The sequence below is a fragment of the Microbacterium sp. Y356 genome, assembly GCF_059445355.1.
In genome coordinates, this window is sequence record NZ_JCAIUE010000004.1 from 1 (window position 1) to 54,098 (window position 54,098).

Below are 54,098 nucleotides of genomic sequence, written 5' to 3' on the forward strand. Positions count from 1 at the left end.
CGGCGACAATGGTCGAACCATCGAGAACACCCCGCAGAACTCAGGGCGTTGCGCTCACCGCTTGAACTCGCCACCCATGGGTTACGCGACAATCAGGTTACGAGATACCGGATCCCACGGGGCACCCGTGTTGCGGGGATCTGGCGCCCCGACGCCTCGGCTCGGTGCAATTCCGCCGTTGCCGTCAGTGATTGGCTGTGAGAGCCAAGCGCCAGCCTTGGCCGGCCGGACTGAGGTGGTGCTGTTCATGCGTGGGGAGCGGCTAGAGCGCCGTGCCCCAATGTGGCTCAGCGTTGGCCTGAATGTACATTGTGAGATTGCGATACTCGCTATCGCTGAGCTTCGGGACGCACTGCTGCAGCGCATGAATCGCATCCTTCAGGTCGAGCTGTAGAGTCTGCGGCCCACGGGACTTGTTGGCAGCGCTCAACGCTTCCAGGAATGACTTCATTGCGTGATGCTCACCCAGCAAGCGAAAAGCGATGGTCACCGAGCGGCCTATGTCGTCGGTCAGCGATGGGGTCTCGCCATCGCTGGTGGCTTCACCAGTAATCCGGCCGCCGTCACGCGCGGACGACTCCACAAGGAAAATGAGCGAGTGTTAATCGAGCGTTGAGATCATGCGGTCGACGATACCTGGAAGGACGGGTAGCTGTCCGTAGCGGGATCGCCTCATGGGCGAGTCGACTGGTCGGCGCAAGGTGGGACTGAACGTTGACGCGTCTCGCCTCTATGAGCGATGATCATGGCTATGTCGCAATCACGTCGCACCGCCCTGGCCGCGCTGCCCGTCGCAGTGGCCCTCGCGCTGAGCGGCTGCGCCAGTGCAGGACAAACGTTCTCCGACCTGCAAGGTGATCGCGGACCTCAGGATGAGCTTCCTCAACTGGCCGACTACGCGTATGAAAAAGTCGATGTCTCGTCGAGTCGATTCGTCGGTGAGCATGATGGGGTGTCGCTCTGGCTCGCTGAGGCGTCTGAGGATTCACTCGTTTGTCTTGTTGTTGTCCCCGAGGGTGATGAGTGGGGCGTCAGTTGCGGCGACGGATCTCTCAGAGTCGGCGGGGTCGCCGGCGCCTTCGGCCTCGTACCTGACGGCCTGGCAGCTCCCGAGGGAACGACTCTGATCTCTGAGAACGTCTACGCAGGATAACTCGATCCGCAGAGGTGTCTCATAACCTCAGTGTCTCGAAACCTTATGGTGCCTACTTCGGGGCGTCCACTGCGGCCTTCGAGGCGGCGACGTTAGCCCTACTTTCACTTGGAAAATCAGGAGCAACAGGTGTCTCATGGCCTGGGCGTCACGAAACTTATCAAATATGAGACATGTGCCGTCAACATCTGACCATCGGCAGTTGGCTGCTTTGCAGTCAGCAAAGGCGCCTAATTCCGAGCGATCGAGCGTTCGAGCCGGAAGAGAGCGTCGAGCGGCATCTTCAGTTCTTCGGCAAGTGTCAACGCGAGCGTGAGCGTGGGCAGGTGGACACCTCGCTCGATCGCGATGATCGTCTGACGGGAAACACCGCACCTGCGGCTCAGTTCCTCCTGCGTGAGGCCGACCGACCGGCGATGCTCACGGAGACTGTTCGCGACGCGCATCGTGACGGTCCATCGCCCTTCGCAGCCAATAAGACACCACAAATCCAATAAGAAGTGCGAGTGGCAGCACCCAGCCCGCGATATGCGGAAAGATGGTGCTCAGCGCGAGCGCAACTGCGGTGAGTACCAGCGCGTCGACAAACGCATCCGCGCGTGCCCGAACGTCGGCCTCGCGTTCGACGCTGCCCGGCTCCATGGAACGCGAGTGACGCTGATTGCGGGTCTTGATGATCATCACCCCCGTACTGGCGAGAACCGGGGTGGCGACCAATGTCGCGATCCGAAGCCACTCGAGATCGAAGCGATCGCCGAGAGATAGTCCGACGATCATCACAGCCAGCAGCGAGATGGCGGCAACGACGTACTTCCACACGGTCATTCGGTCCCTTCAAAATGTAATGCGCACTTGACATCCAAGATCGCGCGCATCCGGCGAGAATGTCAAGCGGACCTGACATTCAGCGGTCGGCATGGTTGTGTATCGAAAGCTCTGTGTGGCTACGACCCTTTGAAGCCGCCAACGGGAAATGCGACATGCAGCTGCATGTCAAACTAGGGCCCATGTCGTATAGACCGTTTCTCGCGGTACCGGCGCTCATCATCGTTGGGGCAGCCGTGGCAGGTTGCGCGCTCATCGACAACCACAGGTTGCTGACGCTCGAGATGGTGGTGGAAGCTGAGTACGAACCGGACGTCAGCACTAATCCTCGAGACGTTACTGCGGAACGATGCGGAACAACATTGGACTGCGTCGAGGCCTATACGACCACCGAAGCGTCCTACTACAGGTTCGGCAGTCGCGAACGCGCCGCTGAGTATGCAGCGACCGTGGACGATGGCTTCGTCGTCCACTACATCGTGATGGATTTTGCGGGCCATGACGTGCCTAAAGAACATCAGCAGTGGGCTATGGAAGCTCTCTCCGGAACGTGGCAGGACTACGAGGGCACCGTCCCCGAGCGGTAATGACTGATGCCGGCGAAGGTGTCTCACACCTCACCGTCTCGATGCCCATGGAAAATGCGACGCACCGGGCGACCGCGTGAGCAGAGGCGCTCTGGATTCGGCGATCGGGCCTCAGTAGTCTTCACCCATGTGCCCATTGCGACATGAGCTTGATCTGCGTCCGGCCGAGACTGTCGCCAAACTGCTCGATGCGACGGGTGACAGAGTGACGTCGGTGGTCCCACCCGGCTACGAATCGTATGTGCGTATCCTCAATCCGATCGAGCTTCGAGACGGCTCCACTGTCTCCTGGACGGATGTCGTGAGCAGGAACGGAATCGAGCCCCAGGCATGGATGCAGTGGCCTGAGTTCGCGTCCGTTGAAGGCGTTGTGCTTCCGGACGGATACTGGAGGGAACCCGATATGGGGAATCCACCCGTCAGCCTCGTAAAGCCACTCATCAAAGCACTCGAACCGGATCAGAGCACCCACTACTTCGCGTCCTGGGACGGGTATGCCATGGAAATACACGGACCGGCGGTGATGTTCTCGCCGTATCAACGCGAGATGGTGCTCTACTCCGGCACTTTGGTCGATGAGTATCGCGCCCTAGTGCTGCCAACTACGGCGACGGGGCGCGTACCGATGTACTGGTGGCCTTCGGATCTCCACTGGTTCGTCGGTCAGGACATCTACGCGCGAAGCCTCCTCGTCGGCTGCACCCGGAGCACAGCGAAACGGATCCTTGAGGATCCCAATCTTGATGCGTACTCCATTAGTGCCACAGATACCGTCCCCGCCGAAGAGTTTTGAGGGCACAGTATCGGTTGGATCGATACGGTCCCGTAACTCACCTGTCGCGGAACCCATGGGATGCGAGACACGGATGCGCGTCTAGTCCTCACGAGAGGGGTTCGGGCGCTCCACCGTTGGCGCATTCTCGTTGCCGTTATACCTGCGCATAAATCGGCGGATTGAAAAAACGACGGCCGCCACGACGATCAGGAGAGCCGCGGTCATGAGGCCGAAATTTAGATTCCAAGCAGTCAACGGGTCCATCGTTAGATCTCCTTCGCATCGTATGGATATCTTAGTTGCCGACTCACGCCGCACAGTGGTTGTGCCGAAGGTCGGTAGGAGCATCCGCAATCGAGAATGTCTCATATCCTCGGTGACTCGAATCCCCATCGATTTCGACTGATATCGCGACCGCGATCTCAGGCTGGCCGGGATCCTCCCTGCTTCCCGGCTCTGATTTGCACCGTACCCTCGAAAGGACACGCGTAGCCTACTGAACGCGCGTTGCGTCCTGCCGTTTCAGCCAGCTCAAGATCGCCTCGCTGAGCTCGGTGGGCTTTTCCTGCTGGATCCAATGCCCGCAGTCCAGATTGACGACCTCTACGTTTCGCACGAAGTCTGCAAGCGTCTCGGACTTCTGGATCATGTCTTTGTCGCCGTAGATCATGAGCGCGGGCTGGTGAATGATCGGGTCCACGTCGGCGAGCAGATGCCAGTTGCGGTCAAGGTTCCTGTACCAATTCACACCGCCCGTGAATCCTGAGATTTCGAAGGCGGTGACGAGAACGGCGAGTTCGTAGTCGCTCATGACGGGCTCGCCGAATGGTGCGTCCGCTCTGGCGAGATCGATGAACGCCATCCCCGGCTGAGGCTGCCTGGGGGGTTCGTTCTTCCGATACAGATTGCGAAGGAACTGGAAGGTGTTCTCGTCGAACACGGCGTCTGCGACGCCGGGCTGTCGATTGAAGTGGACGAAGTAGAAGTCGCCGCCGAGCACGGCTTCCATGAGTTCAATCCACGGAATCTCTCCGCGCTCCTGGTAGGGCAGGCTCATGTTGATCACCTTGTCCACACGGTCCGGGTGCAGCAGTGTCAGCCCCCAGACGACGTTTGCGCCCCAGTCGTGACCGACAAAGGTGGCATTGTCGTACTCGTAGTGATCGAGAAGTGCGACAAGGTCGCCCGACAAGTGTTCGATGTCGTAGGCCGTCACGTCAGTCGGCCGCGAGGAGTTGCCGTAGCCACGCTGGTTCGGGACGATGACGTGGTACCCCGCAACGACGAGGGCAGGCACCTGATGCCGCCAGACGGAGGCGTGCCCGGGCCATCCGTGGCACAGCACGATGGGGTGCCCGGCGTTCTCTCGTCCTGCTTCGAAGACTTCGAGTTCAATGCCGTTGACGGGGACAAGGGTGGGGTTTGGGAAATCGGGCAGGTTCACGGATGCTCCTTCGAGTTCGGCACCGATCGCAGGTCTGGATCGGTGGTTGCTCAGACCGTACGGAGCATTCTGGACACCAGATGTCCTAGATCCTCGGCAAGCTGAACTCATGAGAACCAATTCGACCGGCAGAGCCCTGCAGCTGTTGTCGCTCCTGCAGACCCACCGCTTTTGGCCCTGTGCTGAACTTGCGGCTCGGCTCGGGGTGACCGAGCGAACGGTGCGCCGCGACCTCTACGGCCTACGCGAGCTCGGTTATCCGGTCAATTCCACCTCGGGGAAGTACGGCGGCTACCGGCTCGCGACGGGAACTCACGTGCCACCCCTGATCCTCGACGACGAGGAAGCCGTCGCGGTGGCGATCGGATTGCGATACGCCACTGAAGCCGCCGTCAGCGGGATAGAGGAGACGTCGCTGCGCGCGCTGGCGAAGATCGAAGCGCTCCTGCCCCATCGACTACGCCGACGCGTGTCGGCGCTGCATTCAAGCGTCGCAACACTGCGGCGGGCAGTCGACGACGACGTCATCCATCCAGAGTCGCTGAGTGTGTTCGCAGCGGCATGTCGCGACCATGAGCACGCGCGGTTCGACTACTTACGAAGCGGCGGCGAGAGCAGCAGGCGGCACGTCGAGCCGCACCATCTCGTTACAGCCGGGCGACGGTGGTATCTCGTCGCTTGGGACGGGCAGCGCGGCGATTGGCGGACATTTCGACTGGACCGGATCCGGGAGCCGCGGCCGGTCGGCAGTCAATTCACGCCCCGCACGATTCCGGGCGGAGACGCCGCGGACTTCGTCGCGAGCTCGATCGGCCGCACGGAGCGCCATCACGATGCGACACTCGTCATTCACGCACCCTTCGCGGAAGTCGAGAGCGTCCTCCGATGGGCCGACCACACTCTGAGAGAGGCGCAGGCAGAACACTGTGTCGTCCGGATCCGCAGCGAAGACCTCGGACGGCTCGCGATGACGGTTGCCGAGATAGCGCTCACCGCTCCGGTGACTGTCATTGAGCCAGCCGAGCTATCGGGGGCCATCGAGCGGCTCGCCGATCACCTCACCGACCGGGAGCGCCCCTGTAGCCTCGGAGCACCCTGCCTCTAGTCTCCGTCCCCGCCCGAGGCCCCGTCGTCGGCGATGGGTTCCCCCTGATCCGGGTGGACGACTGAAGCGGTAGAGCCTCCGGCACGCAGGTTCGCCGCATCGAGGGCGCGATCGATCGCGGCCTCTGTCTCGGGATCGACTCTTGGCTCGTTCATGGCCATGTTGACCGCCACCTTTCAGCTGCTCCGGTTGTCCAGAGCGTACTGCTGCACCCAGCCTCGCGCTAGAGAGCCAGAGCCTCAACCTGATGTGGCGCCTTTTTCACGGTTCCTCCGAGTTCAACTGTGCACAGGCTCGCCCGACGCGCATCACTACATCGTCTTCCGGTCAGTGCGGCTGCATGCTGAGCGACCGGCCGAACCGGGGAGCGGCGCATATTCATCAACCGCAGTTACTGGCGTGCGTGCGTGCGCTGTCTAGGGTTGGCAGCCAGAGCAGCAGGTCGGGGAGCGCGGCGTACGCGGCGAGCCCGTGGGTGACGTCCGGGTACCGATGGAAGGCAGCTTCGATGAGTACTCGCATCACTACCCCCTCCTCAGTCGCCGGTGCTCGTTCTCGACGCGGTCGGGATTTCTCCTGCTTCGGTCTCACGTGGCGCGTCTATGCTGAGCCCGCTGGCCGGGCCGCCGAGTGCGCGGAGGGCATACAGAATCGTCGCGAGATCGACGAACTCTTGGATGAGGGCCCCGGCGACTGCCGGGATAAGCCCGGTCATCGCGATGATCATGAGGGCTACGCTCAGCCCGATGCCGATCCAGATCGCGGCGAGGGCCACACGAAGAGTATGTCGCGCGATTGAGACGGCGTCGACGACCCTGGTGAGGGAATCGATGAGGATGACGGCATCGGCGGCGTCCCCGGCGGCGGTCGCCCCCCTCGCGCCCATGGCGATACCGATATCGGCTGCGGCGAGCACGGGTGCGTCGTTGACTCCGTCGCCGACCATCATCATTGGTCGTGGACGGAGTTCGGCTGCGAGACGTACCTTCTCCGGGGGCAGGAGCTCAGCGTGAACGTCATCGACACCCACCTGGTGACCGATCGACTCCGCCGTTGACTGAGCATCACCGGTGAGCATCATGAGACGTTCGACGCCGTTTTCCCGCAACCAAGAGACGACAGCAGATGCTTCAGGTCGGGCAGCATCGGCAAGCACGAGGGCCCCGGCAAACTGGCCGTCAATTGCAACATAGGCCGCGGCTTCTCCGATGCCGAGCGTCGCACGCACCGTATCTGGAGCGAGGGCCGAGATGTATGCAGGTTTGCCGACGACAACGGTGCGGCCCTCGATGATGGCCGTTACACCGTTCGTCGCGACCTCACGCGCTTCGTCTGCAGCATGCAGCGTGAGGCCCCGAGCGGTAGCGGCCGCGCGGATCCCGTCCGCAAAGACGTGCGAAGAGTACTGCTCAGCAGAGGCTGCAAGCATCAGAAGCTCATCAGCGTCGACTCCGGGGGCGGCGCGAACGTCAATGAGGGTCGGCCTGCCCTCGGTGAGTGTGCCGGTCTTGTCGAACGCGGCGGATCGCACTCGCGCCAGGTGCTCGATTACCGCACCGCCCTTCAGGATCACCCCGGCTTTTGCTGCCCGGGAGAGTCCGCCCAGGAATGCAACGGGAGCGGCGATGAGAAGTGGGCACGGGGTCGCCAGAACGAGCACTTCGGCGAATCGAGTCGAATCTCCCGAGATCGTCCAGGCGGTGCCAGCAAGTACGAGAGCGATGGCGGTGAAGGGGATTGCGAATCTATCGGCGAGACGCACCACCGGGGCACGGGAACTCTCAGCAGCGTGGACGAGCGCAACGATTTGTTGGTACTGACTGTCGTCGCTTCGTCGGACTGCTCGAATCCGCACCGCTTGGGACCCATTGATCGCGCCTGAGAGCACCTCACCACCAGCCTCGCGGGTCACTGGCATGCTTTCTCCGGTGAGTGACGACTCATCGAAGGTCCCTGAGTCGTTGAGGAGCATGCCGTCCACCGGCACGATCTCCGCAGGGCGCACGAGTAGGACATCGCCGATCGTGACGGCGTCCACGGGGACATCCTGCACATCACCAGAATCGGGCCCATGCGGATGCTTGACGACGTGCGCAATGCGCGGCGAGCGATCCAGCAGCGCCGACAGGTCGCGCTTCGCGCGGCGGCCCGCGAAATCCTCAAGCGCTTCTCCGCCCGAGAGCATCAGGACGATAATGAGCGCCGCGACATACTCCCCGACTGCAAGCGTCGCGACCATCGCTACCACCGCGAGGATGTCGAGGCCGACGTGCCCGCGGATCACATCCCGCACCATCTTCACTAGCGTCCATACGACGAACGCCCCGACATACGCAGTCGCAGCCCATCTCCCTGCCGTGTCTTCGCTCGTGGCATGGAGAACGGCTACGCCAGCGAAGACAACGACCGTGAGGATGATCGCGGGATACCGCCACAGCACACCGAGGAATTGCATGGGCCTAGCATCCCGCGGAATGGCAGTCTCCGCCAGCACGGCTACTCGAGAGTGCTCGGCCTACTCGTCACTGGCATCACCGTTCCAAGCCGCCAGCAGCCGGAAACGGAGGACACGGCCGGCTGACGACCGTTGTCAGCGTCGCCAGGCAGTCGCTGAGGCACGCGGCTAGACGAGCTCGGGAATCTGAAGAAGCAGCCAGGACACGCCGATCATGGTGATGGTCGCGACAGGGAAGATCAAGACGGCGAACAGGCTTGCCCCGGATCTGGAAGGATTCTCACCCGGGCCGACGATTGGATCTTCCTGTACGCGACCGCCGAGGTACGCGCGCAGTTGCAGGAGGAGACCGGCAGTGATCAGGGCCGCGCCAATGATCAGCGCGGTCCCGACACCGATATCTCCGACCGGGTGACGAAACAGGACGAGTGCCCCGACTATCGCTGCGAGCAGCACCATCCAACCGACCCACCTCCGCACCGAAACGTCAGCGAACACCCGTCGGAGGATCTGCGGCGCGCCGAGGACGAGTGCGACCGACCCCGCAACGATCGCGAGCACGACGACGAGTCCGACAGTCACTTGCAGTGTGAGTTCACCGGAGAAGCTGGCCTGAGCGCTAAAGGTGCTCAGCAGCATGCCTGCCAAGCCGAGAAAGATGCCAAGCCCCCACCCGTGATCAATGCGAACGGAGGGTCGCTCGGCCTGGTCCGGCGCGTCCTCCTTGGCATAAGTCTGGGGGTCACCGAATGCGGCGGCGGCGCTCTCTCCAGACTCGGCCACGTGACTTTCTACGAGGGCCAGTGAGTCACCGATCCGCCTCCCCGAAACGCCGAGGAAGCGCTGCTCGAGGACGAACTTCTCGACCCAGTTCTTCTCGACACTCGGCGTCAATCGCGCGTATGTCGTCGAGTCGAAGCTCCACATGTCGCCCTTGTCCATCGTGGCTCCCTTTCTGCTCATGGCGATGTCATCAGGCGCTCTGCTGGTCGCGTGCCAGCGCGCCGTCGGTGAACTCTCGGGTGGTCTTGGTGAAGGCGGCCCAGTCGTTGGACAGGGACCGCGCGTGTGTGCGCCCCTGCTCAGTCAATGAAAAGTACTTCCGGCCGGGTCCGCCATCTCCCGGGCGCCACTCGACCTCGACGTGTCCGGACTGCTCGAGGCGGCCGAGCAGAGGATAGAGCGTGCCGCCTTTGATGTCCCCCAGGTTGGCTGCGGCCAGGCGCTGGGTGATTGCGTACCCGTAGCTCGGACCGTCGAGCAATGCGCGCAGCACGCAGACTCCGAGCACGCCTCTCAGCCACTCGCTGGGCCACTGTTCTGCGCTCATGGCTAGATCGTATGCCTAACTAGTCTGGCTGGCAACTAGATCGCGACAAAGAAAAGACCCCGCCGGATGGCGAGGTCTCGTCTTTGTGAGCTGAGGGATCAGCGTCCGGCGCCCTCCAGGGATCCGGTGACCTCGAGCTGCGCCTTGCCTGTCTCATCAGCGGGATCCGGTTCGTAGATCACGCACTGCACCAGGCGGTCGTTCGCCTGGGTCCAGGTGTCTTCAGTGGGAGTAAGCCACCAGAAGTCGAGGGCGGATTCGTAGTAGTCGAACCCGACGAAGTCGTTGAATGCCGGGACGCACTGGGCTTCAACCTCGGCGGTGATCTCTTCTTCGCTCGGCAGGTCGCCGTCTGCAAGCTCGAACTCGAAGAACACCTCGTCCGCGTGCGGTTCAGTGCACGGCACGACATCGGCATCGGAGATCTCTCCGTCGGTGTCGCTGGCGGGCATGCAGTCGCCGACCTTCAGCGCGAAGATGTCGATTGTCGACTCCTCGGTGACGTTCCCCTTGTCGTCGCGCTCGGCGTCGCCGCCGCCAAAGATGCCGCTCAGCGCGCTGCATCCGGTCAGTGCGAGGCTTAACGCGACAGCCGTGCCGGCCAAAGCCAGCGCGCTACGTGTGCGCATTCTCATGATTTGTGTCCCCTCCAAGGATCGTCATTCGGTCGCGGATGAAATCCTCGCCACAGGGAACGCTACTTCAGCGCGAATCTATGCCGCAACTTTGAAATTGCAATCGAAAGGCTGTACGCACTTAGCTTTCCAGATCATCGACGCCCGGCATCCAACTCGAACCAGGACGTCCCCATTTTTGCTTGCGTGCGATCTTCTGCACCGTCTTCCAATCGCCGTCGGAAAGTCGGTCCACGTAGAGGATGCCGTCCAGGTGATCGAATTCATGCTGCATGATCCGCGCGCGCCAGCCGTCGACCTCGATGCGCACCGGCGCGCCGTCCAGGTTGAGGCCCGTCACGAGCACGCGCTCGGCGCGGCGCAGCGGGAAGCGCTCACCGGGGAAGGAGAGGCATCCTTCGGATTCTTCGTCGGGATCGGGTTCACCAGGCTCGGGCGGCGACATCCAGAGCACGGGGTTGATCAGCACGCCGCGCCACGGCTGATCTTCCTCATCGGGGTAGGAGTACGTGTAGATGCGCAGCGGCACGCCGACCTGCGGGGCGGCAAGACCCACGCCGGGAGCCGTGTCCATGGTCTCGTACATGTCGGCTACAAGGGTGCGGATCTCATCGTTGATCTCTTCGACGACGGATGCGGGGGAGTGCAGGACAGGATCGCCCATGATGCGAATCGGTAGAACGGCCACGCCACAACCCTACTGTGTTGCCTGTGCCAGGTAATGTTTTCCGTGTGAGTGCGAGCGTGTGGACTACAGCGGCTGATGTCGGCGACCAGCTCGTCGGTGCATTTGCGAACCCGGGGCTGCTCCTTGGCATCCCGCTGGCTCTCGCCGGCGCTGTGTTCATGTCGTTCGGTGCGCAATATCAGCACAGGGGCGTAGAGAAGGTTGAGCGTCTCAGCGGCGCAGCCGGAACCACCGGTCTCAGCCTCGAGCAGCTCAAGCGGTTGCTGACTCGACCCTCTTGGCTTGTCGGCACTCTGATGCTTTTTCTGGCGATCGTCTGCCAGCTCGCTGCACTGTCGTTCGCGCCATTGATCGTCGTGCAACCGCTTGGTGCGATCGCGCTCGTGATCACGACGCTGCTGAACGCGCACATTTCAGGGCACACTCCGACCAAGAAGTCTCTCATTGCTATCGGCGCCTGCGTCGGCGGCATCTTCATCTTCGTCTTCTTCGCGGCGATCTTCGCGACAGAGCAGGAGATCAGCGATCGGCAGCTCTTCACGATCCTCGCGATACTGCTGGTCGTGATCATCGTGCTCGGAGGATGCTGGCTGATCCTTCGCCACCGCATGCGCGCGCTCTTCTATGTTGTCGGCGCTGGCATTCTCTACGGATTCGTAGCGACCCTGGCTAAGGCTGTCATCGAGAGAGTGAAGGCGGAGGAATTCGAATGGGTGACGCTGGTCTGCGTGATCGCACTCGTCGCCGCATCAGCAGTGGGCGCCTACTTCGTGCAGACCGCGTACAGTTCCGGACCGCCGGATCTCGTCATCGCAGGGCTCACCGTCGTTGATCCGATGGTGGCGGTCCTGATTGGGATGCTCGTACTCGGCGAAGCCTCTGCGGCGCCGGGCTGGGTACTGATCTGCTTCGGAGTAGCCGGGGCGATCGCCGTCTGGGGTGTCATCTGGTTGGCTCGCTACCACCCCCAGGTGCTGAGCGAGAGCCAGGATCTCGGAATCAGCCGGGGGAGCAATGACTCTGCGGGGACGCCTTCGACAGACTCGGGCGCTGAGTTCGACTCAGGGGCCGAGAACCGCCCAGGAAACGGACCGGAACACGGCTACGGCCCTGGCGTCGAGCGCAGCGATCAGTAGCCCTGGTCGATGAGGTCTTCGGAAACCTCAGCGGCGGCAGCCTGATCGACGAAGAAGATCGTGCGCTTGCGCCCCTTGGCGCCCGCGGCAGGCACGCTGGTGTAGCTCGCACCGGCAAGAGCAAGACCCAGCGCTGAAGCCTTGTCCGCGCCGGTGAGCACCAGCCAGACCCGCTTAGACGAGTTGATCACCGGGCGGGTGAGTGTCACTCGCTCCGGCGGCGGCTTGGGGGAGTCCCGCACAGGCAGTGCCGCAGCATCCGTCTCGGTGACTTCCGAACGATCAGGGAACAGCGAGGCGATGTGACCGTCAGGTCCGACGCCGAGGAAACACACTGCGAACGACGGCCACGGGTGCTCATCCGTGCCGTACTTCGCCAACTCGGCGACGTACGCGTCGGCAGCCTCGTCAAGCGTCAGTCCGCTGTCTGCAGCTGCAACCTCGTGCACGTTCTCGGCCGGAAGGTCGATGTGATCCAGCAGCGCCGCACGCGACTGCAGCGCGTTGCGATCCGCGTCGTCAGCGGCGACGAAGCGCTCGTCGCCCCACCAGAAATGTACCAGCGACCAGTCGATCTTGCTCGTCTTCGGGTGCACAGCGACCGCGCGGAGAACCGCGCCGCCCATCGAGCCGCCGGTGAGGGCGATGTGCGCGATTCGACCGTTCTTCGTGCGCGCTTTGACGCGCGTGAGGAATCGGTCTGCGACCCGTGCCGCGAGGGCGGCGGGGGTTCGCTCGACGACGACCAGTTTCTCCGCGGATGATGGCTGCATGCCGTTCACTCTCCAGTCTCGGGCGGACCCAGCTTCTCCCAGCCCTCAGTGATCACTCGACCGTACAGGACGTCGGGGTCGAGGCGCCGGAGCTCCTCGGCCAGGCACTCGCGCAGGGTGCGACGAGGAAGGTGCAGCTCATGATCAGGCTGGCCCGGCTGTGTGAGCACCGCCACGCTGGATTCCGGTCGCTCGAGCAGAATATCGCCGCTCGCGCGGGTCAGCCGCACCGACTTGATGCCAGCATCCCAGTGCGATGGATCCTCGTACTGCCAGCGCACCGGCACATCCAACGACAACCGCAACCATGCAGCGAGCAACGCGGTGGATGGGGATGCCGCAGCGCCCAGAACCTCTGCGGCCGTGATCGTCTCGAAGGGAGGCTGGTCAAGCACCGCTGCGAGCTGCTCGCGCCAGTGTGTGAGACGGGTCCATGCCAGATCGGTGTCGCCCGGTGCATGGGTCCTACCGAGCAGTGCGAGTCGATCGCGCACATCTGGAGTGGTTGCGGCATCCGTGATGCGGCGCTGCGCGATGCGGCCCAGCGGCGAATTTGCCGGATCGATCGGTGCGTCCTCCGGCCACCATGCGACAACAGGTGCATCTGGCAACAACAATCCGGTGACGAGGCTTTCCTCGTTACTGGCTGCCGCGCCGTAGGCACGCAGGACGACGACCTCACTCGCGCCAGCATCCCCACCGACACGGATCTGAGCGTCGAGGTGAGAGTCTCCATCGCCAGTGGTCAGCACGATGACACGCATCGGGTGCTCGCGAGAAGCATCGTTGGCTGCATCGATAGCGGCCTCGGCCACACCGTTGCGCGCAGAGATGATGAGCGTAAGCACGCGTCCGAGTGCGACAGCGCCGCCCTCTTCGCGTACCTTGACGAGATGTTTTGCGACCTGGCTGACGGTCGTATCGGGAAGGTCGATGATCACGGTCGTCTCCAGACGCGTCCGTCGCGGGCAAGGAGGGCATCAGCGGATGCCGGTCCCCAGGAACCGGGGGCGTACTGCTCCAGCGGGCCACCGACTGCTGCCCAGTACTTCTCTACCGGGTCGAGGATCTTCCAGCTCAGCTCCACCTCCTCATGACGGGGGAACAGCGGCGGATCGCCCAGCAGCACGTCGAGAATGAGCCGCTCATAGGCTTCGGGACTCGCTTCGGTGAACGCATGGCCGTAACCGAAGTCCATCGTCACATCGCGCACGTTGGTGCCGGCGCCAGGAACCTTCGAACCGAAGCGGATCGTGACGCCCTCATCGGGCTGCACGCGGATCACGAGCGCGTTCTGACCGAGTTCCGCCGCGTTGCTGCGGCCGAACAGATGCTCAGGTGCGCGGTTGAAGACCACGGCGATCTCGGTCACTCGGCGCCCAAGACGCTTGCCGCTGCGCAGGTAGAAGGGCACGCCCGCCCACCGACGGTTCGCGATCTCCAACTTGATCGCTGCGTACGTCTCGGTGACAGACTCAGGGTTCATGCCGTCTTCGCCGAGGAAGCTATCGACCTCTTGACCGCCCTGCCAGCCACCTGCATACTGCCCGCGGGCAGTGGCCAGAGACAGGTCCTCAGGCAGCTTCACCGCAGCGAGCACCTTCTCCTTTTCGGCGCGCAGGTGCTCTGCGGAAAGGCTGATGGGCTCTTCCATCGCGGTGAGCGCCAGCAGCTGAAGCAGGTGATTCTGGATGACATCACGCGCCGCACCGATGCCGTCGTAGTATCCGGCACGACCGCCAACACCGATGTCCTCGGCCATGGTGATCTGCACGTGGTCGACGTAGTTTCGGTTCCACAGCGGCTCATACAGCTCGTTCGCGAAGCGCAGCGCCAGAATGTTCTGCACTGTCTCCTTGCCGAGGTAGTGGTCAATGCGGAAAATGGAGTCCGCGGGGAACGCCACCTCTAGCGCCTCGTTCAGCGCACGCGCCGAGTCCAAGTCGTGACCGAATGGCTTCTCGATCACCACGCGACGCCACTGATCCTCGCCGCGGTCCTCGCCGACGAGCCCGGAGTCCTTCAGCTGCTTGGCCACGAGCGGGAACGCCTTCGGCGGAATCGACAGATAATAGGCGTGATTGCCCATCGTGCCACGTTCCACATCGAGCTTTTCGACGGTCTCGCGCAGCTTCGCGAACGACTCCGGGTTGTCGAACTCACCCGAGACGAAACGGATACCCTGCAGCAGCTGCTGCCAGGTCTCCTCGCGGAACTCAGTGCGCGCGTGCTCCTTCACCGCTTCGTAGACGACCTGGGCGAAGTCCTGGTCTTTCCAGTCACGGCGGGCGAAGCCGACCAGTGCGAATCCAGGGGGCAGAAGCCCCCGGTTCGCGAGGTCGTATACCGCGGGCATGAGCTTCTTGCGCGACAGGTCACCGGTCACACCGAAGATCACCAGCGCGCTGGGACCTGCGATGCGATTGAGGCGACGGTCGTCGGGGTCGCGCAGCGGGTTGTGGCCGCGTGATACGGGAACGGTCATCGGCGGGGGTTTCTCCTACGGACTACTTCTGGGCGGCTTCGAACAGGGCGAGCACATCGGCCGAGTCATCCGTGATCGTGAGAGACACGACAGGACGACCATGCTCGGCGAGCACACCGGCATCGCCGGCGGCCTGTGCCTGGATGAGCTGACCGAAGGTGAACGGGCGCTCCGGGATCTCGAGATCCACGTCGGTGCGCTCGAGGATCTGCAGGAACACACCCTGCTCGGGTCCGCCCTTGTGATACTGACCGGTCGAGTGCAGGAAGCGCGGGCCCCAGCCGAACGTGGTCGGTCGACCGGAGTCGGCCGCGACCAGCTCGCGCAGGCCCTGTAGCTGCGGCAACTCAAGGCGATTCACGTATGCCTGGATCGAGACGTAGCCGTCCTCGGGCAGCTGTGCCCACAGGGCATCCATCACTGCCTCGATGTTGCCAGATGCGGCCAGAGCCGGGTCGGAGACCCGAACTTCGATGCCGTTCTCGACGAATGCCGGTGCGGTCGGTTCCGGACGAGCATCCAGCAGACCGCGAGTAGCGATCTTGGCTGATTCGACGTCTGGCTGATCGAAGGGATTGATCCCGAGCAGATAGCCGGCGATCACCGTAGCATACTCCCAGACCAGCAAGCTCGCGCCGAGCGAGCCACTGACGAGGATCTCGCCCTGGTGACGTTCGCGCAGGTGGAACTCGTTCGCGTCGTCGACCAAGCGCACGATCTGAAGATCGGCAGGGACGTTCTCGATCTCAGGGGAGACCGGAAGCAGAACGACCGGAAGGATGCCGGTGCCCTCCTTGCCGGTGGATTCTGCGATGAGCTGTTCGATCCAGTCCGGGAGGCCCTTGATGTGCGTGCCGTCTGTGACCAGGCCGAGCTTGTCACGGCGCGGGTTGGTGGCAGCGATCGCAGCGCCGAGACGCAGCGCAGGGTTGTCTGCCCGATCAACGGCGACCTGCAGCAACGTCGCCTCAGCCTCATTGAGAAGCTCGTCGATGTCGACGCCGGCGAGTCCGGAGGGAACCAGACCGAATGCCGTCAGAGCGGAATAGCGTCCCCCGACATTCGGGTCGGCGTTGAACACACGGTAACCGTCCGCACGCGCGGCGACATCGAGCGGTGAGCCGGGATCGGTCACCACGACGATGCGCTCAGTCGGGTCGATGCCGAGGTCGCGGAAAGCCGCCTCGAACGTACGCTTTGCCGAGTCGGTCTCGACCGTGGAGCCCGACTTGGATGACACGACGAGAACGGTCGCTGCAAGGCCTTCATCGAGCGCCGAGAGCACCTGTCCAGGGGCAGTTGAGTCGAGGATCGTGAGCGCGACACCAGCTGTCTGGGAGATGACCTCCGGAGCGAGTGATGATCCGCCCATGCCGGCGAGGACCACACGATTCACGCCCTTGGCGTGGAGTTCGTCTCGCAGCGCGTTGATCTCGGCGACCAGCGGGCGGGAGACCGAGACGGCCTCGATCCAGCCGAGACGCTTCGATGCTTCTTCCTCTGCAGCTTCGCCCCAGAGAGTTGCATCGAACCCCGTGATGCGGGAAGCGATGAGGTCGCCGACGAGGCGGGGTACGACCTCATCGATCGCGACCTTGGCCGCGCCAGAGGCGTGGATCGAGAAGGTCATCGCTGTGCCTCGAGCCCCTTGGCGACCTGGGTCAGCAGGTCATGCCAGGAATCGATGAACTTTGCGACTCCCTCATCCTCGAGAACCTGGGTGACATCAGCAAAGTCGATGCCGACTTCGGCGAGCCCGGCGAAGACTGCACGTGCCTCTTCGTAGCCACCCGTGATCGTGTCGCCGGTGATAACACCGTGGTCGAAGGTCGCCTCAAGCGTCTTCTCCGGCATCGTGTTCACGACGCCCTGCGCGACAAGCTCCGTCACGTAGAGGGTGTCGGGCAGTGCCGGGTCCTTGACGCCGGTCGAGGCCCACAGCGGCCGCTGCAGGTTCGCGCCAGCATCCAGAAGCGCCTTGGCGCGGTCACTTGCGAAGGTCTGCTCGAACAGCTCGTAGGCGAGACGCGCGTTGGCGAGTCCTGCCTTGCTCTTGAGCGCGAGGGCGTCGTCGGTGCCGATGGCCTCAAGACGCTTGTCTGTTTCGGAGTCCACACGCGACACGAAGAACGACGCGACCGAGTGGATGCTCGACACGTCGATGCCAGCAGCCTTCGCGGTCTCGAGACCCGTGAGATAAGCCTCGATGACCTCGGCGTAGCGCTCCAGGCTGAAGATCAACGTGACGTTGACGCTGATGCCAGCGCCGATTGCCTGAGCGATCGCGGGGAGGCCAGCCTTGGTGGCGGGGATCTTCACGAGCAGGTTCGGACGGTCGATCTTCGCCCACAGTTCCTTGGCCTGGGCGACGGTGTTGTCCGTGTCATGTGCGAGGTCGGGGGAGACCTCGATCGAGACACGACCGTCGACATGACCGGACGCTTCCCATACCGGGCGGAAGACATCGAGCGCTGCCGCAACGTCCTGAGTCGTCGCAGCGAAGACAGCTTCCTCCGCTGTGGCGCCGGAGGCGGCGAGCTCGGTGACCTGCGCGTCGTATGACGTGTCATCCGGGTTCGTGATCGCGTTCGCGAAGATCGTCGGGTTCGTCGTGACGCCGGTGATGTTGCGGGACTCGATCAGCTCAGCGATGTTGCCAGAGTTGATGCGGGTGCGCGAGAGGTCATCGAGCCAGATGCTGACGCCGGCGTCGTGAAGCTGAGAAGTCGGGGTGCTCATGCGTTCTCCTTGATTGTCTCGCGTGCCGCCTCGACGACGGCCTCGGCGGTGATGCCAAACTGCTGGAAAAGGGTTTTGTAATCTGCTGATGCGCCGAAGTGGTCGATCGCGACGGAACGGCCATTGGTGCCGACGATGCCGTGCCAGGTCAAGGATGACCCTGCCTCGACCGAAACGCGAGCGGTGACGGACTTCGGAAGCACCGACTCGCGGTACGCGGCATCCTGCTCGTCGAACCACTCCAGTGACGGAGCAGAGACGACGCGGGCGTTGATGCCCTCGCTCGCGAGTGTCGTGCGTGCGGCGACAGCAAGCTGCACCTCAGAGCCCGTCGCGATCAGAATGACGTCAGGCGTGCCGTTCGGGGCCTCCGCGAGCACGTAGGCGCCCTTGGAAGTGTTGGCGGCAGAAGCGAAGACTTCACCGGATGCTACGTCATCGCCACGCTCGAACACCGGAATGTTCTGACGGGTCAGGGCGATACCTGCGGGGCCGCCATTGCGGCGCAGCAGCTCGAGCCATGCAGCCGAGGTCTCGTTCGCGTCGGCCGGGCGCACCACCGTGAAGTTCGGGATCGCACGCAGTGTTGCGAGCTGTTCGATCGGCTGGTGTGTGGGGCCGTCTTCGCCGAGTGCGACGGAGTCGTGCGTCCAGACGTAGATGCTCGGGATGTTCATCAGGGCTGCGAGGCGCACTGCGGGGCGCATGTAGTCGCTGAAGATCAGGAACGTTCCGCCGAAGGCGCGGGTCGGGCCATGCAGCACGATGCCGTTGATGATCGCGCCCATGGCGTGCTCGCGGATGCCGAAGTGCAGCACCCGTCCGTACGGGTTGCCAGACCACTCGTGCGTGGACCACTGAGTCGGGATAAACGACGGCGCATTCTTGATCGTCGTGAGGTTCGACTCTGCGAGATCGGCAGAACCGCCCCACAGCTCGGGCAATTCTGCGGCAAGGGCGTTGATGACCTGACCCGATGCTGCGCGGGTGGAGACCTCCTTGCCGGCCTCGAACACAGGCAGTGCGGCGTCGATGTCGGAGGGCAGTTCATGTGCCTCAAGCCGGTCGAGCAGTGCCTTGCGCTCCGGATTCGCAGCGGCCCAGGCATCGAACGACTTCTGCCAGGCTGCACGCTCTTCTGCCGAGCGAGCCGCGAGGGCGCGGGTGTGCTCGATCACGTCGTCGGCGACAGCGAAGTTCTGCTCAGGGTCGAAGCCGAGCACCTTCTTCGTGGCGGCGAGTTCGTCAGCACCGAGAGCGGAGCCGTGGATCTTGCCCGAGTTCTGCTTGCCGGGCGACGGCCAGCCGATGATGGTCTTGAGGACGATCAGCGACGGCTTCGAGGTCTCGCCCTTGGCGGCCTCGATCGCGGCGTGCAGTTCGGCGACGTCTTCGACGTACTCGCCAGTCTTCTTCCAGTCGACCGTGATGACCTGCCAGCCGTAGGACTCGTAGCGAGCTGCGACATCTTCGGTGAAGGCGACGTTCGTGTCATCTTCGATCGAGATCTGGTTCGAGTCGTAGATCGCGATCAGGTTGCCCAGTTCCTGGTGCCCGGCGAGCGAAGAGGCTTCGCTGGTCACGCCTTCCTGCAGGTCGCCATCGCCGGCGATCACGTACACGAAGTGGTCGAACGGGCTGGAGCCAGCCGCGGTCTCGGGGTCGAACAGGCCGCGCTCGTAGCGGGCAGCGTATGCGAAGCCGACGGCGGAGGCGAGCCCCTGCCCAAGCGGACCGGTGGTGATCTCCACACCCTTGGTGTGGCCGTACTCGGGGTGTCCTGGGGTCAGCGAGCCCCAGGTGCGCAGCGCCTTGAGGTCCTCGAGCTCGAGGCCGAAACCGCCCAAGTAGAGCTGCACATACTGCGTCAGAGACGAGTGGCCGACCGAGAGGATGAAGCGGTCGCGGCCCAGCCAATCAGTGTCAGTCGGGTCATGGCGCAGCACCTGCTGGTAAAGCAGATAGGCGACCGGGGCGAGGCTCATCGCCGTGCCTGGGTGGCCGTTGCCGACCTTCTCCACGGCATCCGCCGCAAGAAGTCGGGCGGTGTCCACCGCACGTCGATCGATTTCAGCCCACTGGAGTTCCGTCACGGTCATGCCCTTTCCAACAACTACGAGGGCGCCCGAATTCCCCTGGCGCCTCCGCATCGTCACGGACAGGTGCACAGCGCCGGGCGCGCGAGTGATTTTCAGCATAGCGGGGTGAGAGCAACCAACAAATGCGTCTTACGTTGTGAGTCGTCCGGTTTGCTTGTCGTAGACTGAAAGGGTTGTCGTTGGTGTGTGCTGAGGAGGCGATTGTTATCTCGACCATGTCGCAGACGACGGCGGTGAAACGTCCGATTGCTAAGACGATCAAGGCGTACGTGTCGCTGACCAAGCCCCGCGTGCTCGAGTTGCTTCTCGTTTCCACCGTGCCGGTCATGTTTCTCGCCGAAGGCGGGATGCCAAATCTCTGGCTCGTGCTCGCCACTGTCATCGGCGGTTCGCTGAGTGCCGGCTCTGCCGCGTCTTTCAATATGTACCTCGACCGGGACATGGACGCGCACATGCACCGCACTGAGAACCGACCGCTCGTGACCGGCGAGATCTCGCCGCGCGCGGCGCTGATCTTCTCCTGGGTTCTCGCCGTGGCATCCACGGTTTGGCTATTCGCAACCACCAACTGGCTGACAACGACACTGTCCGTCGCGGCGATCTTCTTCTACGTCGTCATCTACACGATGATCCTCAAGCGCCGCACCGAGCAGAACATCATCTGGGGGGGCATCGCTGGATGCTTCCCGGTCGTGATCGGCTGGTCTGCAGTCACCGGAGATATCGCGTGGCCGGCAATCGTGTTGTTCGCGCTTATCTTCCTGTGGACGCCTGCGCACTACTGGCCACTGTCGATGAAGTACCGCGACGACTACGAGGGCGCGGATGTTCCGATGCTCGGCGTCACGCGCAACGCTTCTCAGGTCGGCCTTCAGGTGATTCTGTACGCCTGGGCCACGCTGGCCTGCTCGCTGCTGCTGATCCCGATTGCCGGCATGGGCCTGGTCTACACGGTTTCTGCTGTCGTCTTCGGCGGATGGTTCATCTATGAGTCACACCGCCTGTACAACGAGGCGGTGCGTGGAACACAGCCGCGTCCGATGCGGGTGTTCCACGCCTCCATAACCTACTTGACGCTGATCTTCGTTGCCGTGGCGGTCGACCCACTGCTTCCGTTCTGATCCTCGGCGTCGTTCTCAACGTCCACTGAATCCGCAGCGGCGACATCTTCGGCGTCGATCGCTGAGTCGGTCGGAGCGTCATCAGCAGATGAATCCGCCGTCCAGTCGATCGGCTCCACGACTACAGGCGTCGGGGCAGGCAGCAACGCCTTCACAGCGCTCAGTGCGAGTGTGAGCAGGATGCCGATGATGCCAGCGCCGAGAAGTGCGGCACCGACGACGATGAGCGGCTGCCCGACATAGACCTCGACGCCGGTGGCTGTTCCGTCCAGCAAGGCGGAGGTCATCGCCGTGCTCTGGCTGTTGATGATCCAGCCGCCGAGACCGGCGGACGCGAGGGACAGAACGAGAAGCAGCCAGTACGAAATGTTACGGGTGAGAGATTTCATGTCTGTGAGTCTCACCCTGGACCCAATGCGAACGCCCTGCGCCCGCTATGCGCGACCTGTGCGAGTGGGTAATTGTGGCTCGAAATTCGCGCAAATCCGAGCCACACGCGCCCACTCGATCAGGGGGTCAGCGCTTTAGGTGCAGAACCATCGCCGTGTATGCAGCGGCCGACAGCGCCGCCAACACCATGTGGATGCCGACCAGGATCTCTGGCAGTCCATCACGTGCCTGCCAGATGCCGACGCCGATCTGCACCAGGATCGCGAGGACAAGCACCAACAGCCAGCGTCGGGGCTCCAGCCGCAGAACCCACGCTGCGATGGTCAGCACTGCGACGAGGACAGCGAGGATGTAGCCCGGCCAGGAGTGCACGTGCGCGAGGACCGTGGCGTCGAAACCGTCGCGGATCACGTTCGCGTCACCCGAGTGCGGTCCCGAGCCGGTGGTGAGGACCCCGAAGAAGATGGTCGCGGCGAGAGCCAGGCCGGTCACATGAGAGAGCACGGCGAACCACACCGGTACGGCGCGCTTGCGAGGGGCGTCAGACTGGCGCATCCGAACCAGGAACGCTGCGGTGACGCACACCAGAAGCAGCGAAGACACGTAGTGGAAGCCGACGATCAAGGGGTTCAGATCGCTCACCACGGCCAGGCCGCCGACGACGGCCTGAGCCATCACCCCGGCGAGCACGATCCAGGCGAGCATGGATAGATCGCGTCGTCGCGCGTTCTCACGCAGCGAGTGGATCGCGGCCAGGATGACGGCGAGCAGTAGCACTCCGGAGGCGATACCGAACGCCGGCAGATCGAACGGCGCCGTGACGAAGTACGCGAGAACCGCTGCGACGACGCCCGCCCCAGCGAACCACAGCGCGACGACGACGGGCTTGCGACCGCCGATCGCGTGCAGCGTAAGCAACAGCACTGCGAGGGCGAGGAGCCCCACCAGGCCAGTCATCGTGCGATTGCCGAACTCGATGATGCCGTGGATGCCCTGCACTTCATAGATCGGCACCAGAGATTCTGGCGTGCACAGTGGCCATTCGGAGCATCCGAGGCCCGATCCCGTCAGCCGCACTGCGCCGCCGGTGCCGATGATGATGACCTCGGCCAGGAACGAGAGCCACGCCAACACGCGCAACGGTCGACCGATAGTGATGGACGCCCGGACCTGTGTGGGGGAGTCGGTCGTGGCAGTGGTGTCGGGCATGTGTCCTCCGGTCCACTCTCGGGCAGACGGGCACGGCCCGTTTGCCAGGGGGAACCTGTAGAATCGGATTGTTGTGATGCACGCGCTCAGCGCGAGATGCATCATCAATAGTTTAGGCGCGAAGAATGCGTCCGTGATGAGGCCCACCAGCGGCACCCACCTCGCGTACTCGACGAGGCCAAGGTGTCGGGGCGGATGACACCGTTGAGGCCCAACAAGGAGAGTGTGATGTCGGATGTGCTGATCGACCGCCCAGAACTCGATGGTCTGGGGGTGTATGAATTCGGCTGGCACGATGAAGATGCCGCTGGTGCCATTGCGAAGCGCGGAATCTCCGAGGACGTCGTACGCGGCATTTCGGGGTTGAAGAACGAACCGGAGTGGATGCTGAAGAACCGGCTCAAGGGATATCAGCTCTTCGGACGCAAACCCATGCCTACCTGGGGTGCAGACCTCAGTGCGATCGACTTCGACAACATCAAGTACTTCGTACGCTCCACCGAGAAGCAGGCGCAGTCGTGGGAGGACCTCCCCGCTGAGATCCGTGAGACCTATGAGCGTCTCGGCATCCCAGAGGCCGAGCGTCAGCGCCTCGTCGCTGGTGTCGCAGCCCAGTACGAGTCCGAGGTCGTCTACCACCAGATTCGTGAGGATCTGGAGCAGCAGGGCGTCATCTTCATGGACACCGACACTGCCCTGCGCGAGCACCCCGAGATCTTCGAGGAGTACTTCGGCACCGTCATCCCGGCTGGCGACAATAAGTTCGCCGCCCTCAACACCGCGGTGTGGTCCGGAGGTTCCTTCGTCTACGTTCCCAAGGGCGTTCACGTCGAGATCCCGCTCCAGGCGTACTTCCGCATCAACACCGAGAACATGGGTCAGTTCGAGCGCACGCTGATCATCGCGGACGAGGACAGCTACATCCACTACATCGAGGGCTGCACCGCCCCGATCTACAAGTCGGACTCACTGCACTCGGCAGTCGTCGAAATCATCGTGAAGAAGAACGCGCGCGTTCGCTACACGACGATCCAGAACTGGTCGAACAACGTCTACAACCTGGTCACCAAGCGTGCGGTTGCGCACGAGGGGGCGACCATGGAGTGGGTCGACGGCAACATCGGCTCCAAGGTGACGATGAAGTACCCGTCGATCTATCTGATGGGCGAGCACGCCAAGGGCGAGACACTGTCGGTCGCCTTCGCAGGCCCCGGCCAGCACCAGGATGCCGGCGCCAAAATGGTGCACATGGCTCCGTACACGCAGTCATCCATCGTCTCGAAGTCGATCGCGCGAGGAGGTGGACGTACGGCTTACCGTGGCGAGGTGCGGGTCGATCCCGCCGCTCATCACTCCGCGAACTCGGTTGTCTGCGACGCTCTGCTGATCGATACGCAGTCGCGCTCAGATACGTATCCGTCCATCGATATTCGCGTTGACGATGTGCAGCTCGGCCACGAAGCCACGGTTTCCAAGGTCAGCGAAGAGCAGCTCTTCTACTTGCAGTCGCGCGGCATGGCCGAGACCGAAGCCATGGCAATGATCGTGCGTGGTTTCATCGAGCCGATCGCTCGCGAGCTGCCGATGGAATACGCGATGGAATTGAATAAGCTCATTGAAATGGGCATGGAAGGATCGGTCGGCTAAATGGCGGCCCCTACGACAGCGCCCAGCGAGGCGCAGCAGACGAACGCGCACATCGACCCCGCCGCCAAGGTGGCAGAGGCCGGATTCGTTCCCGTGCAGACCCGCTCAGAGCGCCCGCGCTCCTTCGAGCCTGCAGACTTCGGCACGCCGACCGGCCGCGAGGTCAATTGGAAGCACACGCCAGTCGCGAAGCTCACCGGCCTGTTCGCGCCGGCTGAGCACAACGACGGCGTCACCTACGAGATCACGACCGGTGAGCAGTACATCGCCGAGTCGCTGACTGCCGGCACCGCACCGCGCGGCGAGTTCTTCGTTCCCGAAGACATCGTTGCGGCTGTGGCATGGCAGGGCACCGCCGACGGCATGCACGTGCGCATCCCGCGTGATGAAGAGGTCGCAGAGCCGATCCTCATCACGATCACCGGACAGGGCGCTGACAAGCGTGCTGACGCGCACATCGTGATCGAGGCTCTCGAGCACAGCTCCGCGACGGTTGTTCTGCGCCACCGCGGTTCTGCCCAGTACGCGCAGAACGTCGAGATCATTGCTCGTGCTGGTTCCCGGCTGACGGTCGTGACCGTACAGCGTTGGGAAGATGACGCCGTGCACGCGGCATCGCACCAGGCGCGCGTTGACAACGACGCCACGCTTAAGCACTTCGTCATCAGCTTCGGCGGTGGCCTCGTGCGCGTGAATCCGAACCTTGAGCTCGCAGGCACCGGATCCGAAGGAAAGATGTACGGTCTGACCTACGCGGACGCTGGCCAGCACCTCGAAAGTCAGGTGTATCTGCATCACAAGGGCGCGCACACCACCGGTGACGTGCTCTACAAGGGTGCGCTGCAGGGCAAGGGCGCGCACAGTGTCTGGATCGGCGATGTCTTGATCGGACCGGATGCCTCTGGCACCGATTCTTATGAGGCGAACCGCAACCTGGTGCTCACTGAGGGCGCGCGCGCAGACTCGATCCCGAACCTCGAGATCGAGACCGGAGACATCCGCGGTGCAGGCCATGCCAGTGCCACCGGACGCTTCGATGATGAGCAGCTGTTCTACCTGCAGTCGCGCGGTATCTCTGAAGAAGAGGCCCGTCGACTGGTGGTACTCGGCTTCCTCGTTGATATCGTGTTGCGCCTCGGCCTCCCAACGATTGAAAGCGAACTGCTCGCTGCGATCGATGCCGAACTTGCAGAGGTCAACGTATGAGCGCGCAGCGCGCATGTGGAGTCAGCGAGCTTGAGCAGGACGCTCCGCTGCGCGTAGAACTCGACGGCGTGCCCATGGCTATCGTTCTCGATTCCGCCGGTGAGATCCACGCCATCGGTGACGTCTGCACGCACGGCGAGATCTCTCTCGCCGAGGGATTCGTCGAGGGCGACACATTGGAATGCTGGGCCCACGGCTCTGCATTCTCACTGCGCACCGGCATCCCCCAGAATCTCCCCGCTTATGAGCCCGTTCCGGTTTACGTCGTCCAGATCGACGGCGACGACGTGCTCATTGATCCCACTGTGACGAAGGAAATCTGAATGTCTGTTCTTGAGATCCGCGACCTGTTTGTGACGGTCGACACCGAGACGGGTACCACCCCGATTCTCAACGGAATCAACCTCACCATGAAGACCGGTGAGACCCACGCGATCATGGGCCCGAACGGCTCAGGCAAGTCGACTCTTGCGTACACGATCGCCGGGCACCCGAAGTACAAGGTCGCCAGCGGCACCATCACCTTCGACGGTGAAGACGTCCTGGCGATGAGCGTCGACGAGCGTGCGCGTGCCGGACTCTTCCTCGCGATGCAGTACCCGGTAGAGATCCCCGGCGTCACGGTCACAAACTTCTTGCGTACCGCGAAGACGGCGCTTGACGGCGAAGCACCCTCGATCCGCACCTGGACCAAGGATGTCAAGGCCGCGATGACGAACCTGCGCATGGACCCCAAGTTCGCGCAGCGCAACGTGAATGAAGGCTTCTCCGGTGGTGAGAAGAAGCGTCACGAGATTCTTCAGCTCGAGGTTCTCAAGCCGAAGTTCGCCGTGTTGGACGAGACGGACTCCGGGCTCGACGTCGATGCGCTGAAGATTGTGTCGGAAGGCGTGAACCGCGCGAAGGAGAACACCGGTCTCGGCGTGCTGCTGATCACGCACTACACGCGCATCCTTCGCTACATCCGCCCCGACTTCGTGCACGTGGTTGTGGCGGGAAAGATCGTGGAAGAGGGCGGACCTGAGCTCGCTGACCGTCTCGAGGAAGAGGGTTACGACCGTTTCCTCGACCCCTCGGCCCCGATCGAAGCGTAGGCTGAGGTCATGACCGCGACGCTTGCACCAGAGAAGTTCGACGAGGTCACCGAAGCGCTCAAGGACGTCATGGATCCTGAGCTCGGGATCAACGTCGTCGACCTGGGGCTCATCTATGACCTCGGGTGGGACGACGAGAATGACGCTCTTGTCATCCACATGACGCTGACCAGCGCCGGGTGCCCGCTCACCGATGTGCTCGAAGAGCAGACGGCGCAGGCACTGGACGCAGTCGTCGATCGGTTCCGCATCAACTGGGTGTGGATGCCGCCGTGGGGACCCGAGCGGATCACCGACGACGGGCGCGACATGATGCGCGCCCTCGGCTTCGCTATTTGACGTGACCGAGCTCTGACGTGACCGAGCCGGTCAGGGCGCTCCCGCTCGAGCAGCTGCGTGAGCGTAGCAGCGCGAAGTGGCGGGAGTACCCCGCCGACGTGTTGCCGCTCTTTGTGGCGGAGACTGACTTCCCGCTCGCGCCCCCGATCGCAGCGGCGCTCGAGCGGGCCGTCGCCAGTGGCGACACCGGCTACACGGCCTCGCGCACCCCGCTCGCTGAGTCCTATGCGGGCTTTGCGCAGCGACGACTCGGCTGGATGGTGGATCCAGCGCGGATCCGTTCGACGGCAGATGTCAGCATGGGCATCGTCGAGATACTGCGCCGCGTGACCGCGCCAGGCGACCGCGTGATCGTCACGACTCCGGTCTACCCGCCGTTCTTCGATGTCGTCGAGGAGGCGGGGGCAGTGGTTGATCGTGTTCCGCTGTACGACACGGGTGCGGCATGGGAACTGGATCTCGACGCCATCCGCACTTCGATGGAGTCCGGCGCGCGCGCCGTTTTGCTGTGCAACCCTCACAATCCAACCGGCACTGCGCACTCGGTAGAGTCTTTAGCGGCTCTCGCCGACCTCGCTGCAGTCCACGGTGTCGCCGTCGTCTCTGATGAGATCCACGCTCCGCTCGCGCAACCGGATGCTGGATTCACACCGTTCCTGAATGTCTCGGACGCCGCGCGTGCGATCGGCTATGCCGTGGTCAGCGCCAGCAAGGCGTTCAATCTCGCCGGCCTCAAGTGCGCCCTAATGGTCACAGCAGCAGACGAGACCACCCGAGTCGTGCGTGGAATGCCGGACGAGGTGTTCTGGCGCACTGGACAGTTCGGTCTGCTCGCTGCCGTGGCGGCTTTTTCTGAGGCGAGCGATACGTGGCTGGACGGGCTTCTGCTCACGCTCGATGAGAACCGCCGGCTGATCGCCGAGCTGCTCGCCGCGCACCTGCCCGCGGCGCGCTATCGGATCCCGGACGCCGGATACCTTGCCTGGATCGACCTCACAGATCTCGGATGGGGCGATAACCCGTCCAAGCGCATCCTGCGCGAAGCGAAGGTGGCACTGCACTACGGCCCTGCGTTCGGCGCCGAGGGCGCAGGCCACGTGCGCCTGAACTTCGGCACCAGCCCCGAGATCATCACCGAGGCCGTCACCCGCATCGCCGCTCTCGGCGACGCATGAGCGCGACACCTCCGGCCTCGATCTGGGACCGGGAACGACTCTGGGTCACAGCGGGTGCCGTCGCGCTGATCTTCCTCGGAGCGATCGAGGCTCTCGCCATGACAACAGTTATGCCCGTTGTCAGCGAAGCGCTGAACGGCGAGGCGCTCTTCGCCGTGGCATTCGCTGGCACGCTCGCCACCAGCGTCATCGGCATGGTCGCCTGCGGTGCGTGGTCTGATGCCCGCGGCCCACGTGGTGCGCTGTACGTGGCGGTGTCTGTGTTCATCATCGGGCTCCTCATCTCCGGTTTCGCATTCACGATGGAGCAGTTCCTCCTCGGTCGACTGGTGCAGGGGCTGGGCGCGGGCGGTCAGACTGTCGCACTCTATGTCGTCGTCGCGAGACTGTACCCACCTCACCTGCATGGACGGGTCTTCGCGGCCTTCGCAGCAGCCTGGGTGGTGCCATCGATGATCGGTCCATTCCTCGCGGGTGCCGTGGCCGAGTTCCTGGACTGGCGCTGGACGTTCCTCGGAGTGGCTGTGCTCACCGCGGGTGCGTTTGTAGTGATCGCGGTGCGGCTGCGCGGGCTCGACCTTGGCGCCGGCGCAGAGAACCGGCTAGGAGGCGTCTGGGTGCGACTGGTGCTTGCCGTCGTGGTCGCGGTCTCTGCAGTGGGCGTCGGGCTTGCGGCCGATGCTCCTCCGTTCATCGGCTGGCCGATCGCCGCTGTCGCCGTTCTTGTTATCGGTATCGCGATTCTTCCGCTGGTGCCGAGAGGAACACTGCGCTCGGCACGCGGATTGCCGAGCGTCGTGCTCGTGCGTGGACTCGTTGCCGGTTCATTCTTCGCGGCCGAAGCATACATCCCGTACCTGCTCATGGCGCAGTTCGATTTCTCACCGACATGGGCAGGCATCGCGCTGATGCTGGCGGCGTTCGCATGGGCAGGGGGATCCGCGTTGCAGGGCCGCTACGGAGAAGCGCTCGGCAACCGGCGTATCGCGGTGACCAGTCTCGCGCTCGTTCTCGCGGCATTGCTTGCGGTGCTGATCACGGCGGTCACCGCGGCGTCGCCGATCATCATCGTGGTGGGCTGGGGGCTCGCAGGGGGTGGCATGGGCCTGTTCTACCCACGCCTCACCGTACTGACTCTGGCGTACTCGGCGCCAGGCAATGAGGGGTTCAACTCTTCTGCGCTCTCGATCTCGGATGCCACCGGCTCCGCTGTCGCGGTCGCACTCGCGGGGCTCGGCGTCGCGACGCTCGGTGGCGGGGTCGACGCGTTCGCCGTCGTGTTCGTGTTCTGCATCGCTCTGGCAACCGTCGCGGCGATTCCGGGGCTCAGGCTCGGGCACGCAGCGGAGTAGTGACGATCGATGCAGTTTGTCGGGGGCAATCCGTACTTCGGAAGCCTGACCGACTGCGGGAAACCACTCTGCTTTGGGAGTCCAGCCGCGCGAGGCGGAGCGCGGCGGCGAGGAGACCGACCGCGATGGCGGTGGTGAGCGGCGTCGCGCCGAACACCAGCAGCTCGACGATGGCGACGAGCCCCATCGTCGTGGCCGCGAACAGACGGCCTGACGAGCGCGTCGATGCGGGGACGCGCCGCGATTCAATCCCGGCGAGAAGATAGGCGACGCCTGCCGTCAGCACAAGAACGACCGCGAGCCACAGCGGCCGGGTCGTCCACCATTCGACGCTGCTCGGCACCGGCAGGGCGACATCCGTCACGATTGCGAAAACCGCGCTCGCGCCCGCCATCACCAGCAGTATGGGCATGTGCCAGAGATAGATCGTCATGGCGCGTGGCGTCACGAAGTTCCGAAACGCGGTGGGGAGTGGGCGCACGCTCCACTGAGCCAAGCGGGAACGCATCAGCGACAGCACCATCGTGTGTGCGACACCGACGAGCAGCAGCGCCGTGGTGGGCGGGTTGATGTTCGCGATGAGGTCGGGGGAGTGCACGCCGAGTGCGAAGCTGAGCAGCAGCGCGGCGACCGCAGCACCGGCGATCAGCATCCGAGTGCGACGTGCGAGCGCATCGATGCGTCCGTCGGCGAAGAAGAAGCCGAGCTGCTGCAGCGCAAGCCAGACGAATGCGAGGTTCACGAAGCCGATGCCGTCGATTCCGGTGGCGAAGCGCACGGCATCCACTCCGACAGCGGCAGCTGCGAGCAGGGCGATTGTCAGCCACGGGGCGCGGCGGTGCGCAGCGGCCAGCGAGGGAACCAGCGCCTGACAGAGCAGGAAGACGCCAAGGAACCACAGCGGCTGGCCGAAGCGGTAGCCGGCCATGGTCACGAGGTCGGCAGGGATGCCGCCTGCGAGGAGCAGTGTCAGAACGATGCCGACCGTCGCTATCGTGCAGACGGCGGGCAGGAGCAGCCGGTGGATGCGTGCCGCAACGAACTCCGCCGCTGAGCCACCGCGCTGCCCCGCACGCAGATAGGACGTGTAGCCGGCGAAGCCGCCGATCACGAAGAACAGCGGCATCACCTGCATTACCCAGCTGAGGGGGGTGATCCATGCCGATCCGTCGCTCGCATTCGCGAACAGCGGACCGGCGTCGGTGACGGTGACTCCCACCATCAGCGAGTGCAGCATGACCACGCCGAGTACGCACAGCGCACGCACGAGGTCGATGCCGGTGTCGCGTGGGGTGTGCGAGTTTTGTTGAACGTGGGCGACGTTGACTCGTCGCAGATCCATGATGGACATGGGCTCCTCCTCGGTGGCTGTCCGAGGAGGTTATGGATCAGGCGCAGCCCGTCACATCACCCCATGGTGTTATCACGCCCCTACCGAAGTATCGTCAGGCAGGTTCTGCGAGCCCAGTGTCATAGGCGAAGATCACGGCCTGTACCCGGTCGCGCGCGCCGACCTTCGCGAGCACTTTGCCGACGTGTGTCTTCACGGTCTGCTCCGCGATGAACAGTGCCGCGGCGATCTCGCTGTTCGAGTGGCCCTGGCCGATGAGTACGAGCACCTCGCGCTCACGATCGGTCAGGTCGGCCAGCAGATTCGTGGATGCCGTGGCTCTTGGCTTCTGGGACGCGAACTGCGCAATCATCCGGCGGGTCACGCTCGGTGAGAGCAGCGCATCGCCCGCGGCGATCACGCGGACAGCATGCACGAGTTCCTCAGGCAGGGCATCCTTAAGAAGAAACCCGCTGGCACCGGCCTGGAGCGCGTCGTAGACATAGTCGTCGATGTCGAACGTCGTCAGCATGAGGATGCGAGGGATTTTGGCCGCCGGGTAGGACGGGCCCAGGATGCGCCTGGTCGCCTCGATGCCGTCGAGCTCCGGCATCCGCACGTCCATCAGGATCACGTCGGGGTCGAGCCGAGCCGAGAGCGATACGGCCTCTGTGCCGTTGGCCGCCTGGCCCGTCACTGTGATGCCGTCGTGCGCGTCGAGGAGCGCGGCGAAACCGGCACGCACCATCGCCTGATCATCAGCGATGAGTACTTCGATGCTCACGCAGTCTCCTTGGGCAGATGTGCCGTACCGGTTACGCAGCCCAGGGCAGGACAGCGGTGACGGTCCATCCACCATCCGCGTCAGGACCGGCCTCAAGGCTACCGTCGACGAGCGCGACACGTTCCTGCATCCCGCGAAGTCCGTGCCCACTCGATTGTGTGGATACCTCACCGGTCGCCACGGTGTTGTGCACGTGGAGGTGCACGGCGCCGGCGTCGGTGTGCACGCGCACGGTGATGCGGGAGCCACGCGCGTGCCGGACGGCGTTGCTCAGCGACTCCTGCACGATGCGGAACGCCGCGATCTGCACGCTGGCTGGAGCCTCGGCGACGTTGGGCGCGATGAGTTCCAGGCCGACGTCCACGCCGGCGCGGCGGATGCTGTCGACGAGCGCCGGGATGTCGTCGATTCCCTGCTGCGGTGCGAGTTCTGCAGACTGGTCCTCCGTGCGCAGCACTCCGAGCAGGCGGCGCATCTCGGTGAGAGATCCGCGTGCGGTAGCGGCGAGGTCATCGAACTCATTGATGGCAACTGCGGGGAGATCTGGCATCCGGTAGCGCGCCGTGGATGCCTGCACCTGGATGACCGACATGCTGTGCGCGACCACGTCGTGCAACTCCCTGGCGATCCGGGTACGTTCCTCGACCATCATGCGGCGCGACTGCTCGTCGGCTGAGACCTCACGCTCGCGGGTGAGTTCCTCACCGAGGCGGACGCGGCCGGCTAGCAGCACGGCGACGAGGTACGCGACGCCGGTGATCGATGCCGTGACGACGAGGTTAGCGGTGACGCTGTTGGCTGTCGCTGCTTCCGGAAACTGCAGGGGGGCGACGAGGGATCCTGCGAGGCTGATCGCCAGCGGGACGAGTCCAAGACGCCAGCCGTGTTGGTAGGTGACAACCGCGACGAAGACTCCAAAGGCGAGCAGCGCCGGCACCGACCATGGCCATGGCCAGAACGGATCCCGATCTGCCGCGACGAACAGCGGAAGCAGGAACGCGGCGCCGCCGAACAGGGCGATGCCGGTTCGAGGGTGGGTGAGCGCAACCAACGGCGCAGCGCAGATCGCTGCTCCGAGCAGGAAGGCCAGCGGAACATACACCCCATACAGGCCCGTGTGGATCGGGACGATGATCGAGAACAGCGCGACCATGACAACCGCCAGAATGATCACGGCGATGGTGCGGCGCTCAAGATGCCTGCGTGGTCGATCCATGATTGTCATCTTGCCACCGTCGCTGTCGGCGTCGTTGCAACTGGCGTCGTTACCGTCGTTGCCGCATTCTGCGGGCGGGGCGTTTCGGCATCGGTCGCGTCGGCCGCGGTGTCCGCAGCGGCTGCGACGCGCCGGCGACGAGCAGCAGCGATGCGATCGATGATCAGTCCGATCACGAGAGCGAAGGCGACGCCGAATACTGCGCTGAGAAGCGGCTGATCCTCCAGCCAGTGCCCGGCGAGCATTCCGATCAACGCGCTGTAGATCGCCCAGGTGATTCCGGCGACGACGCTGATCGGCAGGAAGCGTCGCCATGAATATCCGAGAGCACCCGCAGACATATTCACTGCGACGCGTCCGACCGGGATGTATCTGGCGCCGAGAATCAGCAGGGCGCCGTTGGTGTTCAGCGTGCGCTGTGCGCGTTCGAACGCCGCGGCGACTCTCGGTCGGCGCATCCAGGCGAAACGGCTGGTGCCCACCGAACGGCCGATCGCGTAGGCGATGTTGTCGCCGATTATGGCGCCGACGGCGGCGACCGCGATCAATAATGGCAGATTCGTTTCGCCGGTCGATGCTGCGACCGCGGCCGCGGCGACCAGCACCGTCTCGCTCGGAATCGGCGGGAAGAAGCCGTCGACGACGGCCGTCACGAACATCACTAAGTACAGCCAGGGGGAGGCTGCGGCCTGCAGGATGAGTTCATTGATGATGTCCACCCGTAGAACCTACGTACTGGTGCAGTGCCTCCACATCACTCTGCGGTATCGACCACGTCATACTTCAGGGTGATCTGTTCATTCACTGTAGGCGTCCTGACAGGACGGGCGATCTATACTGAGAGGCTGGCCCAGTGTCTCCACGAGACGCGGGCCGATCCACCCCCTCCCTGACGAACGGACCATTGCTGTGCTTGCCGTGCACGACCTCGAGATTCGCGTTGGCGCCCGCCTCCTTATGGATGGCGTGTCGTTCCGCGTCTCCGACGGCGACAAGATCGGACTGGTCGGACGCAATGGCGCCGGCAAGACCACCCTCACCAAGGTGCTCGCGGGTGAGCTGCTGCCCTCCGGTGGGAAGGTCACGAAATCGGGTGAGCTCGGCTATCTGCCGCAGGATCCGCGCACCGGTGACCCGGAGATGCTCGCGCGTACGCGTATCCTGGACGCACGAGGGCTGGGCACGATTCAGCTGGGCTTGACCAAAGCCGCTGAAGACATGGCATCCACAGACCAGGCTGTCGCCGACAAGGCGATGCGTCGCTTTAGTAACCTCACCGAGCAGTTCGAGGGCCTCGGAGGCTATGCGGCAGAGGCAGAGGCGGCGTCCATCGCCAACAACCTCTCGCTGCCCGACCGCATCCTCGATCAGCCGCTGTCCACTCTCTCCGGCGGTCAGCGCCGCCGCATCGAGCTCGCTCGCATCCTCTTCTCTGATGCCGAGACGATGATCCTCGACGAGCCGACTAACCACCTCGACGCCGACAGCGTCGTGTGGCTGCGTGAGTTCCTGAAGAACTACAAGGGCGGGCTGATCGTGATCAGCCACGATGTAGATATCGTCGGCGAGACCGTGAACCGGGTGTTCTACCTCGATGGCAACCGTCAGTGCATCGACATCTACAACATGAACTGGAAGAACTACCTGCATCAGCGGGTAGCAGACGCCGAGCGTCGCAAGAAAGAGCGTGCGAACGCCGAGAAGAAGGCCACATCGCTGCAGCTGCAGGCAGCCCGCTTCGGTGCGAAGGCGTCCAAGGCCGCCGCTGCACACCAGATGGTCGCACGCGCGGAGAAGTTGCTCGCGGGTCTTGACGGGGTGCGTCAGGAGGAGCGCGTCGCGAAGCTGCGCTTCCCGAAGCCGGCACCGTGCGGAAAGACGCCGATGATGGCGACCGGCTTGTCGAAGTCGTATGGCTCTCTGGAGATCTTCACCGATGTCGACCTCGCGATCGATCGCGGATCCAAGGTCGTCGTGCTCGGCTTCAACGGTGCCGGAAAGACGACGCTGCTGCGTATGCTCGCCGGTGTCGATGATCCGGATACAGGAGTGCTGGAGCCCGGGTTCGGCGTGAAGATCGGCTACTACGCCCAAGAGCACGAGAACCTAGACGTGAAGCGCTCTGTGCTGCAGAACATGGTTTCTGCGGCCCCGCACATCACCGAGATGGAAGCGCGCCGAGTTCTCGGTTCGTTCCTGTTCACGGGTGATGATGTGCTGAAGCCTGCCGGAGTGCTCTCCGGTGGCGAGAAGACGCGTCTGTCGCTGGCGACATTGGTCGTGTCATCCGCGAACCTGCTTCTGCTCGATGAGCCCACGAACAACCTCGACCCTGCATCGCGCGAGGAGATCCTCGACGCGCTCGCGCACTACGAGGGTGCTGTCGTTCTCGTCTCGCACGACCCTGGGGCCGTGCAGTCGCTGAACCCCGAGCGAGTGCTCATCCTGCCCGACGGTGTCGAAGACATCTGGAGCCAGGAGTACCAGGACCTCATCGAGCTCGCATAGCTCGCCTCGCGCTCCGCGTGAGACACCACGTTCTGCGTGGCGCGACATTCTCTGCGTGAGACACCATGCCTGGCGTGGTGTCTCACGCAGTTTTTGTACATCACGCGGGACGCGGGTGTCTGGGGCGTGGGATAGCGTCGAGGGATGCGAACGAAGATCGTGTGCTGGGACTGGAATGGCACCCTGTTGGACGACGTCGACATCTGCCGCGCGGTCATGAACCAGGTGCTGTCTGAGCGGGATCACTCGCAGTTCTTCGACAGGGAGAGCTACCGTCGCAGCTTTCGATTCCCGATCCGTGAGTTTTATGCGGATGCCGGGATCGCCGACGACGAGTTCGTGCCGGCGGCCGATCGCTACCTGTCTCTTCTTGAAGCAGCGATGGTCGGGGCTCAGCTGAGACCGGATGCGCGGATGACGCTCGCGGAGATTGCCCGCCGAGGTGTTCCGCAAATCCTCGCGTCAGCCACAGTGACCGATGCGCTGCAGCGGCAGTTGCATCCGCACGCGATCACCGACGTCTTCGATGAGGTGCTGAGCATTGCAGACGCGCACGCGGCATCAAAAGCCGAGGTCATCGCCGAATGGATCGGTCGGATCGGCGTCAATCCTCAAGAGGTGCTCCTGGTCGGAGACACCAACCACGACCGGGATATCGCGGAAGCGCTCGGGACACGGTTCGTGCACTGCGCGTTCGGACACCAGGATCTGTCCGGTGAGTCGGGACTGGAGACGATCGAGGCGTTGAGCGAGGTGCTGGCGCTGGTGTGAGCGGTCGGTGCCGCACGCGAGAATGGACTTCCCGCACGAGACAGGGGTGATAACGCCCATTCTCGTGCGGCAAACCCATTCTCGCGGCAGCTGTTAGCGTCGAGGCATGGTGGACCAGCAGCTCGCGCAGTCATTCGAGAACATCGGCGAGGACTACGACCGGTACCGACCGGGGTTTCCGGATGCCGCGGCCAAGGAGATCATTCCTACGCGAGTCACAAGCGTGCTCGACCTGGGCGCAGGGACAGGTAAGTTCACCGAACTGCTGCTGAGCCGTGCCGATCGAGTGTTCGCCGTCGAGCCGTCCGTCGCGATGCTCGACGTGCTGCGGGCGAAGCTGCCCGAGGTCGAGGCGATCGTCGGGGGAGCGGAACACATTCCGTTGCCCGAATCATCCGTCGACGCGGTGACAGTGGCCCAGGCGTTCCACTGGTTCGAGAGGGAAAAGGCCTGCGCTGAGATCGCGCGCGTACTTGTGCCAGGCGGCGTCCTTGGGCTGCTCTGGAATCGTGCGGATCGATCCTGTTCCTGGGATCTTGCCTGCTCGCGGATCGTGCATCCCGCCTACCGCAGCGACGATGACGAGCTCCCGCCCGAGGCCGAGGCGGAGGCCGAACCTGACGAACTACCGGGCTTCGCGTTCTCACATCATGCCGAGATCGCGTGGTCGGAGCGCGTCACTCGCAGCGACTACATCGCCCGATGGCTGACGGTCAGCAGCTTCCTGGTCGCCGACGGGCCGACACACGCCGCGATGCTGCGTGCGGTCGAACAGGTGCTCGACACAGACCCTGCGACCGCCGCACAGGACGAGTTCGAACTCCCTATGATCACGGAGGTCTTCGTCTACCGCGCCGACTGACCGCGAGGATGGGTCTGCTGCATGAGACAGGGGCGGGCGCATCCATTCTCATCCAGCAAGTCCATTCTCGACGAGCGCGAGCTACACCATGCGCTCCACGCGACCGTGGATATCGAAGACAGCGCCGAGCGGATGCCGCAGTGCGAGCGCCTCGGAAGGCTTCAAGCAGCGCAACTCGGCGCGCAGCATCCGACCGATCATCTCGTGAGTCACGATTAGAGCCAGCCCGCGTGCCTCCCAACCGCAGGACGACAGAGCTGCGCGTGCTCTGCCGCGTGCCTGTGCGTAGCTTTCCCCGCCGGGGAAAGCCCAACCGTAGCGGTTCTCTGCGCGCGCCTCGCGCGCACCAGGAAATGCTTCCTCGATCTCACCCCTCGACATCCCAGCCATCTCGCCGAGATCCAGCTCGGTCAGCTGCGGAACCTCGACGAGCTCAGCACCGAGGCGATCGGCGATGATGACCGAGGTCCGCAGCGCACGGCCCAATGGACTGGAGAAGACCGTCTGAACTCCGAACGGCGCGAGTCGATCACCGATTGCCGACGCCTGTGCGATGCCCTCCGCGGTCAGCGCGGAATCCAGCTGTCCGTGCAGTCGTCCCGCGACGTTCCACGCCGCTTGAGTATGACGCGCCAGCAATACTCGCTCTGGCACGTGACGATCCTGCGGCATCATGCACTCAGAATGGCATAACCGAGCGCAGAAGCAGAGAGGCTACTTCACCCCGAGGAAGGAACGGTCGGTGAGCACGATGGGGCCGTCCGCGGTGATCGCGACGGTGTGCTCTGAGTGCGCTCCGCGAGAACCGTCGGCGCTGCGAAGTGTCCAGCCGTCCGCGTCGGTCATAAGCTCGTCGGTCGTCGCGAGGAACCACGGCTCCAACGCCAGGACGAGACCGTCGCGCAGCGGGAAACCACGGCCAGGGCGTCCGTCATTCGCCACGTGCGGGTCGCCGTGCATGGTGCGGCCGACGCCGTGTCCGCCGAAGTCGGTGTTGATCGAGTAGCCCTCGCCGTGTGCGATCGCGGCGACGGCGGCGGAGATGTCACCGATGCGGTTGCCCACGGTGGCTGTCGCGATCGCGGCATCCAGAGCGCGTTCGGTCGTGTCGATCAGGCGCAGATCTTCTTCGCGCGGGGTCCCGACGATGAAAGACACAGCAGAGTCGGCCACCCAGCCGTCGACCGAGACCGCAAAGTCGAGCGACACCAGGTCGCCATCGCGGAGCGTGTAGTCATGGGGGAGGCCGTGCAGCACCGCGTCGTTGATCGAGGTGCAGATGACCTTGCCGAAAGGGCCGTTGCCGAACGAGGGCGCATAGTCGATGTAGCAAGACTCCGCGCCCGCCTTGCGGATCAGATCATGCGCCTTGCGGTCGATCGTGAGCAGGTTCGTGCCGACCTTGGTCTCATCGCGCAGTGTCGCCAGAGTCTCGGCAACGAATCGCCCTGCCGCTCGCATCTCGTCGATCTCGGCAGGTGTGCGCAATTCGATCATGGGTGTTCCTCTCGTCTTCTCTATTCTCTCCGATGCTGGCTGAGGTTGCTCACAGCGAACATCCCCCATGCGCATAGGCGAGCGTCATACGATCAGCACATGTGGTTGCGACGAGCGTTCTATCGCTGGCTCTTTCCGGCGTCTGTTGTGTTGCCGCTGTGGCTTCTGGTCGGTTGGGGCATCTTCAACGCGGGCGGCTGGGCATTTCTCTGGGTGCTCTTCATCGCGATCCCGTCTGTCTTCATCGGGCAATTAGTGCTCACGCTGCTCGTGCGCGCGCGCCCATCGGCGCGAGAAACTGGCATGGTCTCGTGGTGGGACGTGCTGGGCTTCGGCGTGTGGCATGCGCTCACCATCGCGGTCGGCTTTTACCCGCAGGCCTGGTTCCCGCTACTGCTGACCGGCGCGATCGCTGTTGCCCTCGCGTTGTTCTGGCTCATGCTGGCGCAACTCTGGAATGAGGCAAGGGGTGTTGGTCGCGGCATCCGGATCACCACATCACTGCAGGCGGATGCCGAGCCGGAAGCGCCGCGTCAGGCCCAGGCAGACAAAGAGGTGTTCATCATCCGGGAGAAGCCTGCTTCGAACGGCTGAGCCGGTTTTGTGCACCGCCCGTTCCATGGCAGAATAGATCTTTGTGCCGTGACCGACTCTGCCTCAGGGGAGTCCGCGGTTGCCTCAAGCGCCGTTCAGCACACACCTACGTATTCCTTCCATCCCATGCATCCGACCTGTGGCGAGTGCAGAGAGAGACGATCATGCAGATCCTGGACGCCGTCGACGCGGCTTCGCTTCGTTCCGACATTCCCGATTTCCGCCCCGGCGACACCGTCAAGGTGCACGTCAACATTACCGAGGGCACTCGCTCTCGTGTCCAGGTCTTCCAGGGCATCGTCATCGGCCGCCAGGGCGATAGTGTCCGCGAGACCTTCACGGTCCGCAAGATCAGCTTCCAGGTGGGCGTCGAGCGTACCTTCCCGGTGCACAGCCCGGTGATCGACCACATCGAGGTCGTCACCCGCGGTGACGTGCGTCGCGCGAAGCTCTACTACCTGCGCGAACTGCGTGGCAAGAAGGCCAAGATCAAGGAGAAGCGCGACCACTGATCGCCGCTTTTTTCTGAAGTATGTTTTTCTGAAGCACCCCGGGACACAGCGTCCCGGGGTGCTTTGTTTCATCTGGAGTGTGCGAACCTAGAACGAGCCGTCAGTTCGCGGTGCGAAGAACCCCGTGAAGGAATGCGATGACGACTGAATCCGCCCGCGATGTCCCCCAGAAGAGGCGCCGCGGATTCTGGATCTTCCTGCGCGACGTGCTGGTGATCATCGTTATCGCCGCGCTCGTGTCGTTCTTGGTGAAGAGCTTCGTCGTGCGGTCCTTCTATATTCCGTCGGCCTCGATGGAGCGCACCCTTCTTGTGAACGACCGCATTCTGGTGGATGAGCTGACGCCCCGCTGGACCGGTTATGAGCGTGGCGACGTGGTCGTGTTCGAAGATCCGGGTGGGTGGTTGCCAGTTCAGGTGCAGAAGCCTGCGGGCCCTCCGCTTTTGGAGGCGTTCGATTCGGTGCTCATCATGATCGGACTCTCCACATCTGACAGCGAGGATCATCTCGTCAAGCGCATCATCGGTACTTCCGGTGATCATGTCGTGTGTTGCAACGCGCTCGGGCAGATCGAGATCAACGGTGCACCGATCAACGAACTCTCATACTTGAACCTGCCTGAGGGCGACACCGCGGCCTCGAACGAGCCTTTCGATGTCACCGTTCCCGCCGACGCGCTCTGGGTGCTCGGCGACAACCGTGACCGTTCGCAGGATGCGAGAGCTCATCAAGATCTCCCCAGCGGGGGCTTCGTGCCGCTCGAGAATGTCGTCGGCAAAGCCTTCCTGACGACATGGCCGCTCTCTCGCATCGGGACAATCGACGGCCATCACGACATTTTCAACGGCGTTCCGGACCCAGAATGACGGTTATCGCGCCCACACTCACGCTGGAGCGCAAGCTTCTGGCTGAGTACGACCTGATCATCTCGCTGGATGAGGTCGGACGTGGCGCGTTGGCAGGGCCAGTGGCGGTCGGTGCTGCGGTGATGGATGCCGCTGGATCTCGCCGGCGCGTGCCTGAGGGACTGCGGGACTCGAAACTGGTCACCGAGAAGCGCCGCCCAGACGTCGCGGCGCGCGCGGCTGCGTGGATACAGGCATCCGGGGTCGGCTGGGCGAGCGCTGCTGAGGTCGATGAGGGTGGAATCATGCGCGCGCTGGGGCTGGCGGCATCCCGTGCGATCGATGCTGTCCTCGCGCAGGGAGCGACATTGGAGGGCACGCTTGTGATCCTCGATGGCAATCACGACTACGTGTCACGCGTGCATCCCGCTCCGCTTCAGGTGCGCTCGGTCATCAAGGGAGACCGGGACTGTGCCTCAGTTTCTGTGGCCTCCGTCATCGCCAAGGTCGCCCGCGACACGCACATGGCGGAGCTTCATCCGCAGTATCCGGCCTATCAGTGGGATCGAAACAAGGGGTACGCGAGCCTCGAGCACCGGACAGCGATCCGCGAGCAGGGATTGTCTGCTTTTCACCGTTCATCGTGGGCGATCACGGACGCCCCGACGCTGTTCTGAACTCGGAACCATTTTGAACTCGTAGGATGGAGTCATCATGGATGAAGAGGCCTTCGACGATTACGACCGCGAACTCGAACTCGCGCTGTTCCGCGAGTATCGCGATGTCGTACGGCAGTTTCAATATGTCGTGGAGACGGAGCGTCGGTTCTATCTCGCGAACGAGGTAAACGTCGTCCGCCGCGACACCGAGCACGACTTCTATTTCGAGATATCGATGAGTGACGTATGGGTGTGGGACATCTATCGTGCCGATCGCTTCGTGAAGACCGTGCGTGTGCTGACGTTCAAGGACGTCAACGTCGAGGAACTGCAGCGTCATGAGTTCGAACTTCCGGAGGATTTGTCGCTCGACGGCAAGTAACTTCTTCCCAACGACTAGTTATCCCCAATAGGGGGATTCGGTCGTCCGCTGCACCAATCGCGTGATTTCCGCGAAGCGTGTGTGTCGACAGTCGAGAATGCTGTCTACATGGCAGCGAAAGACGATCTCGGACGTGCAGGTGAAGACCGCGCCGCGCAGCATCTGACAGAGCGCGGATATCAGATTCTCGACCGCAACTGGCGATGCTCGCAGGGCGAGATCGACATCATCGCCGAGCGCGAAGGCACGCTCTGCATCGTCGAGGTGAAGACGCGGCGCAGCCTCGATTTCGGGCATCCTTTTGACGCCGTCGACGAGCGCAAGAGGGAGCGGCTCTGGCGACTCGGATATGCGTGGTGCAGAGCACACACAGAGCTGGCAAAGAATCGGATGCTCCGCGTTGATGTGATCGGCGTCATCGGAGCCGATCCGGCCGACGGCACCCTCGAGCACCTGGTCGATCTGCGATGAGGACCGCACGCACCTGGGCTGTCGCCTTGACCGGCGTAGATGGGCACCTGGTCGAGATCGAAGCGGACGTGTCCAATCAGACACCTGGATTCAAGATCGTCGGGCTGCCAGACAAGTCGTTGGGTGAGGCAGCACAGCGCGTGCACAACGCCGTCACGAACGCAGATCTCAAACTGACTCGCAGGCGACTCACCGTCAACCTGTCGCCGGCGAGCCTGCCCAAGCATGGCAGCGGGTTCGATCTCGGTATCGCGATTTCGGCAGTAGCGACCGGGGGCGTGCTCGATGCTGCCTCGATCTCGCGGACTGTGCACATCGGCGAGCTCGGGCTTGATGGTCGCGTTCGGCCGGTACCAGGGGTGCTTCCGGCCGTGTTCGCTGCGTCGCGGGCGGGTTTCGAGAACGTCATTGTTCCCCACGCGAACGCGGACGAGGCGCGGCTGGTGCCGGGGATGCACGTGCGTGCTGCCACCACTCTCGCCGAGGTCGCCATGTGGCACGGCGCTGATATCGCAGTCGCTGAAGTCGAACCGGTCGCGGGCACGGCACCGCCAGCGTCGGAGGAGGATCTGCTGGATCTTGCCGACGTGGTTGGCCAAGAGGAAGCAGTAGAGGCACTGATCGTCGCGGCAGCTGGTGGACACCACATTCTCATGAGTGGGCCACCGGGAGCCGGAAAGACGATGCTGGCACGACGGCTGCCCGGAATCCTTCCGCCGTTGACAGACGAAGCAGCGCTCGAGGTCGCCGCGATCCGCTCGCTGTCCGGAGCAGCAGTCAACCTGCTGGACGATCTGCCTCCGTTGGAGGCGCCCCACCACAGCGCGTCTGTGGCGGCGCTGGTGGGCGGAGGCTCGCGGGCTGCGCGTCCTGGCGCGATCGTTCGGGCGCACAGAGGAATTCTCTTTCTCGACGAGGCCGCCGAATTTTCACGTGTGGCTCTCGACGCTCTGCGCCAGCCGCTGGAATCCGGGAGTATCGAGATCATTCGGGCGGGCTTTCAGGTGCGGTTTCCGGCCCAGTTTCAGCTGGCGCTCGCGACAAATCCTTGTCCTTGCGGCAATTACGGAGTGCGTGGCGCGGAGTGCATCTGTCCACCGATCGCGATTCGGCGCTACTCCTCGCGAATTTCAGGACCGCTGAGGGATCGGATCGACATCGATCTGCAGGTCGTGAGGGTCTCGGCGTCTCGGGCCACGTCGGTTGAACGCTCGTCGGTGACGACGAGGGACGCCAGGGAACGAGTGCTGGCGGCCAGAGAACGAGCCGCTGAACGCTGGATGGACACACCGTGGCGCACGAATGCCGAAGTCTCCGGTGCCTGGCTACGACAGGGCGACCTGCGGCTGCCGCTCGAGGTGCGTGCACCGCTTGACCGTGCGCTCGAGCGCGGCCAACTCACGCTGCGGGGCTATGACCGAGTGCTTCGACTGGCGTGGACCGCAGCCGATCTCGCAGATGTGGCAACACCGGGGCGCGACGAACTGGGGCGGGCGCTGTTTCTGAAGAGAGGACTGATCGCATGATGGATCTGCTGCTCGGCGACGCCGCGATGCGCACTGCGGCTGAAGAGGCTCGACCGGATGATGACCCGGCAGAGACTTTGGCCCGCGTTGCCTGGGGGATTGTCGCTGAACCAGGCGACGGGGTGGCTGGCGCGATGATCGCGCAGTTCGGGGCAGCGGAGGCCCTACGGTGCGGACTGTCGGACTCCGCGTTTGAGCTGTCGGAGCGTGCAGTCGATGAAGCGCGGCGGCGATGGTCGCCGCGGGCGCAGCCACGCGCTGTCGAGGAGGCGTTGCGCAGTGCGAGCGAGGTGGGGGCACAGCTTTTGCTTCCGGGCGATGCAGCGTGGCCCAGTGGACTCGATGACCTCGGCGACCACGCGCCATCACTGTTGTGGGTGCGCGGTGACGCAGGACAGTTGACGACGCGGGAACGTGTCTCGATGGTGGGTGCGCGGGCCGCGACCGCCTACGGGGAGTCGGTCGCGGCGGAGTTCGCCGGTGATCTGGCAGCGGCCGGTACGCTGATCGTTTCTGGCGGCGCCTACGGGATTGACGGAGCCGCGCACCGTGCGGCCCTAGGCGTCGGTGGCGGAACGGTCGCGTTCCTTGCGGGCGGTGTCGATCGCGCATACCCCGCCGGCCATCAACAGCTGTTCGAACGCATCCAGGCATCGGGAGCCGTGGTGAGCGAGCTGCCCTGCGGCGCCGCGCCAACGAAATGGCGTTTCCTCAGCCGCAACCGGTTGATCGCGGCCCTGGGCATGGCGACGGTCGTCGTCGAGGCCGGGTGGCGCAGCGGTTCGCTGAATACTGCGGGGCATGCCGCCGCGCTCGGACGCCCGTTGGGCGCCGTTCCGGGGCCGGTTACTTCTGCCGCGTCGGCCGGTTGCCACAGGCTAATGCGAGAGTACGACGCCCGGTGCATCACCAGCGCCGTGGAGGTGCGGGAGATGCTCGGCTTCGATATCGGCCCCGGCCCGTCCAGCGAAGCTCGAACAGATCCTGACCAGCTGCGACTGCTCGACGCCATGAGTTCGCGCACCGCGCGATCGACCGCTGAGATCGCGCGGATCTCTGGCCTGTCCGAAGAGCGGGTCCGGGCGCTGCTCGGATTGCTCTCGCTGGATGCGCAGGTCCAACAGCACGAGTCCGGCTGGCGACTCGGAGCGCGCTGATCAGATCAGTCGTACCCGCGTTGCGCGCGATCCGCGGCGAGGCACGGTCCTCAGCGAGACTGGGCACGGCATGCTGGAGTGCATGGAGCTGAGCGCCGCAGCGCACGCATTCACGACGCACCTCACTCAGGTGCGTCGGCTGTCTCCGGCGACGGTTCGCGCCTACCGCTCTGACCTTCGCGACCTCTCGGATGCCGTCGGGGGAGCGAACCTGAGCGATGTTGACTTGGAAAGCTTGCGGGACTGGCTGTGGCGGGCGACCCAGCGGGGCGATGCGAGGTCTACCCTGGCACGCCGGGCGGCGGCTGCGCGTTCGTTCTTCGCGTGGGCGAAGGATGAAGAGCTGATCAACATCGACCCGAGCCTGCGGCTGATCGCTCCCAAGCGCGGCCGCACGCTGCCGGCGGTCGCCTCGAAGGAGGGGATGCGCTTGTTGCTTGACACGCGCCGTGAGATTGCGGCCGATGGTGACTGTATCCATCTCAGGGACCATGCGATTCTCGAGTTGCTCTATGGTTCAGGCATACGCGTCTCAGAGCTCTGCGGCATCGACGTCGATGACCTTGATCTGGATCGGGCGACCGTGCGCGTGCTGGGAAAAGGATCGAAGGAACGCGTGGTGCCGTTCGGCATTCCAGCCCGCAATGCGGTGAGTGCCTATCTCACCCGCGGGCGCCCGGTACTAATGGCGCGTGCGGTGAAGGCGTCGCCAGCGCTGCTGCTCGGTGCGCGAGGTGGTCGCCTCGGACCTCGGGCGGTGTACACACTTGTCGCTGCCGCGCTCGGACCGATCATCGGCGCGGACGCCGTCGGACCGCACGCACTGCGCCATTCGGCCGCCACGCATCTGCTCGATGGAGGAGCAGACCTGCGCGCGGTGCAAGAGATCCTCGGCCACGCGAGCTTGGGAACGACGCAGATCTACACGCACGTCTCATCTGAGCGTCTCACAGCGACCTACCGACTGGCCCACCCGCGCGCATAACGGTGTTCGCCGCGCAGCAGGGCAGCAGAATGGCGCGCGGAACGTCACCAAACATCAGCATCGGATTGACGTAGACGCCGTTCAACCGGACGCCCAGATGCAGTTGGTCGGCGGGAGAATGTCCGCCGCTTGCGACGGTGCCGATCTCCTCGCCGGCTGAAACCACTGTCCCAGGGGAGAGCGTCGATTCCATCGGCTCGAAGGTCGTCACCAGCCCGCCGCCGTGATCGATTGTGATCAGTGGCCGGTCGACCACAGTGCCGCGGAATGCCACGACGCCATCGGCCGGAGCATGAACGACGTTGCCGATCGGCGCCGCCAGGTCGATGCCGCGATGGCCTGGCCCGTAGTCATGCGCTGGCGCCTGAAACGGCGTGATCACCTGGCGAACGCCACCCACCGGCCACTGCCACGGTTGTCCCGGCGACGGGGGCCGTGCCGCGGCGGGGAGCACGACGAGCAGCGCGGCCATCAGCATGACCGCGCCCCACCTTCTGCCAGCGCTCGCTATACGCATTTGAACATCGTCGCTGTTCTCGTCTGTGCGCATGAGGCCAAGACCCGTTTTCCGTGGAGAACACGCGCAGATGCCATCGCAGTGCAGAACCTGTGGAGGGGTGTCGATCCTGTACACTGGAGGTCGCACCTCGATCTCGGGGTGACTACGCGTGCCCAAAGCGACTTCGGTCGCGGCATCCACTCCCTTAGGTCCTGTTCGCAAGAATGGGTGGGCGTGTGCCGGGCACCAGGAGTGCCGATCACCAGATCGGCGAAACAACCTCAACGGCGCGACAGCGCCAGAACCAGGAGACGACCATGGCTGTGGTCACCATCCGCCAGCTGCTCGACAGCGGCGTGCACTTCGGACACCAGACCCGTCGGTGGAACCCGAAGGTCAAGCGCTTCATCCTTACTGAGCGCAGCGGCATCCACATCATCGACCTTCAGCAGTCGCTGGGGTACATCGACAGCGCCTACGACTTCGTCAAGGAGACGGTTGCCCACGGCGGCACCATCCTCTTCGTCGGCACCAAGAAGCAGGCGCAGGAAGTTCTCGCAGAGCAGGCAACCCGTGTGGGCCAGCCGTTCGTGAACCAGCGCTGGCTCGGTGGCCTCCTCACCAACTTCCAGACGATCTCCAAGCGTCTTGCACGCATGAAGGAGCTCGAGGAGCTCGACTACGAGACTCCCGCGAACAGCGGCTTCACCAAGAAGGAGCTCCTGCTCAAGAAGCGCGAGCTCGACAAGCTGCACAAGTCGCTCGGTGGTATCCGCAACCTGACCAAGACGCCTTCGGCTCTCTGGGTCATCGACGCCAAGCGTGAGCACCTCGCCATCGACGAGGCCAAGAAGCTCGGCATCCCCGTGATCGGCATCCTCGACACGAACGCCGACCCGGATGACTTCCAGTACCCGATTCCCGGCAACGACGACGCGATCCGCTCCGTCTCGCTGCTGACTCGCATCATCGCTGACGCTGCGGCCGAGGGCCTGCAGGAGAAGCACAACCCCGAGTCGGGTGCCGCTGAGCCGCTGGCTGAGTGGGAGCAGGAGCTTCTCGTTGCTCCGGCCGAGGATGCTGAAGCTCCGGCTGAGGCTGCTGCTGAGGCGACCGAAGTCGTCGAGGCTCCCGTTGAGGTTGAGGTTGAGGCTGCTGCTGAGGTCGTCGAGGCTCCGGCCGAAGCGGCTGAGGTCGTCGAGGCTCCTGTTGCTGAGGCAACCGAGGTCGTCGAGGCACCCGCCGCTGAGGCGACCGAGGTCGTCGAGGCTGCTGACGCCGCCGACGCCAAGTAATTCCGCGTACACACACATCACGAAGCAAGGAGCCACCACACATGGCCAACTTCACCATTGCTGACATCAAGGCACTGCGCGAGCAGCTCGGCACCGGAATGGTCGACACCAAGAAGGCGCTCGAAGAAGCCGAAGGAGACCGCGAGAAGGCGGTTGAACTCCTTCGTCTGAAGGGTGCGAAGGGCAACGCTAAGCGCGCTGACCGTTCCACCAGCGAAGGCCTCGTCGTCGCTCGCGAGCAGGCTGGCAGCGTCACGCTGATCGAGCTCGCCTGCGAGACCGATTTTGTCGCGAAGAACGAGCGCTTCATCGCGCTGGCAGACAAGGTCGCTGACGCCGTTGCCGCCGCAAAGGCGAACACGGTCGAAGATGGCCTCGCAGCTGTTGCAGGTAACCAGACCGTTGGGGAGCTGATCTCGGACGAGGCAGCCATCATCGGTGAGAAGGTCGAACTGCGTCAGGTCCGCACCGTTTCGGGCGACGCAGTCGAGGTCTACCTGCACCGCACCAGCAAGGATCTGCCCCCGCAGATCGGTGTCGTCGTCGCCTACACGGGTGATGACGCCGAGACTGCTCGCAGCATCGCGCAGCACATCTCGTTCGCTAACCCGACCTTCCTCGCCCGCGAGGATGTTCCGGTCGATGCGGTCGAGAAGGAGCGTGAGATCGTCACAGAGATCTCCCGCAACGAGGGCAAGCCTGAGGCTGCCCTGCCGAAGATCGTCGAAGGCCGCGTTTCTGCGTTCATCAAGCAGGTTGCCCTGCTCGAGCAGGACTACGCCAAGGACAACAAACTCTCTGTCGCCCAGGTCGCGAAGGACGCCGGTATCACCGTGACGGACTTCGCGCGCTTCAAGGTCGGCGCGTAGCAGTTGCACAGGGGTTCGGATCCACAAGGGTCCGAACCCCTTCTTCATGCCCAAAAGGCACTATCTTGAATCGGGACGAGAGGACATCACACCCATGACTGAACGCACTGGACGCCGCCGCGTCCTTCTCAAGCTTTCCGGGGAAGCCTTCGGAGGCGGGCAGGTCGGAGTGAATCCGGATGTCGTGAGCCAGATCGCCCGTGAAATCGCAGCTGCGGTCGATCAGGTCGAGATCGCCATCGTCGTCGGCGGTGGCAATTTCTTCCGCGGTGCGGAACTGAGCCAGCGAGGCATGGACCGCGGTCGTGCCGACTACATGGGCATGCTCGGCACCGTCATGAACGCACTCGCGTTGCAGGACTTCCTCGAGCAGGCGGGTGCACCGACACGTGTGCAGTCCGCCATCTCGATGACGCAGGTTGCCGAGCCGTACATTCCGCTGCGTGCCGAGCGCCACATGGAGAAGGGCCGCGTCGTTGTCTTCGGGGCTGGCGCGGGGCTGCCGTACTTCTCGACCGACACGGTTGCCGCACAGCGCGCGCTGGAGATTGGCGCACACGAGGTGCTGGTTGCGAAGAACGGGGTTGACGCGATCTATACCGCTGACCCCAAAACAGACTCGACGGCGACACGCATCGAGAAGGTCACCTACCGCGACGCGCTGCAGCGTGGTCTCAAGGTCGTCGACTCCACCGCGTTCAGCCTCTGCATGGACAACAGCATGGACATGCGCGTCTTCGGCATGGAACCGGCCGGCAATGTTACGCGGGCGCTGCTCGGTGAACCGATCGGAACACTCGTCACTGCCTGAGCGCGGTGCCAGGAGCAGGCCACGCACCTAGATAGAATTGCAAACACGCCCCGACGATAGGAGTCACCGTGATCGCGGATGTCCTCACTGAAACCACCTCGCGCATGACGCGTGCCGTCGAAGCTGCCAAGGAGGACTTCGCCACCGTCCGCACTGGCCGCGCGAACCCGCAGCTTTTCCAGAAGGTGATGGTCGATTATTACGGTTCGCCCACGCCGCTGGCTCAGCTTGCCTCGCTGGCGAACCCCGAGGCACGCTCGATCATTGTCACGCCCTACGACAAGACGGCGCTGAAGGCCATCGAGCAGGCGATTCGCGACATGCCCAACCTCGGGGCCAACCCAACCAACGACGGCAACATCATTCGCGTGACGATGCCAGAGCTGACCGAAGAGCGTCGCAAAGAATATGTGAAGATCGTCCGCACCAAGGGCGAAGATGCGAAGGTGCATCTGCGTGGCATCCGTCGCAAGTCGAAGGACGAGCTCGACGCACTCAAGAGCGACGTCGGCGAAGATGAGATCGCTCGTGGTGAGAAAGAACTTGACGCACTCACCCGTCAGCACGTCGATCAGATCGACGACGCACTCAAGCGCAAAGAGACTGAGCTTCTCGAGGTGTAATCAGGATGAGCGATGCAACTGGAGACGTCGATGAGGGACGCCCGCTGAAGCGGCGCGAAGCCCGTGACGAGGCGACCCCGGACGCAGGAATCCCAGATGACCTCGCTCTCATTGACGGACAGGTGATCCCGCCGCGCCCGCCGCTGCCGCTCGCAGGACACGCCGATCTCACCACGGACGCCGCAGCGCTGGTTCGTGAGCAGCTTCGTCAGGCCAGAGGCGAGTTCGAGACGCACGTCAACCAAGCACGCGAGCACCTCGATCAGGCAAACGAGCGGATAAAGGCCCGCACTGGGCGGGACCTCATCCTCGCGATCCTTGTCGGGCTGGCGTTCGGCGCGGTCATGCTCGGCTCGCTCATGTTCATCAAGGAACTGTTCGTTCCAATCGCCCTGGCGATCGCAGTGCTCGGCATCTTCGAACTGACGCGCGCGCTGAAAGCGGCAGGTCGTCGCATTGATATCGTTCCGCAGGTCATCGCGGGTGTCGCTCTGGTGCTCGCCGGTTACTTCGCACCGGCCTGGCTGAGTTGGGTCACGCTGCTGTTCGCTGTTGCCTTCGTGATCGTCTGGCGTCTGCTGGCTCAGATGATCGCGAAAGACGGTCGCACCTACGGCGATGTATTGACAGATGCCGTGGTGGGCGGTTTCGTACAGGTGTACGTGCCCTTCCTAGCCAGTGTGGCGCTGATGTTGCTCGTGCAAGAGGGCGGGCAGTGGTGGGTGCTCAGTTTCATCGGCATCGCCGTCGCAGCCGACACTGGTGCCTATGCTGCTGGCGTGGCGTTCGGTAAGCATCCAATGGCCCCACGTATCAGCCCGAAGAAGACCTGGGAAGGCTTCGCCGGAGCGGTCGTAGCAGCAATTGCCGCAGGAGTTCTTCTTGCGATCTTCCTGCTGGAAATGCAGTGGTGGGCCGGTGTGATCTTCGGTGTCGCCATTCTGCTGTCGGCCACTCTGGGCGATCTCGGCGAGTCGATGATCAAGCGCGACATCGGCATCAAGGACATGAGCTCCTGGCTGCCTGGTCATGGGGGTCTGCTGGATCGACTGGACAGCATCCTGCCCTCTACGGTCCCTGCCCTCAGCCTCTATTTCCTCCTTTCACCCTGGGCGGTGCTCTCATGATTGCGGATACGGTAAACGATGTGACTGAGATCGAACACGATGAGACGCAGCCTGCGTTCCGCGTGACCAGCGGGCGCGAACGTGGCTATCACCGCGCCGCGGTGGACACCTTCCTTGCGGCCGCTCGTGAAAGCTTCGAGCGTGGTCTCGATGAGCTCACCGCCACCGATGTGCGTGTCGCATCCTTCCCCCTGGTCAAAGGCGGATACGTCGTCAGCGAAGTGGATGCGGCGCTGGGACGAGTCGAAGACGCTTTCGCCGCCCGGCAGCGTGAACGCGTCGTACGCGAGGCTGGCGTCGAAGCGTGGGTCGTGCAGGCACGCTCCGAGGCACAAGTTATCCTCGACCATCTTGCTCGCGGACGACGACGCAAGTTCGCTCGCACCGGCATTCTCTCCTTCGGATACCGCGTAGATGAGGTCGACCATGTCGCTCAGAGAGTCGTGCGGTACCTGCGCGATGGCGACGCCCTTTCGGTCGAGCAGCTGCGTTCGGCGGCGTTTCGGATGCAGCGGCGAGGCTACCGCGAGGAGCAGGTCGACGCGCTTCTGGATGCGACGATCGATGTGATCCTCGCTGTTCGCTGAGCCTTCTCATGGTGGACTCAGGCGCGCCTGGTTACACTGGAGCTATTGTGACTTCCGGTAATGAGATAGATGTCGTCAGCGCGCGCAGCGCGACGGTGGCCTCCACCACGCCGAGGTCGCCCGTTCCTGCTCGGCGCCGCTGGACGCAGCGCCGAGGCGTGGTTGGTGTTCTGGCGGCATTAGCCGTCGTCGGATTCACTGCTGTGATTGTCGCCCCGACGGGTATGGCGTTGGCCGACCCGCCGGTGGCTGACGTCGAGACATCGTTCTCGCTCGCGGCACAGGACGCCCAGAACCTCACAGTCACCGCAGAGGGCGGGACGTTCGCGCCGATCGATCGCGGAGCGTTCGAGGTCTACGTGACTCCGACTCCCACGCCTGAGCCAGTGCCAGTGCCAGAGCCCGCGTCATCGGGTGGCGGTTCCGGCGATGGTGGAGGCGGCGGCGGCGGTGGCGGACCGCTTTACTACACGGGCGGTGGCGCACCCGCGGAGTGGATGGCCGCAGCAGGCATCGCTTCCGGCGATTGGGGCTACGTCGATTACGTCGTGTCCAGGGAAAGCGGCTGGAACCCCAACGCAACGAACAGTTCCTCCGGCGCGTGTGGGCTGGTGCAGGCACTGCCGTGCAGCAAGGTTCCTGGCAACGGATACAACCCGGTCGACAATCTTCGCTGGGCCAACGGGTACGCCACGGGCCGCTACGGCAGCTGGGCTGGCGCGTACAACTTCTGGACCAGCAACCACTGGTGGTAATGCTCCGACATGCCACGCTCCCACAAAAGGCGCCAGGAGCGCCCCAGTACTGACGACTCTTTTGATCGTCTTCTTGCGGGTTGGAAGCGCAGCGAGAGCCGCCAAGGCAGAGACTGGACGGTGCAGCCGATCTCGGCGCAGCAGGCTCAGAAAGAGTACATCTGCCCCGGATGCCGCGGCGCCGTCACTCCCGGCACCGCACACCTGGTCGTCTGGCGCGCGGACGGCGTGCTCGGCGATGCTGCCGACCTCGCTGCGCGTCGACATTGGCACACCCACTGCTGGAGGATGGCATGAGCATGGAGATCCGCGGACCACTGGAGCTGCCGGCGACGCGCGAGGACATCGAGCTGTCCACAGCAGACGGTCTGACGCTTGTGGGGGAGTTGGCGGTGCCCGAGCACACCGCGCCGGTCGCGACGCTGGTGACGCTGCATCCGCTGCCCACCGCCGGCGGTTTCATGGACTCGCACATCCTGCGCAAGGCCTCTGCCCGCCTCCCGGCGCTGGCCGATCTTGCTGTGCTTCGCTTCAACACACGAGGCACGACCTCGCCGCGCGGCACGAGTGATGGACAGTTCGACGGTGGGGCATCGGAGCAGTTCGATGTCGCTGCGGCGATGGATTTCGTGCGCGAACGTTCGCTGCCGCGGCCGTGGCTGGTCGGCTGGTCATTCGGTACTGAATTGGCACTGAAGTACGGCCGAGAGCATGACGTCGAAGGCGTGATTCTGCTCTCGCCGCCGCTGCACAGAGCCACCGCCGACGACGTGGCCGCCTGGGCGGGGGACGAGCGCCGCCTGATCGCGATCATTCCCGAGTTCGATGATTACCTGCGTCCGGCTGAAGCACGCGAGCGCTTTGCGTCGATCCCCGATATCACCCTGATCGACGTTGAAGGCGGTAAGCACCTGTGGGTTGGCGAGGCCCAGACCCGAAGGGTTCTCACCGAGATCGTCGCTGCTGTGCACCCGGAGGCGCTCCCGCTGTCGAATGAATGGCCCCTCTGACGAGGACGCCGTGTCAACGCTCGTTCATGCGCGGAATGAGCACCTGGCGATAGATGATCAGGATGCTCGCTGCGACGGGGATGGCGATGAGCGCCCCGAGCAGTCCGAGCAGCGAACCGCCGGCGAGAGCGGCGACCACGACCACGGCGCCTGGCACCGAGACTGCGCGGCTCATGATGCGCGGTGAGATCAGGTACGCCTCGATCTGCATGTAGATGAGGTAGTAGATCGCGGCAGCCAGGGCAATCCCGGGAGAGCCGAGCCCCGGGATGAGGCAGGCCAGAACGATAATCGTTGATCCCGTGAGCGTACCGACCAGCGGTATGAGCGAGAAGAAGAACGCGATAACGGCCAGCACCGCGGCGAACGGCGCACCGATGATGTTGAGGTAGATCGCGCTGAGGACGCCGTTGATGACGCCGAGCGTCACCTGTCCCATCACGTAGTACCCGACGGAATCCGTGATCTGCTCCGCGAGATCGATGAAGCGAGGACGCTTGGATGCCGGAATCAACTGATAGACGGATCGTTTGAGGGACGGCGTCGACGCCGTCAGATAAATGGTCAGGATCAGCACGATAAAGGCCCCGAACAGCCCGGTGACGATGTTCACGCTCGCGGCGATCACGCTGCCGGTGATGTCACCCATGTTCTCGAGCAG

Annotated in this window: 61 protein-coding genes (1 of these 61 running past the window's edge); 34 read left to right on the plus strand and 27 right to left on the minus strand. The window is 63.8% G+C overall.

Annotated elements, in window-relative coordinates; all coding sequences use genetic code 11:
• Positions 1 to 262: 262 nt before the first annotated feature.
• On the minus strand, positions 263 to 583 hold the full coding sequence (locus AC1C2Q_RS17185) for a hypothetical protein (RefSeq protein ID WP_495451127.1): 321 nt from the start codon (positions 581 to 583) through the stop codon (positions 263 to 265).
• A gap of 168 nt (positions 584 to 751) precedes the next feature.
• Here AC1C2Q_RS17185 and AC1C2Q_RS17190 point away from each other — a divergent pair, with 168 nt between their 5' ends.
• On the plus strand, positions 752 to 1,153 hold the full coding sequence (locus AC1C2Q_RS17190) for a hypothetical protein (RefSeq protein WP_495451128.1): 402 nt from the start codon (positions 752 to 754) through the stop codon (positions 1,151 to 1,153).
• A 230-nt stretch (positions 1,154 to 1,383) separates the two neighbouring features.
• Here AC1C2Q_RS17190 and AC1C2Q_RS17195 read toward each other — a convergent pair whose 3' ends face one another.
• Together AC1C2Q_RS17195 and AC1C2Q_RS17200 are read right to left on the minus strand one after the other, a co-directional pair.
• Positions 1,384 to 1,599 carry a helix-turn-helix transcriptional regulator gene (locus AC1C2Q_RS17195; protein ID WP_495451129.1) on the minus strand — a complete coding sequence of 72 codons (216 nt, stop codon included), beginning with the start codon at positions 1,597 to 1,599 and terminating at the stop codon, positions 1,384 to 1,386.
• Positions 1,574 to 1,978 carry a hypothetical protein gene (locus AC1C2Q_RS17200; protein ID WP_495451130.1) on the minus strand — a complete coding sequence of 135 codons (405 nt, stop codon included), beginning with the start codon at positions 1,976 to 1,978 and terminating at the stop codon, positions 1,574 to 1,576. Before AC1C2Q_RS17200 ends, AC1C2Q_RS17195 begins: the two co-directional genes overlap by 26 nt.
• Positions 1,979 to 2,160: 182 nt before the next feature.
• Here AC1C2Q_RS17200 and AC1C2Q_RS17205 point away from each other — a divergent pair, with 182 nt between their 5' ends.
• Both AC1C2Q_RS17205 and AC1C2Q_RS17210 read left to right on the plus strand, forming a co-directional pair.
• On the plus strand, positions 2,161 to 2,565 hold the full coding sequence (locus AC1C2Q_RS17205; protein ID WP_495451131.1) for a hypothetical protein: 405 nt from the start codon (positions 2,161 to 2,163) through the stop codon (positions 2,563 to 2,565).
• Positions 2,566 to 2,692: 127 nt separating this feature from the next.
• Complete coding sequence (locus AC1C2Q_RS17210; protein WP_495451132.1) at positions 2,693 to 3,358, plus strand: hypothetical protein; 666 nt, start codon at positions 2,693 to 2,695, stop codon at positions 3,356 to 3,358.
• A gap of 475 nt (positions 3,359 to 3,833) precedes the next feature.
• On the opposite strand, the gene AC1C2Q_RS17215 is transcribed toward AC1C2Q_RS17210, so the two are convergent.
• Positions 3,834 to 4,784 carry an alpha/beta fold hydrolase gene (locus tag AC1C2Q_RS17215; RefSeq protein ID WP_495451133.1) on the minus strand — a complete coding sequence of 317 codons (951 nt, stop codon included), beginning with the start codon at positions 4,782 to 4,784 and terminating at the stop codon, positions 3,834 to 3,836.
• 109 nt (positions 4,785 to 4,893) lie between these two features.
• Here AC1C2Q_RS17215 and AC1C2Q_RS17220 point away from each other — a divergent pair, with 109 nt between their 5' ends.
• Positions 4,894 to 5,889 (plus strand): helix-turn-helix transcriptional regulator, encoded by a 996-nt coding sequence (locus AC1C2Q_RS17220; protein WP_495451134.1) that lies wholly within the window; start codon positions 4,894 to 4,896, stop codon positions 5,887 to 5,889.
• On the opposite strand, the gene AC1C2Q_RS17225 is transcribed toward AC1C2Q_RS17220, so the two are convergent.
• The 7 genes from AC1C2Q_RS17225 to def all read right to left on the minus strand — a co-directional run bounded on the left by AC1C2Q_RS17225 (position 5,886) and on the right by def (position 10,997).
• A complete protein-coding gene (locus tag AC1C2Q_RS17225; protein ID WP_495451135.1) occupies positions 5,886 to 6,044 on the minus strand; it encodes a hypothetical protein in 159 nt (52 codons plus the stop codon). The two genes, AC1C2Q_RS17220 and AC1C2Q_RS17225, sit on opposite strands and share 4 nt — an antisense overlap.
• A gap of 226 nt (positions 6,045 to 6,270) precedes the next feature.
• Positions 6,271 to 6,414 carry a hypothetical protein gene (locus AC1C2Q_RS17230; RefSeq protein ID WP_495451136.1) on the minus strand — a complete coding sequence of 48 codons (144 nt, stop codon included), beginning with the start codon at positions 6,412 to 6,414 and terminating at the stop codon, positions 6,271 to 6,273.
• 10 nt (positions 6,415 to 6,424) lie between these two features.
• Positions 6,425 to 8,344 (minus strand): heavy metal translocating P-type ATPase, encoded by a 1,920-nt coding sequence (locus AC1C2Q_RS17235; protein ID WP_495451137.1) that lies wholly within the window; start codon positions 8,342 to 8,344, stop codon positions 6,425 to 6,427.
• A 168-nt stretch (positions 8,345 to 8,512) separates the two neighbouring features.
• Positions 8,513 to 9,307, minus strand: a complete 795-nt coding sequence (locus AC1C2Q_RS17240; RefSeq protein ID WP_495451138.1) for a hypothetical protein — start codon at positions 9,305 to 9,307, stop codon at positions 8,513 to 8,515.
• Positions 9,308 to 9,317: 10 nt separating this feature from the next.
• On the minus strand, positions 9,318 to 9,674 hold the full coding sequence (locus AC1C2Q_RS17245; protein WP_495451140.1) for a PadR family transcriptional regulator: 357 nt from the start codon (positions 9,672 to 9,674) through the stop codon (positions 9,318 to 9,320).
• Positions 9,675 to 9,772: 98 nt separating this feature from the next.
• The gene (locus AC1C2Q_RS17250; protein ID WP_495451141.1) at positions 9,773 to 10,303 is read right to left on the minus strand and encodes a septum formation family protein; all 531 of its coding nucleotides are present in this window, start codon (positions 10,301 to 10,303) and stop codon (positions 9,773 to 9,775) included.
• Between the two features lie 127 nt (positions 10,304 to 10,430).
• A complete protein-coding gene (gene def / locus AC1C2Q_RS17255) occupies positions 10,431 to 10,997 on the minus strand; it encodes a peptide deformylase (protein WP_495428691.1) in 567 nt (188 codons plus the stop codon).
• A 44-nt stretch (positions 10,998 to 11,041) separates the two neighbouring features.
• Here def and AC1C2Q_RS17260 point away from each other — a divergent pair, with 44 nt between their 5' ends.
• The gene (locus tag AC1C2Q_RS17260) at positions 11,042 to 12,133 is read left to right on the plus strand and encodes a DMT family transporter (protein ID WP_495451142.1); all 1,092 of its coding nucleotides are present in this window, start codon (positions 11,042 to 11,044) and stop codon (positions 12,131 to 12,133) included.
• Here AC1C2Q_RS17260 and pgl read toward each other — a convergent pair.
• Genes pgl through tkt form a run of 6 tightly spaced genes read right to left on the minus strand, consistent with a single transcriptional unit; the run spans position 12,127 to position 20,229 of the window.
• Entirely contained in the window at positions 12,127 to 12,906 is a 780-nt protein-coding gene (pgl, locus tag AC1C2Q_RS17265) for a 6-phosphogluconolactonase (RefSeq protein WP_495451143.1), read from the minus strand. The two genes, AC1C2Q_RS17260 and pgl, sit on opposite strands and share 7 nt — an antisense overlap.
• Positions 12,907 to 12,911: 5 nt before the next feature.
• Positions 12,912 to 13,847 carry a glucose-6-phosphate dehydrogenase assembly protein OpcA gene (locus AC1C2Q_RS17270; RefSeq protein ID WP_495428694.1) on the minus strand — a complete coding sequence of 312 codons (936 nt, stop codon included), beginning with the start codon at positions 13,845 to 13,847 and terminating at the stop codon, positions 12,912 to 12,914.
• Positions 13,844 to 15,391 carry a glucose-6-phosphate dehydrogenase gene (gene zwf, locus AC1C2Q_RS17275; RefSeq protein WP_495428695.1) on the minus strand — a complete coding sequence of 516 codons (1,548 nt, stop codon included), beginning with the start codon at positions 15,389 to 15,391 and terminating at the stop codon, positions 13,844 to 13,846. Before zwf ends, AC1C2Q_RS17270 begins: the two co-directional genes overlap by 4 nt.
• A 22-nt stretch (positions 15,392 to 15,413) precedes the next feature.
• Complete coding sequence (locus tag AC1C2Q_RS17280) at positions 15,414 to 17,021, minus strand: phosphoglucose isomerase-related protein (protein ID WP_495451144.1); 1,608 nt, start codon at positions 17,019 to 17,021, stop codon at positions 15,414 to 15,416.
• Positions 17,018 to 18,130 (minus strand): transaldolase, encoded by a 1,113-nt coding sequence (gene tal, locus AC1C2Q_RS17285; protein WP_495428697.1) that lies wholly within the window; start codon positions 18,128 to 18,130, stop codon positions 17,018 to 17,020. The genes AC1C2Q_RS17280 and tal overlap by 4 nt, the downstream gene beginning before the upstream one ends.
• The gene (gene tkt / locus AC1C2Q_RS17290; protein WP_495451145.1) at positions 18,127 to 20,229 is read right to left on the minus strand and encodes a transketolase; all 2,103 of its coding nucleotides are present in this window, start codon (positions 20,227 to 20,229) and stop codon (positions 18,127 to 18,129) included. The genes tal and tkt overlap by 4 nt, the downstream gene beginning before the upstream one ends.
• A gap of 215 nt (positions 20,230 to 20,444) precedes the next feature.
• Here tkt and AC1C2Q_RS17295 point away from each other — a divergent pair, with 215 nt between their 5' ends.
• Positions 20,445 to 21,350: a heme o synthase gene (locus tag AC1C2Q_RS17295; protein WP_495428699.1), complete on the plus strand. Its 906-nt coding sequence runs from the start codon at positions 20,445 to 20,447 to the stop codon at positions 21,348 to 21,350.
• Here the strand turns inward: AC1C2Q_RS17295 and yajC are convergent.
• Positions 21,296 to 21,739, minus strand: a complete 444-nt coding sequence (yajC, locus tag AC1C2Q_RS17300) for a preprotein translocase subunit YajC (protein ID WP_495451146.1) — start codon at positions 21,737 to 21,739, stop codon at positions 21,296 to 21,298. The two genes, AC1C2Q_RS17295 and yajC, sit on opposite strands and share 55 nt — an antisense overlap.
• Positions 21,740 to 21,866: 127 nt before the next feature.
• Positions 21,867 to 22,949, minus strand: coding sequence for a COX15/CtaA family protein (locus tag AC1C2Q_RS17305; RefSeq protein ID WP_495451147.1), 1,083 nt, complete (start codon positions 22,947 to 22,949; stop codon positions 21,867 to 21,869).
• 228 nt (positions 22,950 to 23,177) lie between these two features.
• Here AC1C2Q_RS17305 and sufB point away from each other — a divergent pair, with 228 nt between their 5' ends.
• The 7 genes from sufB to AC1C2Q_RS17340 are packed head-to-tail and all read left to right on the plus strand — an operon-like array spanning position 23,178 to position 29,762.
• Positions 23,178 to 24,596, plus strand: a complete 1,419-nt coding sequence (sufB, locus tag AC1C2Q_RS17310) for a Fe-S cluster assembly protein SufB (protein ID WP_495428703.1) — start codon at positions 23,178 to 23,180, stop codon at positions 24,594 to 24,596.
• Positions 24,597 to 25,802 (plus strand): Fe-S cluster assembly protein SufD, encoded by a 1,206-nt coding sequence (gene sufD / locus AC1C2Q_RS17315; protein ID WP_495451148.1) that lies wholly within the window; start codon positions 24,597 to 24,599, stop codon positions 25,800 to 25,802.
• Positions 25,799 to 26,125, plus strand: coding sequence for a non-heme iron oxygenase ferredoxin subunit (locus tag AC1C2Q_RS17320; RefSeq protein WP_495428705.1), 327 nt, complete (start codon positions 25,799 to 25,801; stop codon positions 26,123 to 26,125). The genes sufD and AC1C2Q_RS17320 overlap by 4 nt, the downstream gene beginning before the upstream one ends.
• Complete coding sequence (gene sufC / locus AC1C2Q_RS17325; RefSeq protein ID WP_495428706.1) at positions 26,126 to 26,896, plus strand: Fe-S cluster assembly ATPase SufC; 771 nt, start codon at positions 26,126 to 26,128, stop codon at positions 26,894 to 26,896.
• Positions 26,897 to 26,905: 9 nt separating this feature from the next.
• A complete protein-coding gene (locus tag AC1C2Q_RS17330) occupies positions 26,906 to 27,235 on the plus strand; it encodes a metal-sulfur cluster assembly factor (protein ID WP_495428707.1) in 330 nt (109 codons plus the stop codon).
• A gap of 17 nt (positions 27,236 to 27,252) precedes the next feature.
• Positions 27,253 to 28,410 carry a MalY/PatB family protein gene (locus tag AC1C2Q_RS17335; RefSeq protein WP_495451149.1) on the plus strand — a complete coding sequence of 386 codons (1,158 nt, stop codon included), beginning with the start codon at positions 27,253 to 27,255 and terminating at the stop codon, positions 28,408 to 28,410.
• On the plus strand, positions 28,407 to 29,762 hold the full coding sequence (locus AC1C2Q_RS17340; protein WP_495451150.1) for an MFS transporter: 1,356 nt from the start codon (positions 28,407 to 28,409) through the stop codon (positions 29,760 to 29,762). Before AC1C2Q_RS17335 ends, AC1C2Q_RS17340 begins: the two co-directional genes overlap by 4 nt.
• Here AC1C2Q_RS17340 and AC1C2Q_RS17345 read toward each other — a convergent pair.
• The 4 genes from AC1C2Q_RS17345 to AC1C2Q_RS17360 all read right to left on the minus strand — a co-directional run bounded on the left by AC1C2Q_RS17345 (position 29,737) and on the right by AC1C2Q_RS17360 (position 33,811).
• Entirely contained in the window at positions 29,737 to 31,113 is a 1,377-nt protein-coding gene (locus tag AC1C2Q_RS17345; RefSeq protein ID WP_495451151.1) for an acyltransferase family protein, read from the minus strand. The genes AC1C2Q_RS17340 and AC1C2Q_RS17345 overlap by 26 nt on opposite strands.
• Positions 31,114 to 31,207: 94 nt before the next feature.
• Positions 31,208 to 31,876 carry a response regulator gene (locus tag AC1C2Q_RS17350; RefSeq protein WP_495451152.1) on the minus strand — a complete coding sequence of 223 codons (669 nt, stop codon included), beginning with the start codon at positions 31,874 to 31,876 and terminating at the stop codon, positions 31,208 to 31,210.
• Positions 31,877 to 31,907: 31 nt separating this feature from the next.
• On the minus strand, positions 31,908 to 33,101 hold the full coding sequence (locus AC1C2Q_RS17355; RefSeq protein ID WP_495451153.1) for a sensor histidine kinase: 1,194 nt from the start codon (positions 33,099 to 33,101) through the stop codon (positions 31,908 to 31,910).
• A complete protein-coding gene (locus AC1C2Q_RS17360) occupies positions 33,098 to 33,811 on the minus strand; it encodes a DedA family protein (protein ID WP_495451154.1) in 714 nt (237 codons plus the stop codon). The genes AC1C2Q_RS17355 and AC1C2Q_RS17360 overlap by 4 nt, the downstream gene beginning before the upstream one ends.
• A 190-nt stretch (positions 33,812 to 34,001) precedes the next feature.
• Between AC1C2Q_RS17360 and AC1C2Q_RS17365 the strand changes: the two genes are divergently transcribed.
• The 3 genes from AC1C2Q_RS17365 (at position 34,002) to AC1C2Q_RS17375 (ending at position 37,233) form a co-directional block, all read left to right on the plus strand.
• Entirely contained in the window at positions 34,002 to 35,600 is a 1,599-nt protein-coding gene (locus AC1C2Q_RS17365) for an ABC-F family ATP-binding cassette domain-containing protein (RefSeq protein WP_495451155.1), read from the plus strand.
• A gap of 144 nt (positions 35,601 to 35,744) precedes the next feature.
• The gene (locus AC1C2Q_RS17370) at positions 35,745 to 36,371 is read left to right on the plus strand and encodes an HAD family hydrolase (RefSeq protein WP_495451156.1); all 627 of its coding nucleotides are present in this window, start codon (positions 35,745 to 35,747) and stop codon (positions 36,369 to 36,371) included.
• A 106-nt stretch (positions 36,372 to 36,477) separates the two neighbouring features.
• Positions 36,478 to 37,233, plus strand: a complete 756-nt coding sequence (locus AC1C2Q_RS17375; protein ID WP_495451157.1) for a class I SAM-dependent methyltransferase — start codon at positions 36,478 to 36,480, stop codon at positions 37,231 to 37,233.
• A gap of 81 nt (positions 37,234 to 37,314) precedes the next feature.
• Here the strand turns inward: AC1C2Q_RS17375 and AC1C2Q_RS17380 are convergent, their stop codons facing one another.
• Positions 37,315 to 37,908 carry a histidine phosphatase family protein gene (locus tag AC1C2Q_RS17380; protein ID WP_495451158.1) on the minus strand — a complete coding sequence of 198 codons (594 nt, stop codon included), beginning with the start codon at positions 37,906 to 37,908 and terminating at the stop codon, positions 37,315 to 37,317.
• Between the two features lie 39 nt (positions 37,909 to 37,947).
• The gene (gene map, locus AC1C2Q_RS17385) at positions 37,948 to 38,730 is read right to left on the minus strand and encodes a type I methionyl aminopeptidase (protein ID WP_495428718.1); all 783 of its coding nucleotides are present in this window, start codon (positions 38,728 to 38,730) and stop codon (positions 37,948 to 37,950) included.
• A gap of 99 nt (positions 38,731 to 38,829) precedes the next feature.
• Here map and AC1C2Q_RS17390 point away from each other — a divergent pair, with 99 nt between their 5' ends.
• The 9 genes from AC1C2Q_RS17390 to AC1C2Q_RS17430 all read left to right on the plus strand — a co-directional run bounded on the left by AC1C2Q_RS17390 (position 38,830) and on the right by AC1C2Q_RS17430 (position 45,861).
• Positions 38,830 to 39,324, plus strand: coding sequence for an MFS transporter permease (locus tag AC1C2Q_RS17390; protein ID WP_495451159.1), 495 nt, complete (start codon positions 38,830 to 38,832; stop codon positions 39,322 to 39,324).
• A gap of 164 nt (positions 39,325 to 39,488) precedes the next feature.
• Positions 39,489 to 39,836, plus strand: coding sequence for a 50S ribosomal protein L19 (gene rplS / locus AC1C2Q_RS17395; RefSeq protein ID WP_495428720.1), 348 nt, complete (start codon positions 39,489 to 39,491; stop codon positions 39,834 to 39,836).
• Positions 39,837 to 39,973: 137 nt separating this feature from the next.
• On the plus strand, positions 39,974 to 40,702 hold the full coding sequence (gene lepB / locus AC1C2Q_RS17400) for a signal peptidase I (RefSeq protein WP_495451160.1): 729 nt from the start codon (positions 39,974 to 39,976) through the stop codon (positions 40,700 to 40,702).
• Positions 40,699 to 41,358, plus strand: coding sequence for a ribonuclease HII (gene rnhB / locus AC1C2Q_RS17405; protein WP_495451161.1), 660 nt, complete (start codon positions 40,699 to 40,701; stop codon positions 41,356 to 41,358). Before lepB ends, rnhB begins: the two co-directional genes overlap by 4 nt.
• A 37-nt stretch (positions 41,359 to 41,395) precedes the next feature.
• Complete coding sequence (locus tag AC1C2Q_RS17410) at positions 41,396 to 41,722, plus strand: DUF2469 family protein (RefSeq protein WP_495428723.1); 327 nt, start codon at positions 41,396 to 41,398, stop codon at positions 41,720 to 41,722.
• A gap of 108 nt (positions 41,723 to 41,830) precedes the next feature.
• Entirely contained in the window at positions 41,831 to 42,193 is a 363-nt protein-coding gene (locus tag AC1C2Q_RS17415; RefSeq protein ID WP_495428724.1) for a YraN family protein, read from the plus strand.
• Complete coding sequence (locus AC1C2Q_RS17420) at positions 42,190 to 43,719, plus strand: YifB family Mg chelatase-like AAA ATPase (RefSeq protein ID WP_495451162.1); 1,530 nt, start codon at positions 42,190 to 42,192, stop codon at positions 43,717 to 43,719. The genes AC1C2Q_RS17415 and AC1C2Q_RS17420 overlap by 4 nt, the downstream gene beginning before the upstream one ends.
• On the plus strand, positions 43,716 to 44,876 hold the full coding sequence (gene dprA, locus AC1C2Q_RS17425) for a DNA-processing protein DprA (RefSeq protein ID WP_495428726.1): 1,161 nt from the start codon (positions 43,716 to 43,718) through the stop codon (positions 44,874 to 44,876). The genes AC1C2Q_RS17420 and dprA overlap by 4 nt, the downstream gene beginning before the upstream one ends.
• An 82-nt stretch (positions 44,877 to 44,958) precedes the next feature.
• Positions 44,959 to 45,861, plus strand: coding sequence for a tyrosine-type recombinase/integrase (locus AC1C2Q_RS17430; RefSeq protein ID WP_495451163.1), 903 nt, complete (start codon positions 44,959 to 44,961; stop codon positions 45,859 to 45,861).
• On the opposite strand, the gene AC1C2Q_RS17435 is transcribed toward AC1C2Q_RS17430, so the two are convergent.
• Positions 45,824 to 46,378 (minus strand): M23 family metallopeptidase, encoded by a 555-nt coding sequence (locus AC1C2Q_RS17435; RefSeq protein WP_495451164.1) that lies wholly within the window; start codon positions 46,376 to 46,378, stop codon positions 45,824 to 45,826. The two genes, AC1C2Q_RS17430 and AC1C2Q_RS17435, sit on opposite strands and share 38 nt — an antisense overlap.
• 299 nt (positions 46,379 to 46,677) lie before the next feature.
• Between AC1C2Q_RS17435 and rpsB the strand changes: the two genes are divergently transcribed.
• From rpsB to AC1C2Q_RS17480, 9 genes are all read left to right on the plus strand, one after another.
• A complete protein-coding gene (gene rpsB, locus AC1C2Q_RS17440; protein ID WP_495451165.1) occupies positions 46,678 to 47,655 on the plus strand; it encodes a 30S ribosomal protein S2 in 978 nt (325 codons plus the stop codon).
• A 41-nt stretch (positions 47,656 to 47,696) separates the two neighbouring features.
• Positions 47,697 to 48,524: a translation elongation factor Ts gene (gene tsf, locus AC1C2Q_RS17445; RefSeq protein ID WP_495428730.1), complete on the plus strand. Its 828-nt coding sequence runs from the start codon at positions 47,697 to 47,699 to the stop codon at positions 48,522 to 48,524.
• A 94-nt stretch (positions 48,525 to 48,618) separates the two neighbouring features.
• Positions 48,619 to 49,335, plus strand: coding sequence for a UMP kinase (pyrH, locus tag AC1C2Q_RS17450; RefSeq protein WP_495428731.1), 717 nt, complete (start codon positions 48,619 to 48,621; stop codon positions 49,333 to 49,335).
• A 68-nt stretch (positions 49,336 to 49,403) separates the two neighbouring features.
• Positions 49,404 to 49,958 (plus strand): ribosome recycling factor, encoded by a 555-nt coding sequence (gene frr / locus AC1C2Q_RS17455; RefSeq protein WP_495428732.1) that lies wholly within the window; start codon positions 49,404 to 49,406, stop codon positions 49,956 to 49,958.
• 5 nt (positions 49,959 to 49,963) lie between these two features.
• Positions 49,964 to 51,085 carry a phosphatidate cytidylyltransferase gene (locus tag AC1C2Q_RS17460; RefSeq protein ID WP_495428733.1) on the plus strand — a complete coding sequence of 374 codons (1,122 nt, stop codon included), beginning with the start codon at positions 49,964 to 49,966 and terminating at the stop codon, positions 51,083 to 51,085.
• The gene (locus AC1C2Q_RS17465) at positions 51,082 to 51,672 is read left to right on the plus strand and encodes a DivIVA domain-containing protein (RefSeq protein ID WP_495451166.1); all 591 of its coding nucleotides are present in this window, start codon (positions 51,082 to 51,084) and stop codon (positions 51,670 to 51,672) included. Before AC1C2Q_RS17460 ends, AC1C2Q_RS17465 begins: the two co-directional genes overlap by 4 nt.
• A gap of 47 nt (positions 51,673 to 51,719) precedes the next feature.
• Positions 51,720 to 52,427: an aggregation-promoting factor C-terminal-like domain-containing protein gene (locus AC1C2Q_RS17470; RefSeq protein WP_495451167.1), complete on the plus strand. Its 708-nt coding sequence runs from the start codon at positions 51,720 to 51,722 to the stop codon at positions 52,425 to 52,427.
• 9 nt (positions 52,428 to 52,436) lie between these two features.
• Positions 52,437 to 52,724, plus strand: a complete 288-nt coding sequence (locus AC1C2Q_RS17475) for an Rv1322 family protein (RefSeq protein ID WP_495428737.1) — start codon at positions 52,437 to 52,439, stop codon at positions 52,722 to 52,724.
• A gap of 2 nt (positions 52,725 to 52,726) precedes the next feature.
• Positions 52,727 to 53,437 (plus strand): alpha/beta hydrolase, encoded by a 711-nt coding sequence (locus tag AC1C2Q_RS17480; protein WP_495431641.1) that lies wholly within the window; start codon positions 52,727 to 52,729, stop codon positions 53,435 to 53,437.
• Positions 53,438 to 53,450: 13 nt separating this feature from the next.
• On the opposite strand, the gene AC1C2Q_RS17485 is transcribed toward AC1C2Q_RS17480, so the two are convergent.
• Positions 53,451 to 54,098, minus strand: partial view of an AI-2E family transporter gene (locus tag AC1C2Q_RS17485; RefSeq protein WP_495428738.1) — the 3' portion only. Its footprint extends 405 nt past the window's final position; 648 of the gene's 1,053 nt are visible here — the last part of the coding sequence; its start codon lies beyond the right edge, outside the window; its stop codon occupies positions 53,451 to 53,453.

What these genes read in the sequence shown, in the direction of transcription:
- tal (WP_495428697.1), bottom strand. Translation starts at nt 18,130, where the DNA reads ATGAGCACCCCGACTTCTCAGCTTCACGACGCCGGCGTCAGCATCTGG.
- pgl (WP_495451143.1), bottom strand. Translation starts at nt 12,906, where the DNA reads ATGCAGCCATCATCCGCGGAGAAACTGGTCGTCGTCGAGCGAACCCCC.
- AC1C2Q_RS17390 (WP_495451159.1), top strand. Translation starts at nt 38,830, where the DNA reads ATGTGGTTGCGACGAGCGTTCTATCGCTGGCTCTTTCCGGCGTCTGTT.
- lepB (WP_495451160.1), top strand. Translation starts at nt 39,974, where the DNA reads ATGACGACTGAATCCGCCCGCGATGTCCCCCAGAAGAGGCGCCGCGGA.
- AC1C2Q_RS17225 (WP_495451135.1), bottom strand. Translation starts at nt 6,044, where the DNA reads ATGAACGAGCCAAGAGTCGATCCCGAGACAGAGGCCGCGATCGATCGC.
- AC1C2Q_RS17235 (WP_495451137.1), bottom strand. Translation starts at nt 8,344, where the DNA reads ATGCAATTCCTCGGTGTGCTGTGGCGGTATCCCGCGATCATCCTCACG.
- AC1C2Q_RS17375 (WP_495451157.1), top strand. Translation starts at nt 36,478, where the DNA reads ATGGTGGACCAGCAGCTCGCGCAGTCATTCGAGAACATCGGCGAGGAC.
- sufC (WP_495428706.1), top strand. Translation starts at nt 26,126, where the DNA reads ATGTCTGTTCTTGAGATCCGCGACCTGTTTGTGACGGTCGACACCGAG.
- AC1C2Q_RS17210 (WP_495451132.1), top strand. Translation starts at nt 2,693, where the DNA reads ATGTGCCCATTGCGACATGAGCTTGATCTGCGTCCGGCCGAGACTGTC.
- AC1C2Q_RS17190 (WP_495451128.1), top strand. Translation starts at nt 752, where the DNA reads ATGTCGCAATCACGTCGCACCGCCCTGGCCGCGCTGCCCGTCGCAGTG.
- AC1C2Q_RS17430 (WP_495451163.1), top strand. Translation starts at nt 44,959, where the DNA reads ATGGAGCTGAGCGCCGCAGCGCACGCATTCACGACGCACCTCACTCAG.
- AC1C2Q_RS17320 (WP_495428705.1), top strand. Translation starts at nt 25,799, where the DNA reads ATGAGCGCGCAGCGCGCATGTGGAGTCAGCGAGCTTGAGCAGGACGCT.
- zwf (WP_495428695.1), bottom strand. Translation starts at nt 15,391, where the DNA reads ATGACCGTTCCCGTATCACGCGGCCACAACCCGCTGCGCGACCCCGAC.
- rplS (WP_495428720.1), top strand. Translation starts at nt 39,489, where the DNA reads ATGCAGATCCTGGACGCCGTCGACGCGGCTTCGCTTCGTTCCGACATT.
- AC1C2Q_RS17195 (WP_495451129.1), bottom strand. Translation starts at nt 1,599, where the DNA reads ATGCGCGTCGCGAACAGTCTCCGTGAGCATCGCCGGTCGGTCGGCCTC.
- pyrH (WP_495428731.1), top strand. Translation starts at nt 48,619, where the DNA reads ATGACTGAACGCACTGGACGCCGCCGCGTCCTTCTCAAGCTTTCCGGG.
- AC1C2Q_RS17480 (WP_495431641.1), top strand. Translation starts at nt 52,727, where the DNA reads ATGGAGATCCGCGGACCACTGGAGCTGCCGGCGACGCGCGAGGACATC.
- tkt (WP_495451145.1), bottom strand. Translation starts at nt 20,229, where the DNA reads ATGACCGTGACGGAACTCCAGTGGGCTGAAATCGATCGACGTGCGGTG.
- sufB (WP_495428703.1), top strand. Translation starts at nt 23,178, where the DNA reads ATGTCGGATGTGCTGATCGACCGCCCAGAACTCGATGGTCTGGGGGTG.
- AC1C2Q_RS17345 (WP_495451151.1), bottom strand. Translation starts at nt 31,113, where the DNA reads ATGTCCATCATGGATCTGCGACGAGTCAACGTCGCCCACGTTCAACAA.
- AC1C2Q_RS17410 (WP_495428723.1), top strand. Translation starts at nt 41,396, where the DNA reads ATGGATGAAGAGGCCTTCGACGATTACGACCGCGAACTCGAACTCGCG.
- AC1C2Q_RS17240 (WP_495451138.1), bottom strand. Translation starts at nt 9,307, where the DNA reads ATGAGCAGAAAGGGAGCCACGATGGACAAGGGCGACATGTGGAGCTTC.
- dprA (WP_495428726.1), top strand. Translation starts at nt 43,716, where the DNA reads ATGATGGATCTGCTGCTCGGCGACGCCGCGATGCGCACTGCGGCTGAA.
- AC1C2Q_RS17415 (WP_495428724.1), top strand. Translation starts at nt 41,831, where the DNA reads ATGGCAGCGAAAGACGATCTCGGACGTGCAGGTGAAGACCGCGCCGCG.
- AC1C2Q_RS17250 (WP_495451141.1), bottom strand. Translation starts at nt 10,303, where the DNA reads ATGCGCACACGTAGCGCGCTGGCTTTGGCCGGCACGGCTGTCGCGTTA.
- yajC (WP_495451146.1), bottom strand. Translation starts at nt 21,739, where the DNA reads ATGAAATCTCTCACCCGTAACATTTCGTACTGGCTGCTTCTCGTTCTG.
- AC1C2Q_RS17245 (WP_495451140.1), bottom strand. Translation starts at nt 9,674, where the DNA reads ATGAGCGCAGAACAGTGGCCCAGCGAGTGGCTGAGAGGCGTGCTCGGA.
- AC1C2Q_RS17340 (WP_495451150.1), top strand. Translation starts at nt 28,407, where the DNA reads ATGAGCGCGACACCTCCGGCCTCGATCTGGGACCGGGAACGACTCTGG.
- AC1C2Q_RS17370 (WP_495451156.1), top strand. Translation starts at nt 35,745, where the DNA reads ATGCGAACGAAGATCGTGTGCTGGGACTGGAATGGCACCCTGTTGGAC.
- AC1C2Q_RS17280 (WP_495451144.1), bottom strand. Translation starts at nt 17,021, where the DNA reads ATGACCTTCTCGATCCACGCCTCTGGCGCGGCCAAGGTCGCGATCGAT.
- AC1C2Q_RS17355 (WP_495451153.1), bottom strand. Translation starts at nt 33,101, where the DNA reads ATGACAATCATGGATCGACCACGCAGGCATCTTGAGCGCCGCACCATC.
- AC1C2Q_RS17305 (WP_495451147.1), bottom strand. Translation starts at nt 22,949, where the DNA reads ATGCCCGACACCACTGCCACGACCGACTCCCCCACACAGGTCCGGGCG.
- AC1C2Q_RS17460 (WP_495428733.1), top strand. Translation starts at nt 49,964, where the DNA reads ATGAGCGATGCAACTGGAGACGTCGATGAGGGACGCCCGCTGAAGCGG.
- AC1C2Q_RS17330 (WP_495428707.1), top strand. Translation starts at nt 26,906, where the DNA reads ATGACCGCGACGCTTGCACCAGAGAAGTTCGACGAGGTCACCGAAGCG.
- sufD (WP_495451148.1), top strand. Translation starts at nt 24,597, where the DNA reads ATGGCGGCCCCTACGACAGCGCCCAGCGAGGCGCAGCAGACGAACGCG.
- AC1C2Q_RS17420 (WP_495451162.1), top strand. Translation starts at nt 42,190, where the DNA reads ATGAGGACCGCACGCACCTGGGCTGTCGCCTTGACCGGCGTAGATGGG.
- AC1C2Q_RS17475 (WP_495428737.1), top strand. Translation starts at nt 52,437, where the DNA reads ATGCCACGCTCCCACAAAAGGCGCCAGGAGCGCCCCAGTACTGACGAC.
- rnhB (WP_495451161.1), top strand. Translation starts at nt 40,699, where the DNA reads ATGACGGTTATCGCGCCCACACTCACGCTGGAGCGCAAGCTTCTGGCT.
- AC1C2Q_RS17380 (WP_495451158.1), bottom strand. Translation starts at nt 37,908, where the DNA reads ATGATGCCGCAGGATCGTCACGTGCCAGAGCGAGTATTGCTGGCGCGT.
- AC1C2Q_RS17435 (WP_495451164.1), bottom strand. Translation starts at nt 46,378, where the DNA reads ATGCGTATAGCGAGCGCTGGCAGAAGGTGGGGCGCGGTCATGCTGATG.
- tsf (WP_495428730.1), top strand. Translation starts at nt 47,697, where the DNA reads ATGGCCAACTTCACCATTGCTGACATCAAGGCACTGCGCGAGCAGCTC.
- AC1C2Q_RS17295 (WP_495428699.1), top strand. Translation starts at nt 20,445, where the DNA reads ATGTCGCAGACGACGGCGGTGAAACGTCCGATTGCTAAGACGATCAAG.
- AC1C2Q_RS17465 (WP_495451166.1), top strand. Translation starts at nt 51,082, where the DNA reads ATGATTGCGGATACGGTAAACGATGTGACTGAGATCGAACACGATGAG.
- AC1C2Q_RS17200 (WP_495451130.1), bottom strand. Translation starts at nt 1,978, where the DNA reads ATGACCGTGTGGAAGTACGTCGTTGCCGCCATCTCGCTGCTGGCTGTG.
- AC1C2Q_RS17205 (WP_495451131.1), top strand. Translation starts at nt 2,161, where the DNA reads ATGTCGTATAGACCGTTTCTCGCGGTACCGGCGCTCATCATCGTTGGG.
- AC1C2Q_RS17220 (WP_495451134.1), top strand. Translation starts at nt 4,894, where the DNA reads ATGAGAACCAATTCGACCGGCAGAGCCCTGCAGCTGTTGTCGCTCCTG.
- rpsB (WP_495451165.1), top strand. Translation starts at nt 46,678, where the DNA reads ATGGCTGTGGTCACCATCCGCCAGCTGCTCGACAGCGGCGTGCACTTC.
- map (WP_495428718.1), bottom strand. Translation starts at nt 38,730, where the DNA reads ATGATCGAATTGCGCACACCTGCCGAGATCGACGAGATGCGAGCGGCA.